Below are 43,380 nucleotides of genomic sequence, written 5' to 3' on the forward strand. Positions count from 1 at the left end.
CCAACCCCACGCCTTTCGTGTGGACGAAGTCCGCCGATGACATCCTCGCCAGCATCAGGCGATTTTGTCTGCGAATTTCTGACGCAGGACACTAGGTTGCCAGCCAGCCATGTGACCCAATAGGCGCCGTTTTTTGTAGGCAGTCTTGTAGACAGGTCCGGGTCCTACCCGGAAAACCGCGCCAGACAAGGCTTTGCAAGTTACCAAAAAACGCGTCGCCTGAGCGGCTGGCTGGGCCAATTTGGCGCTTCTGGTGATATGGGCGGCTTTGGTCTCAGTGAAGCGCAGTCGCGATTCCAACCTGCTACGCCAGGTGAGTGAGTGTGGGTGCCTGGCGAATACCCACTTTTGAACAATCCCCAGGACGGGTGTAGGCCGCCTGCTACCTGCGGCATCGCGTCATCGCCTACGACTGCGCTGCGCGCCGCTCAGTCTCGCCGGCGAGGTGCCCTGGCACGGACCCGCATCGCTTCGCTCGCTAGGCGGCGACAATGGCCGATCGATCGGCCGCTCTGCCACATTTGGGCCCGCGCGCAGCGCAGCCGAAGGCGTCCCACCGATATCCCGGGTAGCAGGCGGCCTACGCCCGGCATGGGGATCGTTCAATAGCCGGTTAACGCCAGGCACTGCCCCTGACTCACCGCGCGTTAGCAGGGTCGAACCACCAGCACATCGAACGGAAATCACCACCGCCCGACCCACCGACGCCGCCAAATTGATAGCCAGCCGCTCAGGCGACGCGTTTTTTGGTTACTTTTTGGCGCTCGGCCAAAAAGTGACCCGCCCAGGAGGGCGGAACCAGGCGGTTCAACGGCCGATAACATCAAATCAAAGGCGACATGCACAGGCACTGCGAAAGGACGCCAAGCCAACCGTAGCGCCCCCAACCCCTCAATCCGCCTGAATCCCCGCCTTCTTCACCACCCCGCCCCAAAGCGCCAACTCCCGCTGGATCCGATCCCCCAACTGCTTCGGCGTGCTGACATTGACGTCATACCCACCCGCCGCCATACGCTGCCGATAAGCCGGATCGTCGCCGATCGCCTTCTGCGCCTTGACCAGCTTGTCGACCACATCCGCCGGCAGCTTCTGCGGTCCGACCAGCGCATACCAGCCGGTCAGGTCATAGTCCTTCTGTCCGGACTCGATCATGGTCGGCACCGTGGGCAGCGCGGGATTGCGCGTCTTCGACGTGACCGCCAGCGCGCGCACCTTGCCGCCGTTGATATGGCCGATGGCGGTGCCGGTGATATCGAACATGAAGGTCACCTTGCCGCTCATCACATCCGCCATCGCCGGCGAATTGCCCTTGTACGGCACGTGCAGCATCTTCACGCCATTCATCTGCGCCAGCAGTTCCGCCGACAGGTGGTTCGAAGCGCCCACGCCAGCCGAGCCGAACGAGACGTCCTGGGGGTGCTTGCGTGCGTAGTCGACCAGTTCGCCGACGTTCTTGGCCGGGAAGTCCTTGTTCACCAGCAGCACGTTGGTGTAGTCGGTGATCAGGCCGATGTAGGTGAAGTCCTTGACCGGGTTGAAATTGACCGAACGCTGGATCAGCGGGGTCATGGTCATGGTCGGGCTGGCGACGAAGTAGATCGTGTAGCCGTCCGGCGTTGCCTTGGCGGTCATGTCGGCGGCAATGGCGCCGCTGGCGCCGGCGCGGTTGTCCACCACCACCGGCTGCTTGAGCACGCGGCCCAGTTGCTCGGCGTAGATGCGCGCGGCGGTGTCGACCGGGCCGCCCGGGGCATAGCCCACCAGCAGCTTGACCGGCCGCGAGGGGTAGGCGTCAGTCGCCCAGGCCGCGCCCTGCAGCAGCAGGGTCGTGGTCAGTGCCGCCAGTGTGGTCCAGGATTTCATTGTTGTCTCCTCCAGGTAAGGCTGAAATGCCCGGGCCGGCGTGTCACGCCAGCCCGCGGTTAAGGGATTCAGGGATTCGGGGATTCGGGCTCAGGGGATTCGGGCTCAGTCCAGCAGTGCGCGCAGCGGCTGCTTGAGCAGCTTGCCGCTCGCAGTCGTGGGAATGACGTCGACGGTGCGGATCTCGGCCGGGCGCTTGTACGGGGCCAGGCTTTCGCGCAGGTAGGCGTCGAGCGCCTTGGGATCGATGCTGGCGCCTTCCTGCGTCTCGATAAAGGCGACCACTTCCTCATTGCCGTCGCTGTCGGGACGCCCCACCACCGCCGACTGGCGTACACCGGGGAAGGCGTTGATCACCGACTCGACTTCGATCGGGTAGACGTTGAAGCCCGAGCGGATGATCAGGTCCTTGGAGCGGCCGGAGATAAACAGCGCCCCGTCGGCATCCAGGTAGCCAAGGTCGCCAGTGTTGAGCCAGCCGCCGGGCAATAGCGCCTCTGCCGTCTGCTCAGGGTTGAGGTAGTAGCCGAGCATCACGCCCGGGCCACGCACGCGAATCTGGCCGCGCTCGCCCGCGGGCAGTTGCGTCCCGGCATCGTCGGTGATCTCGATCTCGACGCCTTCGACGATATGCCCGGCCGAGCAGTCGGCGCGCGGCGCTTCCATGCGCGTGATGAACAGCGAGCCGGCATATTCGGTGATGCCATAGCCGTGGTGCAGCGGCTGGCCGAACAGCGTCTCGACGTCGCGCTTGAGCGTGGGATCGAGCGGCGCGCCGCCGGTGTAGAGGTAGCGCAGGCGCGGATACTTGCCGGGGCCGGCACCGTGCGCCGCGGCGACCGCCAGGACGCGCGTAAACATGGTCGGCACTCCCTGCAGGATGGTGACGCCGGGCGTCTGCAGCGCCTCGAATACATCGTTGCCATCGAAGCGCGGGCGCAGGACCAGGCCGGCACCCGCGTAGAGGGTAGCCATCAGCACGGTAGCGATGCCGAAGATATGCGACATCGGCAGTGCCCCGTAGGCCACGTCCGCCTGCCCCATGTCGCGCGAGGTGGCGGAGATGCGGGCAAAGTGCGTCAGGCCGGCGTGCGGCACCATCACGCCCTTGGGTGCGCCGGTGGTGCCGGAGGTATAGATCAGCGTAGCAACCTGGCGCGCCTGTTCGCCGGCCACGCGTTCCGGCGCACCGGCAGCGCGCAGTGCGAACATGCCGTCGGCAAAGACGGGGCATCCGCTGGCTTGCGCGCCGAGCCGCGCACCGTGCGCGGCGGCCACGTCGGACACATGGCCCGTGAACAGCACCAGCGCCGGTCGGGCGTGGTCGCGGATATTGTCGATCTCGCGCGCGGACAGGCGCGCGTTGACCTGGATCGGCCAGGCATGCAGCAGGCTGCTGGCAAACAGCGTCACCACCATCTCATTGCAGTTCTCGCCGATCACCATGACCCGGTCGCCCTCGCCCACGCCCTGCCCCGCCAGCCAGTCGCGCGCCGCTTCGATGCGCTGCCACAGTTCGCCATAGGTAATCACGGCGCCGCTCTCGTACAGGCAAGGCGCGCCGGGCGTCTGCGCGGCCCAGTGGCGGGGGATATCGTGGATGTATTCGGGGCGGAAAGAAGACATGCGGCTGGCTCGTTCGGGATGCGGCTGGAATACGGCTGGAATACGGCTGAGATACGGCTGAGGTACCGCTGAAATACGGCCGAAATACGCGGCTGGATCAGCAATGCTTGCCGGCGGCAAATGCGCCGGAATGCACCCCGACGCACCTGAGCAGGCCGCGCCAGTTTGCGCCAAGGCTGGCCCCCGCGGTATTTGGAATTGGCTAAGGCCGTGTTCGTCCGCACCACCACCACCACCACCACCACCACCACCACCACCACAACCACCACCACCACCCGGCTCAGGTGGTTCCGCCGGCACGAAGGGCGGCTTTATGATTGATAAAGCAACGGACAGCGCCCGCGCCCTACAATCGGCCGGCACACCTAGGGCCGCAACCGGTTGCTTGCCGGCAACGGGCCGCCCGCGTAACAAGGGGACATTCAGATGGATTTGCGTTTCACCGCCGAGGAACAGGCCTTCCGCGAGGAAGTCCGCGCTTTCGTGCAGGCCAACCTGCCGGAAGACATCCGCAACAAGGTGCTCAACCACCAGCGCGTCGAGAAGGACGACTACGTCCGCTGGCACCGCATCCTGCAGGCACACGGCTGGGGCGCCCCCACCTGGCCCACGCAATGGGGCGGCACCGGCTGGACCGCGCTGCAGCGCCTGATCTTTGAAATCGAGACCTTCCGCGCCGGCGCGCCGCGCATGCTGCCGTTCGGCCTGACCATGATCGGCCCGGTGCTGATGAAATACGCCAGCCCCGAGATGCAGCAGCGCTTCCTGCCGCGCATCCCGGGCGTGGAAGACTTCTGGTGCCAGGGCTACTCCGAGCCGGGCTCCGGCTCCGACCTGGCCTCGCTGAAGACCCGCGCCGTGCGCCGCGGCGACAAGTACATCGTCAACGGCCAGAAGACCTGGACCACGATGGCCCACTTCGCTGACTGGATCTTCTGCCTGGTGCGCACCGATCCCGATGCCAAGGCGCAGGAAGGCATCTCCATGCTGCTGATCGACATGAAGTCGCCCGGCGTGACGGTGCGCCCGATCAAGACGCTCGACGGCGGCCACGACGTCAATGAGACCTGGTTTGAAGACGTGGAAGTACCGGTCGAGAACCTGGTCGGCGAAGAGAACCGCGCCTGGACCTACGCCAAATACCTGCTCGGCCACGAGCGCACCGGCATTGCCGGCATCGGCCACTGCCACCGCGAGCTGCGCCAGCTCAAGCACTACGCCAGCCAGGCCACCGACGGCGCCGGCCGCCCGCTGATCGAAGACGTGCGCATGCGCGACAAGATCGCCCGTATCGAGATGGACATCATGGCGCTGGAAATGCTGCTGCTGCGCGTCGCCACGCAGGCCGCCGGCACGCCCGGACCGGAAGCGTCGATCGTGAAGATCCGCGGCTCGGAGGTGCAGCAGGACCTGGGCATGCTGATGATGGAAGTGGCCGGCCCCAACGCCTGGCCGTATTCGCCGGACTGGCTCGAGCCGGGCGCGACGCAGCCGGTGTCCGGCCCCGAGTGGGCCGCCCCCGCCGCCTCTACGTACTACGACATGCGCAAGACCTCGATCTACGGCGGCGCGACCGAAGTGCAGAAGAACATCATCTCCAAGATGATCCTGGGCTTCTGAAGGGATAGCTGACATGGACTTCACCTACAGCGAAGAGCAACAGATGCTGGCGGACAGCCTGCGTCGCTTCATCGATACCGAATACACCTTCGAGGCCCGCCGCAAAAGCGCGCGCCAGGGCGAAAGCCTGGATCGCGGCGTGTGGAACAAGCTGGCCGAAATGGGCCTGCTGGGCCTGACCGTGCCGGCGGATTTCGGCGGCTTCGGCGAAGGCCCCGCCAGCCAGCTGGTGGTGCAGCGCGAGCTGGGCCGCGGCCTGGTGCTGGAGCCGGTCACGCCCAGCTTGATGGCCGCCGCCATCCTCAACGCCAGCGGCAGCGCCGCGCAGAAGCAGGAATGGCTGCCCGCGATCGCCTCGGGCGAACGCATCGTCACGCTGGCCTACCTGGAGCCGACCACGCGCTACCGCCCGGAATCGGCCCGCGCCAGCGCCGAGCGCAGCGGCGACGGCTACCTGATCAGCGGCACCAAGAGCGTGGTCTGGCACGGCGCCGCCGCCGACGCCTACCTGCTGACCGCGCGTGTATCCGGCAGCAACGAGATCGCACTGTTCCTGGTGCCGCGCGACAGCCAGGGCCTGGGCGTGACCGCCTATCCCACCATCGACGGCCTGCGCGCCGCCGACCTCACGCTGCAGAATGTCACCGTGCCGGCCAGCGCACTGGTGGGCCAGGCCGCCGACGGCCTGGCGGCGCTGGGCGTCGGCCTGGAGCACGGCATCGCCGCGCTGTGCGCCGAGGGTGCGGGCGCCATGGAAAAGCTGATCCAGATCACCGGCGAATACCTGGGCACGCGCCAGCAGTTCGGCAAGCCGCTGGCCAGCTTCCAGGCACTGCAGCACCGCATGGCCGACATGCTGGTGCAGAAGGAACTGGCGCTGTCGATGGCCTACGTGGCGGCGCAGGCGCTGGACGAAACCGATCCTGCCGCGCGCCGCCGCATGCTGTCGGCCGCCAAGGTAACGGTTGCGCGCGCCGGTCGCTTTGTCGGCCAGCAGGCGGTGCAGCTGCACGGCGGCATGGGCATGACCGACGAGCTGTCCGTGGGCGATTACTTCAAGCGCCTGACCATGCTGGACCAGTTGCTGGGCGACAGCGACTACCATCTGCAGCGCTTCGGCGAAGTGATGGAAGCCTGATCCCCGTCAGCGGCCGCTTCCAAAGCCAAAGCTGCGATTGTTGTCTCCCCTCTCCCATTTATGGGAGAGGGGCGGGGGAGAGGGCAGGAGTCTCCACGAAGCGAGGCGCTGCGATGCTTGCCAGGCGCCGGCCCTCTCCCCCGGCCCCTCTCCCGCATGCGGGAGAGGGGGCAAACCGGCAACGACATGGATAATCTGTCAGAAGGCTGAAGGCCGGGCACTTGCCCGGCCGTTTTTCTTTTTTCCGCCCAGCTTTCTCCATCTCCCTCGTTGCTTGCCGGCACTGCACTCACCCCTCGCTCCAGGCTAGGGAAATCCACTAGTCCGTTCCAACGATTCCCGGCCGCGGCGCCATCACTACCCTGTGACCACAGGCACGGGCGTCGCCGGCCATTCCCCTAGGAGCGAGACTGCAATGACATCCACTACACATCGACTGCTGCGCGGCAGCCTGCTGGTGACCAGCATGGCACTGGCCGCGGCATCGTGGGCGAAGGTCACCCCGGAAGACCTCAAGCAGCTTGACGGCAACCTGACGCCGATGGGCGCGGAGCGGGCCGCCAGCAAGGACGGCGATGTCCCTGCGTGGGCCGGCAAATGGCTGGGCACCCCGCCAAACGTCAAATACCAGCGCGGCGAACGCTATCCGGACCCGTACGCCGACGAGAAGCCGCTGTTCGTCATCACCGCGCAGAACATGGCGCAGTATGCCGAACGCCTGACCGACGGCCAGAAGGCGCTGTTCAAGAAGTACCCCGACACTTTCAAGATGCCGGTGTACCCGAGCCATCGCGACTTCCGCTACGAGGACGCCGTCTACAAGGACGTCCGCACCTACGCCACCACCGTCAAGATGACGAGCGATGCCAACGGACTTAAGGACGCGGGCCCGCAAGTGCCCTACCCGATCCCGAAGACGGCAATGGAGCTGCTGTGGAACCAGCGCTTCTCGTCGGCCGTCGGCACCGAGAAGGCGCAGTACGACCAGGCCGTGGTCTACCCGAATGGCTCGATCGCGTGGGGACGGGTCTCGTATAGCATCCTCTCGCCGCGCAACAACGGCAAGTTCGACCCGCACAACGCACTGAACGAGCGCTCCTTCTTCCGCACCGCGACCGACCTGCCGCTGCGTGACCGTGGCCAGGTGATCGTGGGTTATGCCGTGTGGGACCAGGAAGGCTCGGACACCAACCGCACCTGGATCTACAATCCGGGCACGCGGCGCGTGCGCCAGGCGCCGGAATTCGGGTTCGACCAGCCGCAGGGCCCCGGCGGCTTCCGCACCGTGGATGACGATCGCCTCTTCAACGGCTCCGGCGAACGCTACAACTGGAAGATCGTCGGCAAGAAGGAGATCTATGTCCCGTACCACAACTACAAGCTGCTGAGCACGTCGATCAAGTACAAGGACCTGCTGACCAACGGCCACGCCAGCCCTGACGTCATGCGCTACGAGCTGCATCGCGTATGGATCCTGGAAGCAACCCTCAAGTCCGGCTTCCGTCACCAGTATGCGAAGCGCGTGCTGCATCTCGACGAAGACACCTGGCAAGCCCTCGCCGCAGACAACTACGACGGCCGCGGCCAACTGTGGCGCACCAACCTCCAGGCCTCGGTCTACGCCTACGATGCGCGCCGCTATCATCCGACCGCGGTCTTCTACCATGACCTGATTTCCGGCGCTTACTTTGCGGACCGCCTGACCAACGAAGGTCCGATGTTCCAGCTGAACAACAGCCCCGAGTTCAGCGAAGCGTTCTTCTCCCCGGACGCCGCGCGCGGATCGGGTACCTGACCATATCGTACGATCCGGCCGGGCGAGACTTCGCCCGGCCGTGCCGCATCCCCCTTTCTCCCTTTCTCCCTTTCTCCCTTTCTCCCTTTCTCCCTTTCTCCCTTTCCCCCTTTCCCCCCTTCCCCCCTTCCCTCGCCACCGCACGCGCGCCTTACCGTGACGGCGCGCGCCGGCGTCTCCATGCGCCATGAACACCCCCCTCACTCGCAACACCGCAGATCAGCGAACCGTTCGATGCAGGCAAGGACAGCCCATCGCCTGTGGGCGAATTCCGCGAGGCTATGGCGCTACTGGCGAGATCGAGAATATGGCGATGGATGTGCGGTAAGGCGAGGGGCTTGAGCGCGTATGCGGTAACCGAGACTTCCGCATACGCTTTGCTCTCCCGCTAGCGGGAGAGCAAAGCAAACCGGCGATATCGATACACGCCGCCGCTTCAGAAGGTCAGCGGACGCTGCACGGCATCAAGGCCGCCATCAATGAACACAACATTGCCGTGCATATAGGCCGTCTGCGGCCCGCACAGGAAGGCAATCACCCCCGCCACCTCCTCCGGCTGCGCGCGGCGGCCCAGCGGCGGCAGGAAGTCGCGGATGGCATCGCCGTAGCGCGGATCCTTCAACCCGGCCTGCAGCAGCGGTGTTTCCACCGCCCCCGGCGCCACCACGTTGAGCCGCACACCGGCCTGCCCCCAGGCCCCGGCACGTTGCCGCGCGGCCGCCGTCACCGCATGCTTGGAACTGGCATAGGCGATATAGCCAGCCTGGTCCCGCGTCGCTTCCGCCGCGGCAGCAGCTGCCAGCATGGCGCGCACGCCGGCCTCATCACCGGCGAGGTAGGCATCGCGCAATGGGCTGCCCTCCCACGACTGAAGCGTGGCCGAACTGGAAGACACCACCACGGCGCACGGGTCCTCGCCGTGGCGCAGCGCGTCGAACAAGCCATCCAGCAGTGCCACTACGCCAAAGTAGTTGACCGACGCCACCAGCGTCGCCGGATCGACATGCGGGCCCAGGCCGGCGCAGCAGATCAACTGGTCGATGCGGCCGCCCGAATGCGACAGCACAGCATCGATCGCGGCAGCGCGCCCTTGCGCGGTGGAAAGGTCGGCAAGAATGTCCGCGTCGCGCAGGTCGACGCCGATGACCCGGCAACCGTCGGCCAGCATGCGCTGGCGCACGGCCGCGCCCATGCCGGACGCGGCGCCGGTAATGACCGCGGTCTTCATGGTCAGCCCTCGAACACGTGCCGCAGCACCGGCGGCTGGATATTGCCCGGGTTCAGTTCGATCACGCGCCGCGCCACGCTGGTCGGTCGCACCTGCTCAGCGTCGGTGTAGAACTGCTGATACCAGTCGCGCATCTGGTAGATCGGGCCGTCGCCCTCGCACAGCAGCGGGTTGTCGATGCGGATCTTGCTGTCCCAGATCGCCACGTCCTCATAGAAGGCGCCGCGGGCCTGGTCCACATAGGCTTGCGCCATGGCGCGGTTCTGCTCGTCGCTCAGTCCCGGGATCTTCTTCACCAGCACGCCGTAGCGGAGCACGAAGCTGTTCAGGTCGATCGGCACATGGCAGTTGAGCAGGATGGAATTGATTTCCTGGTCGCCCATGCGGCCGCTCATATCGGTGATGTGGTAGGCCGGACCGAAATACGTGGACAACGCCGTCAGCTGCGCATCGCCCGACAGCCTGGCGCTGCGCCCGATCATCAGTTGCGTGGCCTTGTGATCCTCGAACAGGTTGGCAAAGTAGTCGACCGGCGCGCCGTGGACGGTGCCGAAATGCGCCATGTCGGAGATGTTGTCGACCAGTTCCCGGCAGTTGGTGCGGATCACCATTTCGTCCATGGCCCATTCCGACCACTCCGGCGAGAAGCATGCGTCGATGCGCGGAATCGCCACCTCCGGCGGGGCCGCGCGGCCCTCGGGGTCGTGCCAGATAAACAGCAGCCGGTTCTGCTCGCAGGTCTGCCATGCGCCGACACGCGCCTTGGGCGGCACGCGCTTGCAGTAGGGGATCGACTTGCAGCCGCCGTCGCCGCCCCACTGCCAGCCGTGGAACGGGCACACCAGGTTGTCGCCCTGCACGGTGCCGGTGCTGAGGTCGGCGCCCATGTGCGGGCAGTGGCCGTCGATCACCCGGATGGCGCCGGTCGAATCGGCGAACGCCGCCAGGCGCCGGCCGAAGATATCCAGTGTGTGCGGCTTGCCGTCGCGGTAGGCGTCGGCCAGGCCGAGGCAATGCCAGCCGCGCGCGTAGCGGGCCTCGGGCGGGCGTGATTCGATCTTGTAGCCGCTGATGCCGGTTTGGCTCATGGTGTCTCCTTGAAATCCCGTGGGAACTTCAAGATAAGAGCCTCCGGCCAGTGCCTCATCGTCCCATCGGACTACTGCAGTGCGACAAGGCGCGTCAGCGCCGGATCGTTGCCCGGGCCATGCACGCAGCTGACGCCGGCGGGATCGTAGATCCTGGCCACGCAGCCATTGCAGTTGTCGCAGGCCGAGCGCCGCACCGCGCCGCCGCGCCAGTTGGCGATCAGCGCGGGATCGTGGATCAGCGCTCGTGCCAGCGCGATGGCGTCGAACCCTTCCGCCATCAGCTGCGCGACGTTGTCGAGCGACTTGACGCCGCCGACGTAAGCCAGCGGCATGCGCACTGCCTGCCGCACCACGCGCGACGCCTCGAGGAAATACAGCTCGCGGAAGGCCAGGTCGCGCGGCGTGCTTCGCTCCAGCATGGTGATGCCGAAGCGCGCCAGCGCGGTCGGGGCGGCGGCCTTCATCTGCGCCGTGGGCATCGGGCTGCCGAACAGCACCCACGGGCTTTCCACATTGCGGCCGCCGCTGAGCGTCAGCAGGTCAGCCCCTTCCGCCTCCAGCATGCGCGCGGTCACGGCGGAATCCGCGGGCTGGTTGCCGCCCGGCACGCCGTCGCTGACGCTGAGCTTGCAGCAGACGGCCAGTCCGTCGCCAACGGCATCCTTGACCTGCCGCAGCACCGCGGCCGGGAAGCGGGTGCGGTTCTCCACGCTGCCGCCAAACGCGTCGCGCCGCCGGTTGCTCAGCGGCGACAGGAACTGGTTGAGCAGGTAGCCGTGCCCCATGTGTATCTCGACCGCGTCGAAGCCGGCTTCGCGCGCCAGCCTCGCCGCCGCGGCAAACTGGCCGGCCACGCGCACCATGTCCGCCTCGCGCATGGCGCGCTGGAAATACACGCCGTGCATCATGCCAAACGCATTCACGCCGGAAGACGCACTGCCCGGCGCGCGGCTGCCGCCGTGGCGCATGGTCGTAAACGAACCCGCATGCGTGATCTGCAGGCAGGCCGCCGCGCCTTCGCGATGCACGGCGTCGGTCAGCACGCGCAGGTGCGGCACCTGCTCAGGCCGCATGCTGAGCTGGTGCGCGAAGGTCAGCCCGTCGTCGGCCACGGCGGCGTAGGCCACCGTGGTCATGCCCACGCCGCCGGCGGCGAGATCGCGATGGTGCCTGACCAGCGCCTGCGTCGGCAGGCCGTGCGGCGTCATGCCTTCATTGGCGCCCGCCTTGATGAAGCGGTTGCGCAGCGTGAGCGGCCCGAGGCGCAGCGGCGTGAATGCCGACGCTGCGGATGCCTGGCTATCGTGCATGCTGTCTCTCCGGTTTCATCCGTGGCGTTCAGGCCGCATCGGATTTGAGGGCATGTGCCGGCGGCGTCGTGTCGCCGCCTGCTGCAACACCTGCCGCCACGCGGGCGCGTTCCTCCTCCTCGACACCCAGCCATGCGGCCAGCGCCGGCAGCAGCGACACCGCGCCGAACAGGTTCACCAGGAACATGAAGGCCAGCAGGATCCCCATGTCGGCCTGGAACTTGAGCGCGGCAAATGCCCAGGTACCGACCCCGATGCACATCGTCAGCGCCGTGAACAGCGCTGCCGATCCGCGCTGGCGCATCGCCTCGGCGAAGGCCTGCGGCAACGCCTGCCCCTCCTCGCGGATCTGGTGCTGGATGCGCTCGTACAGGTAGATGCCATAGTCCACGCCAACGCCGACGCCCAGCGTGATGACCGGCAGCGTCGACACCTTCAAGCCGATGCCGAGGCGCGCCATCAGCGCATTGCACAGCACCGACACCAGCGTCAGCGGCACGATGATGCACAGCACCGCGCGCCACGAGCGGAACGTCAGCAGGCACAGCAGCGTGATCGCGCCGAAGATCGCCAGCAGCATCGCCACCTCGGCTTCTTCCACGGCCTCGTTGGTGGCGGCCATCACGCCGATATTTCCGCCCGCCAGCCGGAACGCGACATTGGGAGTCTTGTCGGCGGCGGTAAAGCTGCGGATTTCACGGATTATGTGGGCGATGGTCGCGCCCTCATGGTTGGCGGTGTAGATCAGGACCTGGATCGCCTGGCAGTTGGACGTGTTCATGCCGTTGTCCGGGTCGTAGGCCTTGGCGCCCTGGCCCAGGCCTTCGCTGCTGCGCGGCAGTGCCTCCCAGCGCGGGTTGCCCTCGTTGTAGGCGCCGATCACCACCTTGGCCAGCGACGACACGCTCACCACCGACTGCACGCCCGACACGCCGCGCATATGCATCTCGAAGCGCTCCACCGCGCTCATCACCGGGTAGTGCAGGCAGCCGTCGTCGAAGCCGGTAGGCTCCACCACCACGGTCAGCGCATCCGAGCCGATGTTGTACTGGCTCACGATGCTGGCGCTGTCGCGGTTGTAGCGCGAATCCGCGCGCAGCTCCGGCGCGCCGCTGCCGACATCGCCGATCTTCAGGCCGCGCGACTCGATCGCGCCTGCCGCCAGCAGCGCCAGCGCGGCGACGAAAACGCCGAGTGCGGGCGCCGGACGCGCCAATGCGCCGAATTTCTGCCACAGCCCCCCGCCACCCTGCGCGCGCCGCGCCTGCGACCGTGCCAGCGCCGATGGCTCCAGCCGCGTGTACGACAGCAGGATCGGCAGGAACACCTTGTTGGTCACGATCATCAGCAGCACGCCCAGGCAGGCGGTGATGCCAAGCTCGCGCACGATATCGATCTCAATGCGCATGATGACCATGAAGCCCAGCGCATTGGTCAGCAGCGCCACCGTGCCGGGGATGAACAACTTGCGAAAGGCCGCGCTGGCGCTGTCGAGCGGGCTGTGCCCCTGCACCACCTCCTGCTTCCAGGCATTGGTCATCTGCACCGCGTGCGAGACCCCGATCGAGAAAATCAGGAACGGCACCAGGATCGACATCGGGTCGATGCCATAGCCCAGCAGCGGCAGCAGGCCCAGCAGCCAGCCCACCGGCAGCAGCGCCACCACCAGCGCCAGCACGGTAGTGCGCAGCGAGCGCGTGTACAGCCACAGCAGCAGCGCCGTGACGGCAAAGGCCAGCGCGAAGAAGCCCATCACGCCGGCGATGCCCTCCTCGACATCGCCCACCAGCTTGGCGAAGCCGACGATACTGACTTCGACGTCCTGGCCGCTGAATTGCGCGCGGATCTTCTCCAGCTGGCGCGCGACGGAGCCGTAGTCGATGGTCTTGCCGGTGGCGGGATCGGTCTCGCGCAGCTCCGCGCGGATCAGCGCGGACTTGAGGTCATTGCTGACCAGCCGCCCGATCTGCCCGGAGCGCGCCACGTTGCGCCGCACCTTGTCGAGCTCGGCCGGCGTGCCGGAGAAGCGCCCCGGCACGACCACGTCGCCGCGGAAGCCTGCCTCGGTCACCTCGGTGTAGCGCACGTTGGGCGTAAACAGCGAGAACACGCGCGAGCGGTCCACGCCGGGGATGAAGAACACTTCATCGGTGGCGTGGCGCAGCTTGTCCATGAAGGCGGCGTTGTAGATGTCGCCATCGCCCTTCCAGCGCAGGCTCACCAGCACCGTATTGGCACCGGAGAAGGTGCTCGCGTACTTGGTGAACACCTGCATGTAAGGGTGCTGCAGCGGGATCATCTTGTTGAAGCCGGGATCGAGCCGCAGGCGCGTGGCCGAGAAGCCCAGCGCCACGGTCACGGCCAGACACAGCAACAGCAGCAGGCGGCGCCGGTGCATCAGCACGCCGGCGCAGGCATCGACGAAGCGGCCCAGGCGGCCGGAAGATTGGGGGCGGGTCATGATCGTTCTCGCGTTCGGTCAGGCGGGGTCAGCCAGGTTCAGCCAGGTTCAGCCGGATTCAGCCGGATTGTTCAGCCGGGGTTCAGCGATTTGCGGCGAGGGTCGCGCCGGCAAGACCGCTGCTGCCGCCCAGCGCCAGCGTGTCCTTGCCGGCAGGCACCAGCGCGGCCAGCGTCTGCGGGCCGCCGGCGGGCAATGACGCGAAGTGGCGTCCGCCATCCGCGGACATCACCAGGGTCCCGCCCTGCCCGGCCAGCACGATGCGGCCATCGGGCAACTCGGCGCCGCCGAAGAACGAGGTCCGCAAGCCGGTCTCCGCAGCCTGCCAGGTGGTGCCGAAGTCGTCGCTGCGCAGCGCATTGCCGCGCATGCCGAAGGCCAGCCAGGCGCCGTCGCGCAGCGGCAGCACGCCGTACAGCGAGCCTTCGTACGGGGTCTTGACCGCCTCCCAGCGGGTGCCGCCGTCGGCCGAGCGCAGCACCAGCCCCGCTTCGCCCACCAGCATCAGGCGCCCCTGCCCGTCGCCGGCGATGGCATTGAGGTGGCGGTCCTGCATGGATTTGTCAGCCGCCTCTTCCCAATGCCTGCCCTGGTCGCGCGAGACCAGGAAACGGCCGAAGCTGCCCACGGCGAACCACGGCCCGTTGCGCTGCGCCAGGGCACCCAGCAAGGGATCGGACGATTGCGCGTCGAAGGCGACCTGCTGCCAGTGCGTGCCGCCGTCCTCCGTGCGCAGGATCAGGCCGCTGTGGCCCACCGCGATGCCATGGCGGCTGTCGGCGAAGGCCACCTGCGTCAGCGTGGCGCCTTGAGGCTTGTCCACGGCGGCCACGCGCCAGTCGCGGCCCTGGTCATCGCTGAACAGGATCTTGCCGCGCTCGCCCACGGCCACCAGGCGTTCGCCGGCACGGGCGATGCCGTTGATTTGCAGGCCGTCCGGGCGCAGTGCGGTGACAGGGAACGGCGGCAGCGGGCGCGGTGCAAAGGCCCAGACCGCGGTGGCCAGCACGGCCAGCGACATGGCGAGGCCGATCAGTCGTTTCATGATGTCTCCTCCGTGTGGAGTGGTGGCAGGCGGCCTCGTGGCGTGCCGTACTTGCCGGGGCTGCTTTCCGCAGCGAAGGGTTTTTTCCCCTCTCCCATTTATGGGAGAGGGGCGGGGGAGAGGGCAGGAGCCTCCACGAAGTGATGCGTCGCGATGCTTGCCAGGCGCCTGCCCTCTCCCCAGGCCCCTCTCCCGCATGCGGGAGAGGGGAGCAAACCAGCGGTTCTTGTTACAGGACGTCGAACAGCGCCGCCGCCCCCATGCCGCCACCAATGCACATCGTCACCACTGCCTGCTGCACGCCACGGCGGCGGCCTTCGATCAACGCGTGCGCAGTCATGCGCGCGCCCGACATGCCGAACGGATGCCCGACCGAGATCGCGCCACCATTCACGTTCAGCCGTGCATCGGGGATACCCAGCTTCTGCTGGCAGTACAGCACCTGCGAGGCGAACGCCTCGTTCAGCTCCCACAGGCCAACGTCCGCCACCGTCATGCCGTAGCGCGCCAGCAGCTTCGGCACCGCGAACACGGGACCGATTCCCATCTCGTTCGGCGCACAGCCGGCGACCGCCATGCCGCGATAGCGCCCCAGCGGGCGCAAGCCACGGCGGCGCGCCTCGTCCGCGCTCATCAGTAGCACCGCGGCGGCGCCGTCCGACAGTTGCGAGGCATTGCCGGCAGTGATGTGCTCGCCCTCGGCCACCGCCTGCCCGCCGCTCCAGACGGGCTTGAGCGCCGCCAGGCTTGCGGCCGTGGTATCCGGCCGGTTGCACTCGTCCTGTGCCAGCGTCACGGTCTCGTGCCCGGTCAGTGCGCCGGCCTTGTCGAACAGCGCGCGGCGCGTTTCCAGCGGCACAATCTCGTCGTCGAAGGCGCCGCGCCGCTGCGCCTCGGCGGTGCGCTGCTGGCTGCGCCAGGCATAGGCGTCCTGCTCGGCGCGGCTGATGCCGTAGCGGCGCGCCACCACCTCGGCGGTCTCGATCATCGCCATGTAGGCGGCCGGCTGCCGCGCCAGCACCGCCTCGGACTGGGCGCGGTAGCCGTTCTTGTACTTGTTTTGCGTGAGCGAGATCGACTCCGCGCCGCCGGCGACGATGACGTCGGCCTCGCCGCACTGGATCGCGCGGGCGCCCGCGGCGATCGTCATCAGGCCCGAGCCGCACATGCGGTCCATGGTCATGCCGGGCACGCTGTCCGGCAGGCCGGCCGCCACCGCGCACAGGCGGCCAAGGTTGTAGCCCTGGGTGCCCTGCTGCGCGGCCGCGCCGATCAGCACGTCGTCCACCTCGGCCGGGTCCACGCCGGCGCGCTCTACCACCGCGCGCACCACATGGCCGCCCAGCACCGGGGCTTCGGTATCGTTGAAGGCGCCGCGGAAGGCCTTGCCGATGGGGGTGCGCGCGACGGCGACAATGACTGCTTCATTCATGCTCGGTTCCCTGTTTTCAGAAGTAGTAGCGGCTGATCGTCTCGGCCACGCAGGCGGGCTTGGCCTCGCCTTCGATCTCCACCGTCATGCGCACCACCGACTGCACGCCGCCTGGCAGCGTTTCGGTCCGCACCAGTTCACCCACGCCGCGCACGCGCGCACCGACGCGCACCGGCGCGGGAAAGCGGACCTTGTCGCAGCCGTAGTTGACGCCCCACTTCATGCCTTCGACGGTGACCAGTTCGGGCAAGAACTGGTTGACCAGCGCGAGGGTCAGGTAGCCGTGGGCGATGCAGGCGCCGTAGGGGCCCTGGGCGGCGCGTTCGGGGTCGACGTGCAGCCACTGGTGGTCGCCGGTGGCATTGGCGAACTGGTTGACCTGGTCCTGGGTGATGCGGGTCCAGGGGCTGGCGCCGAGGGGTTGGCCAACTGCGGCGTGGATGTCTTCGGCGGAGCGAAAGATTCTTGGCATTGCTGTTCCCTGTGTTTCCTCACCCTGTCGGTTCCGACTTGCCGACAAGTCGCCCGTCCCGCTTGTTTGCTCCCCTCTCCCGCTTGCGGGAGAGGGGCCGGGGGAGAGGGCAGGCGCCGGCATACCGACGCGCTTTACTTCGTGGAGACTCCGGCCCTCTCCCCCACCCCTCTCCCACTTCGCGGGAGAGGGGAGCCCTTGCGAAGGGCGGTGGCAAGCGCCAGCGTTTTCACATACCGCCGGCTTCAAGCCCGCTGGCTGCTAACCGGCAACACCTCCCCTGTCATATACGACGCATAGTCGCTGGCCAAAAACACCATCACATTGGCCACCTCCCACACCTCCGCCGCACGCCCGAACGCCTCGCGCTCGCTGAGCTGCCGCAGCAAATCCGCCGGCGCCGACTTCTTCAGGAAGTCATGCAGCGCAATGCTCGGCGCCACCGCATTGATGCGCACGCCAAATTCCGCGGCCTCCATCGCGCTGCAGCGCGTCAGCGCCATCACCCCGGCCTTGGCCGCGGCGTAGTGCGACTGCTCCTTCTGCGCCCGCCAGCCGAGCACCGACGCGTTGTTGACGATGGCGCCGCGCCGGCGCGCCTGCATGTGCGGCAACATCGCACGTGTCATGCGGAAGGTGCCGGTGAGGGAAATATCGATCACGCGCGACCACTCGGCATCGTCCATATCAACTAGGCGGCGCGAGCCGCCCAGGCCGGCGTTGTTGATCAGCACGTCGGTACCGCCGAGTGCCTCTTCGGCGGCGGCCACGAGCGCGCGTACCTGCGCTTCGTCGGACACATCGCACAGCTGGCCGTGGATGGCCTGCAGGCCGGTTTCCGCGCGCAGGCGCTCGACTGCGTCTTCCAGGCGCTTCGGATGGATGTCGGAAATCATCAGCGCGCGGCAGCCCTCCTCCGCGCAGCGGCGCGCGGCGGCAAAGCCGATGCCGGCGCCCGCCGCGGCGGTGATCAGGACGCTCTTGCCCGCGAGCAGCTGGTGGCCGGGCACATAGGCCGGGGCCGCGGGAAATTCGGGAATTTCGGGAATTTCGGGAATTTCGGTATTCAGGGTCATGACTGTCCTCGGGCTTCGCGCGGCATGCCCAGTCCGCGTTCGGCGATGATGTTGAGCTGGATTTCGTTGGTGCCGGCGTAGATGGTGTCGGCGCGCGAGAACAGCGCCATCTGCTGCAGCCGCGTGCGGCGCACGTCGCCCCCCGCGCCGGCATCGAGCACATTGGCCAGCGGGCCCAGCACGTCCAGCGCAAGCTGGCCCAGGTCGCGGTGCCAGTTGGACCAGTAGTACTTGTAGATCAGCGCCTCGCGCTGCAGCGCAGTGCCGCCATCCTGTCCCGCCTGCGCGGCACCGGCCAGCATGCGCAGCGCATTGGCGCGCATCACGCGCAGCCCGGCCCAGGCGCGCGCGATGCGCTGGCGCACCAGCGCGTCGCGGCTGCTGCCGTTATCGCGCGCGGCCTGCGCCACCCATTCCAGCTCATGCGTGAACTGCATCTGCTGGCCGAGCGTGGAGATGCCGCGCTCAAACCCGAGCAGCGCCATGGCGATGCGCCAGCCGTCGCCGGGCTCGCCCAGCACGTCGGCGGCGGCGGCGCGCGCGCCGTCGAAAAAGACCTCGTTGAACTCCGCGCCGCCGCCCATCTGGCGGATCGGGCGGATCTCGATGCCGGGCTGGTCCAGCGGCAGCATCAGAAAGACCAGGCCCTTGCTGCCGCGCGAGCCGGGCTCGCTGCGCGCCAGCACGAAGATCCAGTCCGATTCGTGCGCGAGCGAGGTCCATACCTTCTGGCCGCTGACCAGCCAGTCGCCGCTGGCGGCATCACGCACCGCGCGCGTGCGCACGTTGGCCAGGTCCGAACCCGCGCCTGGCTCCGAATAGCCCTGGCACCAGAACGTGGTGCCGTTGCGGATGCCGGGCAGCAGGCGCGCCTTCTGGTCGCCGGTGCCAAAGGCGATCAGGGTCGGGCCGATCAGCCCTTCGCCGATATGGCCCATGCGGCCGGGGCCGCCGGCGCGCGCGTATTCCTCATGGAAGATCACCTGCTGCATCACCGGCAGCTCGCGCCCGCCATGCGCGCGCGGCCAGCCCAGGCCGGTCCAGCCGCCCTCGGCGAGGCGCCGCTCCCATGCCTTGCGCAGTTCCGGAAATGCCTCTTCGTCGCCAGGGCCGCCACGGTGCTTCAGGCAGGCGAACTCGCCGGCCAGGTTGGCGGCCATCCACTGCGCCACCTCGGCGCGGAATGCCGACTCTTCATGCGCGGTCATGCTGTCCTCCAGGCTTGCGGGCCATGGTCCGCGAGGTATGCGAGCACGGCGCCGGCACCGCCCAGCCAGTGGCCGGCGGCCTGCGCGCGCTTGAAATAGAGCTGCGGGTCGTATTCCCAGGTGAAACCGACCCCGCCATGCAACTGGATCGCTTCCTGCGCGCAGAAGCGCAGTGCATCGTCGGCCGCCACGCTGGCGGCGGCGATATCGAGCCGGGCACCGGCCATGTCGCCGCCCTCCCACGCATGCGCCGCGCCATACACTGCCGAGCGCGCGGCCTCGACCAGCACCATCATCTGCGCGCAGCGGTGCTTGACTGCCTGGAACGAAGCGATGGCGCGGCCGAACTGGATGCGTTCCGATGCATAGGCAACGGTCAGGTCCAGGCATTGCTGGGCCGCACCGAGCTGCTCCGCCGCCAGCATCAGCTTGCCGTGCCACCAGGCCTGGGCCATGCCGTGCGCCGCGTCGTCTCCACGCGCCAGGCAGGCACTTGCCGGAACGGCCAGACCATCCAGGCGCAGCGACGCCAGCGGCCGGGTGCGGTCGAGCGTGTCCAGCGGCGCCAGCACGAAGCGCGCATCCTGCGCCAGCGCAGCGGGCTCCAGCAGGAACAGCGCGGGCGAGCCGCTCACATCACCCGCGAGCCGTGCCGGCACCAGCAGCCAGTCGGCGCCAGCGGCATCCGCCACCTGGGCCGCGCTGCCGCGCAGCACGAAGCCGTCCGCGCTTGCCTGCGCGGTGATCTGGACACCGTCGTAGTGCCAGCCGCCATCGTCCGGGAGCACCACCGCGGCGCGGCACTCGCCCCCGGCCAGTCGCTCCAGCCACTGCGCGCCGTGGCCGACGCTGGCCTGCAGCCACGGCGCCGCCACGCAGGCCGTCGACCAGAACGGCACGCAGGCCAGGCGCTGGCCCAGTTGTTCCTGCAGCAGCACCAGCCCGGGCGCGCCCAGGCCGGCGCCGCCCGCGGCTTCGGGCAGCGCGATGCCGCACCAGCCAAGCTCGCCCGAGATCGCGCGCCACAGCGCGTCATCGTGCGCCGGACCCGCTTCGGTCACGCGCCGCACCGCCGCCGAATCGCTGTGCGTGGCGAGGTAGTCGCGCGCGCTGTCGCGGATCATCCGGTGTTCGACGCCGAATTCGACGGAATGGGAGAAATCCATGGCCGTCGTGCTCAGGTGCCGTAGACCGCCTGGGGCGGCTGGGCCTGCGCCAGCAGCCCGGCAACCGCCGCGCCCACTTCCGCCGGCTGCCAGCGCCCGCCCTTATCGGCTTTCGGCCCGGTGCGCCAGCCATCGGCCAGGGACACCATGCCGCCCGCCGCCTCGAACATGCGCCCGTTGACCTGCGCGGAATCCGCGCTGCCGAGCCACACCACCAGCGGCGCGACGTTGGCCGGGTCGTAGTAGTCGAAACCGCCTTCCGGCGCTTTCATCATGTCCGCGAACACCTGCTCGGTCATGCCGGTGCGTGCGGCCGGCGCCAGCGCGTTGGCGGTGATGCCGTAGCGGCCCAGCTCGGCGGCCTGCACCAGCGTCAGTGCGGCAATGCCGGCCTTGGCGGCAGCGTAGTTGGACTGCCCGACCGAGCCCTGCAGGCCCGCGCCGGAGCTGGTGTTGATGATGCGCGCGTCAACGGCGCGTCCGGCCTTGGCGGCGTCGCGCCACCGTTTGGCCAGCAGGTTGGCCAGGCAGAAGTGGCCGCGCAGGTGCACGCGCATGACGTCGTCCCAGTCCGCCTCGGTCAGGCTGACGAACATGCGGTCGCGGCAGATGCCGGCGTTGTTGACCAGCACGTGCACCTCGCCAAAGGCCTCGACCGCGGCATCGACGATGCGCTGCGCGGTGGCCAGCTGCGTGATCTCGTCATCGCTGGCCAGCGCGCTGCCATCAGCGGCGCGGATCTCCGCACAGACCGCCTCGGCCGCCTCGCGCCGGATGTCGTTGACGACCACGTTGGCGCCCTCGGCGCCGAAGGCCAGCGCATAGGCGCGGCCCAGCCCGCCGCCGGCGCCGGTGATGATGACGGTGCGTCCGTCGCAAATGCCCATGATGGCCTCCTTACAGCCGTTCGATGATGGTGACGTTGGCCAGCCCGCCGCCTTCGCACATGGTCTGCAGGCCGTAGCGGCCGCCGGTGCGTTCCAGGTCATGCAGCAGCGTGGTCATCAGGCGCGCGCCGGTGGCGCCGAGCGGGTGGCCCAGCGCGATGGCGCCGCCGTTGGGGTTGGTGCGCTCGGGCGCGTAGCCGGTCTCGGCCAGCCATGCCATCGCCACCGAGGCGAAGGCTTCGTTGATCTCGACCACGTCGATATCGGCCAGGCGCAGGCCGCTGCGCTCCAGTGCGCGTTTGGTGGCCGGAATCGGCGCCGTCAGCATCCACAGCGGGTCATCGCCCATCACGCTCATATGCGCAATGCGCGCACGCGGCTTGAGCTGGTAGCGCTTGAGCGCATCCTCGGAAACGATCAGCAGCGCGGCGGCGGCATCGGCGGTCTGGCTGGACACCGCCGCGGTCAGCGAACTGCCCGGCATCAGCGGCTCCAGCGCGGCCATCTTTGCCAGCGTGGTGTCGGGGCGCGGCGTCTCGTCCTGCTGCACGCCTTCGCACGGCACGATCTCGCGGGCAAAGCGGCCACCCTCGATCGCCGCCGCGGCACGCTGGTGGCTTTGCAGTGCATAGGCTTCCATGGCCTCACGCGACAGCTTCCAGTGCTCGGCAATGCGCTGCGCGGCGTGGAACTGCGATACCGGCGCATCGCCGAAACGCGCCTGCCAGCCCTTGCTGCCCGAGAACGGATCGGCAAAGCCCAGCGCCTGCCCGGCCAGCATGGCCGACGAGATCGGGATCTGCGTCATGGTCTGCACGCCGCCGGCAATCACCACGTCCTGCGTGCCGCTCATCACTGCCTGCGCGGCAAAGTGGACCGCCTGCTGCGACGAGCCGCACTGGCGGTCCACGGTCACGCCCGGCACCGTCAGCGGCAGGCCGGCGGCCAGCCACGCGCTGCGGGCGATATTGCCGGCCAGCGGGCCGATGGTGTCGACGCAGCCGAACACCACGTCGTCATAGTCTTCCGCGGGAATGCCGTTGCGGCGCACCAGCTCGGCCAGGACGAAGCCGCCCAGGTCGGCGCCGTGCATGTGCGACAGTCCACCCTTGCGGCGCCCGGTGGGCGTGCGCAGGGCATCAACGATATAGGCGTCTTTCATGGTTTCTGATCTCCTTGGGATCGGGCAACTCAGGCAAACGTGGCACCGGCGCCGAGGTCGTGCTCGCCGTCCAGGATGTGCGCGCCCAGGCGGGCTTTGTGGAAAGCCCGGTCGCCCCAGCTTCCCGCCAGGGCCCAGGCACGCTTGGTGAAGATCTGCAGGTCCAGTTCCCAGGTGTAGCCCATCGCGCCATGCACCTGGATCGCCTGGCGTGCGGCGGTCCAGGCGCAGCGCGCGGCCGCAACGCGGGCGTGCGAGACGTGCAGGCCGGCCTGCAGGTTCCGGTCATGCCGGCCATGGCGACCATGTGCCAGCGCGGCGGCGGCGCGCAGCAGTACCGGCTTGGCGAACTCCAGCTGGATCGCTACGTCGGCCAGCAGGTGCTTGACTGCCTGGTAGGCGCCGATGGCCTTGCCGAACTGCTTGCGCTGCGCGCTGTAGTCGATCGCCAGGTCCAGCATGCGTTGCGTCAGGCCCAGTTGCTGCGCGGCCACGCCGAGCGCGCCCCGGTTCAGCGCCATGTCCCACAGGCCGGTGCCGGCGGGGATCAATTCGGTTCCCGGAGCCGGCGTCCACGCCAGCTCGAACAGCCGGCGCGAAGGATCGACGCCGGTGCGCGCCGTCAGCGTGGCCTGGTCCCGGCGCAGCAGGTGGACGGCGCCTGCGTGCGCGCACAGGATGGCGTCGGCGACATGCGCGTCGGCAACCAGCCGCTCCTGCGGATGCGCCACCGCCACGCGGGCATCGCCGGCGGCGATGCGCTCCAGCAGCGTGGCGCAGCGCTCGCGCGCCGATGCATGCGGCGCCGTGTCCGGTCCAAGCGCCAGCGCATCGCGCAGCAGTCCGGTTGCCACCAGCGCAGTGTCGAGCAGCGGCTCCGGCAGTGCGAAATAGCCGCACGCCTGCGCCAGCGGCGCCCATTCCACCTCGCCCAGCCCCAACCCGCCCTGCTCCTGCGGCACCATCAGCGCCGTCAGCCCCTGGTCGGCAAGCTGGCGCCACAGCGCGTCGGAGCGGCCGGTCTCGGTGCTCCACAGCTCGCGCGTCAGCTCCGGCGTCATCTCGGTCATCAGGAAGCGCCGGATCGCCTCGGCAAACTGTTCCTGCTCTTCGGTCAATGCGAAATCCATCGTGTTTCCCCCGGGTGCCGTCATGCGCGCGGCATGCCGAGCAGGCGCTCGGCGACGATGTTGCGCTGGATCTCGTTGGTGCCGGCATAGATCGGCCCGGCCTGCGAGAACAGGAAACCATCCAGCCAGTGGCCGAGCGAACCCGGCGGCTGGCCGGCGGGCGCGACTTCTGCCGCCTGTCCCAGGATGGCCAGCGCGGTGTCGTGCATATGGATGTCCAGCTCGGACCAGAACACCTTGTTCGTGCTCGATTCGGCGCCGATATGCCCGCCCCGCACCAGGCGGCTCGCGGTGGCGTAGGTGGACAGCGTGTAGGCCTCGGCGTCCATCCACGCGCGCAGCACCGCATCGCGCAGCGAGGGGTCGCGGTCCGCCGCCTCGCGGTTGGCCTGGTACAGCCTGACCAGCGCGCGCGCGGTTTCCTGGAAGCGGGCGGGCGAACGCAGCATCAGGCCGCGCTCGAAGCCGGCGGTCGCCATCGCCACCTGCCATCCCGCGCCTTCGGCAGCCAGCCGGTTCTCCACCGGCACGCGCACGTCGTCGAAGAAGATCTCGGCAAAGCCGGTCTGGCCGTTGAGCTGGCGGATGGGGCGCACAGTGATGCCCGGCGTATTCAGCGGCACCAGCACGAAGGTCAGCCCGTGGTGGCGCGTCGAGGCCGGGTCGGTGCGGAACAGCCCGAACAGCCAGTCCGCCCACACCGCCCGCGTCGACCAGATCTTCTGGCCGTTGATCACATAGTCATCGCCATCCCGGATCGCGCTGCAGCGGATCGCGGCCATGTCGGACCCGGCGTTCGGCTCGGACCAGCCCTGCGCCCAGATATGCTCGCCCGAGGCCATGCGCGGCAGGAAGCGCGCCTTCTGCGCCGCGGTGCCGAACTCCATCAACGTTGGCCCGAGCAGGAAGATGCCGTTCTGGTTGACGCGCATCGGCGCGCCGGCGCGCCAGTATTCTTCCTCGAAGATCAGCCACTCGATCAGGTCGCAGCCGCGCCCGCCCAGTTCGGCCGGCCACGTGACCATGCTCCAGCGGCCCTGGTTGAGCGTGGCTTCCCAGGCGCGGTGCTGGGCAAATCCTTCCTCGGTGTCGAAGCTGGCCAGCGGCGAGCGCGGCACGTTCACGGCCATCCAGTCGCGCACCTCGGCGCGGAAGGCGCGCTGGGCGTCGGTGTACTCAAGCTGCATCGCGCGCCCCCTCGTTCCCTGTGCCGGAACCGGCGAAGCTGGCTTCGCGGCCTTCCACAAAGGCGGCGCGTGCCTCGCCGGAATCGGCGCTCATGTAGGCCTGCAGCGTGAAGCCCTGCTCCCAGCGATACTTGTCCTCCAGGTTGCCGTCCTCCACGCCGTTGAGCGCTTCCTTGGCAAGCTGCAGCATGGCCGGGCTCTTGGCGGCGATCTGGCGGGCCAGCGCCATGGCGGCGTCGCGCAGTTCGGCACGCGACACCACGCGCTCGACGGCGCCAAGGCGATACGCCTCGGCGGCATCGATCATCTCGCCGGTGAAGTACATCGCCCTGACCTTCTGCACGCCGAACATGCGTTGCAGATGCGCGCCGCCGCCCATGGCGCCGCGGTCGATCTCGGGCACGCCAAAGCGCGCGCAGTCCGACGCGACGATGATGTCGGCGGCACCGCAGATGCCGATGCCGCCGCCCAGCACGAAGCCGTGCACGGCGACGATGACCGGCTTGGGATTGCGGTGCACGGCGCGGAAGGTCGAATAGTTGCCGGCATTGACGTCGACGATGCGTTCCGGGTGCGCCGCCAGCTCCTTGATGTCGACTCCCGCGCAGAAGCCGCGGCCTTCGCCGCGCAGCACGATCACGCGCACGGCGGGATCGGTGCCGAGGCGGTCGATGGCGGCGGCCAGCGCATGCCAGCCAGCGTTGTCGAGCGCGTTGACGGGCGGATGCTCGATCACCAGTTCGGCGATGCCGTCGGCGGTGTCGATGCGGAAGGGTTGATCCGTCGGTTGCATGGTTGGTTGGCTAGTCATGTTTGTTTGTGCGTTGGTTCGGCTTTTTTTTCGGCTCGCTGCGATGGAAACGCCGGCCCTCTCCCCGGCCCTCTCCCGCAAGCGGGAGAGGGAGTACGCAACCGGGATCTCAAATGCATGGGGGCATTGCCCATGCCGCCGGTTTGCTCCCCTCTCCCGCTTGCGGGAGAGGGGCTGGGGGAGAGGGCCGGCGCATCAACGAAGCCCAACCTGTGGCAATGCCAGCGCCTCCATCCGCGCTCGCGCCCCGGTGACCATGCCCACCACGATCTGCTCGCACGATTCGATGGCCCCGATCGCTGCGGCAGCCTGCCCGCTGGGCAGCACCCCTTCATCCGGGCACCCCTCCACCATCGCGCGCTGGATCAGCACTGGCGCATTGGCGGCCATCAGCGTCTGGGCGGCGCTGTAGTCCTGCTCGCGCATCGCGCGCCAGGCGGTCGCGAGCATCTGTGCGCTGCCCATGCCGGTGCGTGCCTGCCATTTGCGCGCGGCCGCCAGTGCCAGCCAGGTGCGCCGCCAGGGGCCGGCCTTCTCCAGCTCCAGCAGCAGCGAGTTGTCGATCATTCGCTGCGGCAGCCCGTCAATGGCCAGCGACACGCGGATCTGGCCCGGGTCGCGCACCTTGACGTAGCGCTCCAGCGTCTGCGCCGGCACCGGCGATTCGGCCGACATCAGGAAGCGCGTGCCCATGGCCACGCCGGCCGCGCCGTAGGCCAGTGCCGCGGCCAGTCCGCGCCCGTCGAAGAAGCCGCCCGCTGCCACCACCGGCACGCTGACGCTGTCCAGCACCTGCGGCAGCAGCAGCGTTGTCGGCGTGCCGCCGGTATGCCCGCCACCCTCGCCGCCCTGCACGGTAACCACGTCCGCGCCCAGTTCGACCGCCTTGGCCGCGTGCTTGGCCGCGCCGACCGTCGGCATGCAGACCACGCCAGCCGCCTTGAGCCGGCCGACCATCTTCGCGTCGGGGCCGCGCCCGTAGCTGACCGCGCGCAGCCGGTGGCGAATCGCCATCTCGATGACTTCGTCCGCATTCGGCTGGAACATGTGGAAGTTGATGCCGAAGGGCCGGTCGCTGAGCGCCTTGACGCACAGGATCTCCTGCTCGACCTCGCCGGGCGGAATGGTCGCGCCGGCAAGAAAGCCGAATGCCCCGGCGTTGCCGCTGGCAGCGACCAGCTTCGCGTCCGCCACCCAGCCCATCGCCGTCTGCACGATCGGGTAGCGGCAACCCAGCAGGTCGCACAAGACCGTGTGCAGGCTCGCGTTGCTCATGCCGGTGTTCATGCCTTCTCCCCGCCGCCGGTGCGTTGCGAGGCCGCCATGGCGCGCGCGTCATAGCCGCCAAGCTTGTCGCCGCTGACCAGTTCGTTGTGCGCATGCGCGAAGTGGTGCCAGGCAAAGACCGCATCCATCGCCGTGCGCTTGCCCTGCAGGTCCTCCACATGGTTGACCGCCTGCTTGGTCAGCGTCAGGCCCAGACGCGGCATCTGCGCGACCTTGCTGGCCATGCCATAGACGGTGTCCTCCAGCGCGTCGCGCGGCACCACGCGGTTGACCATGCCCATGCGTTCGGCGCGTTCGGCGCCCATGCGCTCGCCCAGGAACAAAAATTCCTTGGCGATGCGCGGGTGCAGTTCGTACGCATGCGCGAAGTACTCCACCCCGGGGATGCCCATGCGCACCACCGGATCGGCAAAGAATGCATCGTCCGATGCCACGATCAGGTCGCACACCCAGGCCAGCATCAGGCCGCCTGCGATGCAGGCGCCATGCACCATCGCGATGGTCGGCTTGGGCAACTCGCGCCAGCGCCGGCACATGCCCAGGTAGACCTCTTGCTCGCGCGCATAGAGGAATTCGCCGCCGGGCTTGTTGACGTGGTCATACCAGAGCGAGGCGCGCTCGAACGACTCGTTGATGTCGCGCCCCGGCGTGCCGATGTCGTGCCCGGCGGAGAAATGCTTGCCGGCGCCACGCAGCACGATCACCTTGACTGCGTCGTCAGCGGCCGCGCGCCGGTAAGCCTCGTCCAGCGCATACGTCATCTTCGAGTTCTGCGCGTTGTGGTAATCCGGCCGGTTCATGGTCACGGTGGCGATGCCGTCCGCGACCTGGTAGAGCACCTCGGCGTTCGGGCCCAGGCTGATGGGTTCGATGGCTGGCGTTGTCATGTCGGCGTGTTCCCTGTCTCAAGCGCGTCCGGAAGGATTGCCGCGCACGATCGCGGCGCGCAGGTTGTGCGGATCGAGCTGGGCAATCAGGCGCAGCTCCTCCGGCGTCGGCGGGGCCGTCTCCGGCAAGGTTTCGCCGGCCGCGTTCGCCAGCGCAAAGCCGGTGGCCGCCTGTACCTGCTCGAAGCTCACGCCCGGGTGCAGCGAGCGCACGCGGATGGCGTGATCGGGTCCGCCGAAATCCATCACGCACAGGTCGGTGACGATCACGCGCAGGTCAACGAAACTGCGCATGCCTTCGATCTGGCGCGCCGGGTTGTAGCCGGCGCTGCAGACCATGTCGACTTCGCCGCCGACAAACGCGCGCGTGCTGTGCCCCGGCACGAAGAAGGAATTGGCGTGGTGGATGCTGTTGCCCGGGAAACCGCGCGCGCCGAGCAGCTGGATCTTCGGCTGCGCATGCGTGCCGCCCAGGCAGGAGATATTGGCCTGCCCGAAGCGATCGATCTGCGTCGGCATCACCAGCGCGTGGCGCCGCCCGCCCCACAGGCAGTCGAACACGCGCGAATAGCCCATCCAGCCGCTGGCGCGGACCTTGTAGCCGGCCTCGCGCGGACCCAGCGGCACCGGTGTCTCCACCAGGTAGGCCTCGCCGTCGGTCATCAGCAGCCCGGGGTTGTGCGCAAGCCGCGCCAGGCCGGCAGCGATGCGCGGGCCGGTGCCGATGCCGGTGGCCAGCACCTCGCCGTCTTCGCTCCAGGCGCGGGCGGCGGCGGCGATCATCAGTTCGGCGCGGGTGAATTCATAAGTGGCGCTCACGGTCGCTCCTTGGGTTGGCGGGTGGGTAGGCGAAATCAAAGTACCGGCAGCGGCAGGTCGTGCACGTGGCCGAGGCCGCCGATGCGCTCCAGGTAGGCCGCCTCGCTCGCACCAACCACCTCGTCGCGGTAGGTGCGGAAGCCGTGGTCAGCCTCGGCACCGGCGCAGTACGCCTTCAGCGCGGGAAGGTCCCAGCCATAGGCCGGTGCGCAGGAAGTGGGATGGGCACCGGCGGGGGCGTGCACCACGCCCGTCACCAGCGAGCGCTCGAAGGGATTGCTGCGGGCGTGCGCCAGGTCCTCTTCCTCAAGGCGCGCGTGCAGCGTTTCGCAGCTCACATAGCAGCGCCGCGCGGCGCGGGCGAACCATTCATCGAAGAACGGATCGGGACCGTCGATGCGGGTGTTGCCCAGCACGTCGCTCTCGTTCACATGCAGCAGCGCCGCGTCGAGTTCGATCGCCGGCATCGCCACCAGCACCTCGCCATCGGCATAGGGTGAGCGCACGGTCTTCAGTTGCGGATTCTTCGCCAGGACGTCGGTGCCTAGCGATGCGCGCGTCGGCAGGAACGGCAGCCGCGCCGCCGCCGCGCGCAGTCCGAGCTGCAGCATGCCTTCATCCAGCTCGGTCACTTCAAGCAAACCACGCTCGCGCGCCTGGCGGAAGTAAGGCTCGAGCGGGATCACATCAAGCGAGACAAAGCCGAACACCAGCCGGCGCACCTTGCCGGCTGCGCACAGCATGCCCACCTCGGGACCGCCATAGGCGACCACGGTCAGGTCTTTCAGCGGCGAGCGCAGGATCTCGCGCACCAGCGCCATCGGTTTGCGGCGCGGGCCCCAGCCGCCGATGCCGATGGTCATGCCATCGGCGAGCTGGCCGACCACGTCGGCCGCGCTCATGGTCTTGTCGATTGTCTTGGTCATAGCGATGTTTAGCGGAATCCGATGCTGAAGTCGTGTCCCCACAGGCTGACGCGCGTGGCTTCGTAGGCGGCGTGGTGGCCCCAGTCCACCACCAGGCCGCCGTGGCCGTATTCGAGGTCGAAGCCGCCGGGGGTCTTCATGTAGAAGGAGGTCATGCGGTCGTTGCAGTGCTGGCCCAGCGTGGCGGACAGCTTCACGCCGTGCTGCTGCACGCGGTCGAGCGCGCGGCCTACCTCGGCCATGTCGGGCACCTCTGCCATCACGTGGATGCAGCCGGCCTCGGACGGCATCTCGAAGATCGCCAGGCTGTGGTGGCGGCCGTTGCCGCAGTGCAGGAAGTGGATGCGCTTTTCCGGCTCGTTGGGATCGCTGGTAAAGCGCACGCGGAAGATGTCGGACAGGCCGAAGCCCATCACGTCGCGCAGGAAAGCGTAGGTCTCGTCGAAGGCCGGCGCGGGCAGCACGGTATGGCCCGCGCCCATCGGATCGGTGATGAAGCGCGGCACGCCGACCGGCGAGACAAAGCGCAGGAAGTCTGAGCGCATGCCCCATGAAATCTCGTGGCGGTTGCCCGACGGATCGGAGAACCACGCCATGGCTTGCACGCGGCGTTGCGCCAGGTCGGCGGCGCTGGCGTGCACGACTTCCACATTGGCCTGCCGCAGCGTATCGAGCGCGTGGCGATAGGCCAGCTCGTCGGCCAGTTCCCACCCCGATGCGAGGTAGCGGTCGCGCGCGCCCGGCACCACCAGGTAGCGGTAGTCGCGCTCATCCATCTTCACGTACAGCGCGCCGCCCGGGGCGCCGGAGCAGGCCATGCCCAGCACCTGCTCGGCATAATGCCGCCATTGCCCCAGGTCGGTGGACTCGACCACGATGTAGCCAAGCGCACGGATATCCAACATGCCGGTCTCCACTGGTTCGTTGCGATGGAGCCGATTCTTTCGCTTGCGGATGGGCGACGCATCGTCCTGCCGGACTAGCCGGGATTTCCGGTCGCGGGCGGGGCGGCACCTAGTCCGAATGTGTGATGTGCCGATCCCCCAATCCCCCGCACGCTTGGGGCGGCACAACCCGCTTACAGAGGAGGAGCAGCATGAAGGACTCAGGACAACCGTGCGTTGCCGTGGTGACCGGCGCATCGCGCGGCGCCGGCCGGGGCATTGCACTGGCGCTCGGCGCGGCAGGCGCAACCGTGTATGTCACCGGTCGCACCGAGCAGGAAGGCAGCGCGCCGCTGCCGGGCACGATCCACGCCACTGCGCGCGAGATCGATGCGCTGGGCGGGCGCGGCGTCGCCGTAGCCTGCGATCACTGCGACGACGAGCAGGTCGCGACGCTGTTCCGCCGCGTACGCGAGGAAGCCGGCCGGATCGACATCCTGGTCAACAACGCCACCTTTCTGCATGACGAGCTCATCATGCCGGGGCCGTTCTGGCAAAAGCCGCTGGAAATGGCCGGCATCCTCGACGTGGGCCTGCGTTCGGGCTACGTGGCCAGCTGGCACGCGGCGCCGGTGATGGCTGCGCAGGGCCGAGGGTTGATTGTGTTTACGTCATCGTTTGGCGCCAATTGCTATATGCATGGGCCGGCGTACGGGGCGCAGAAGGCCGGCATCGACAAGTTCGCGCATGACATGGCAGTGGACCTGCGGCCGCATGGCGTGGCGGCGGTCTCGGTGTGGATGGGGCCGTTGCGTACCGCGCGCACGCAGCGCGTGTGGGAACAGCATCCCGACAAGTACGCATCGTTTGCGCCCGTGGCGGAGACGCCGGAATTTATCGGGAAGGTCATTCATGCGCTATATCGCGATCCCGGGCGGATGGAGAAATCGGGCCAGGTGCTGATCGCGGCGGAGGCGGCGCTGGATTACGGGATTGTCGATGCGGAAGGGGTGCAGCCGCCGTCGTATCGGGAGGTGCTTGGTGGTCCGCCGGCGGTGCATCCGGCGATCGTGGAATAGGGCTTGAGGCAGCCATCCCCCCACGCATACGCTGCGCTAACGCACCGTTTGCGCGGGAAGAATCCAGATGCGGTCACCCCAAGCCGTGCATTTCCTTCTTCCGCTCGCTTGCCGCCAACGCCTTCCTGGCAGATGAAAGCGCAAGTCGGAGATAGCCGGCATCACAGGCTACGCGGGCGCTGGCGAGCTCCTGTTGCTCCCGTGGGCCGACCATTCCCATTTCCGCCTCGATGGCTCGCATACAGCGCTCGATCAGGTCAGCCACCTCCCGCTCACGGTTGATGTCCCCGCCAACAATTCGATCCAGGCAATCGCTGAGATCCCCCAAAAGATCGTCGTACATCACTGACCTCCAAAGTTCCGTGTTGCGGCAAACTGCCTGGTGACAACACGGATTTCACACAAAGCGCCGTTTCGGAAAAACTGCACGGGTTCGTGAGGCACTTTGCAATCGGAATTTGACAGACTAATGTTGGACTATGCTCCGGGGCCAGACGACGGAGGCAGTTATGAGCACGGTCTCAATAGAACCCGGCAGCTATCATGTTGCACCGCCACAAAACCCCGCTGAAGTCATCGCCCTGATCAGGAAGCACGCGATCCAGGTCGTTGACCTCAGGTTCACCGACTTGCCAGGCATGTGGCAGCACTTCTCGATCACGCTGCCGGAAGTCAACGACGATTTGTTCTCGGCCGGCATCGGGTTCGACGGGTCTTCCATTCGCGGGTTCCAGGAAATTCACGAGTCCGACATGCTGGTCAGGCCTGACCCGGCCACAGCCTTCATCGATCCGTTTTGCACGGCACCAACGCTGGCGCTGATCTGCGACGTGCTGGACCCTGTCCTGCACCAGCCGTATTCGCGCGATCCACGCCACATCGCACGAAAGGCGGAGCTTTACCTCCAGCAAACCGGCCTTGCTACGGTTTGCTACGTTGGCCCCGAACTGGAGTTCTTCATTTTCGACTCCATTCGCTTCGGGCAGGACCAGCACTCTGGCTACTACTATGTCGAATCCGCCGAAGGCGAATGGGCCTCGGGCCGTGACGAAGACGCCTATGGCGGAGGCAATCTTGGCTACAAGCAGCACTACAAGGGAGGGTACTTTCCCGTTCCGCCAAGCGATACGCTGCAGGACATCCGCTCCGAAATCGTACTCGCGCTGATGCAGGCAGGCGTCCAGGTCGAGGTGCATCACCATGAGGTTGCCACGGCTGGCCAGAATGAAATCGACATGCGCTTTGCACCGCTGGCCCGAATGGCAGACAACGTGATGATGTATAAGTACATCTGCAAGAATGTGGCACGCCGCCACGGCAAGGTCGCCACATTCATGCCTAAGCCCCTGTTTGCCGACAACGCGAGCGGCATGCATTGCCACCAGAGCCTCTGGCGCGGCGGCGAGAACCTCTTCTATGACGCGAACGGTTGGGCGCAGACGTCTCAGTTGTGCCGCTGGTACATTGGCGGCTTGCTCAGGCACGCCCCCGCGCTGATGGCTTTCTGCGCGCCGAGCACAAACTCCTACAAGCGGCTGGTGCCTGGGTACGAGGCGCCTGTCAATCTGGCCATGTCGCAGCGCAACCGGTCTGCCGCAGCCAGGATTCCAATGGTTTCGGATTCCCCGAGCGCCAGACGCGTTGAATTTCGCTGTCCCGACCCATCGGCCAATGCCTACCTCGCCTTCTCGGCAATGCTGCTCGCCGGCCTTGACGGCATTGAAAACCAGACGGATCCCGGCGACCCGCTCGACAAGAACATCTATGACCTGCCACCGGAGGAAGCCGCCAGCATCCGGCAGGTGCCAGGTTCCCTCGAAGAGTCGCTTTCCGCACTGGAATCCGACTCAGCGTTCCTGCGAAAGGGAGATGTCTTCACTGAAGACCTGATCAGGACCTGGATTGACTACAAGCGCACGCGCGAGATTGATACGTTGAAGCTGCGGCCGCACCCGTGGGAATTCCATCTCTACTTCGACATTTGATCACCTGCGCCCCGCGCCAAACAAAGCGCTGCCGGCGCTGGAACGACGAGCGCGTCGCTGGCCCTTCTCTGGCCTTCAACGGACATTTGTGCATAGTCCTACGCGCCCTCCGACAGCAACCCGGTCCTGAACACCGTCGACCGGATCAACCACTCACCATCGATCCGCACATACTCATCCGTATAGCGCCCGGTCAGGAACGTGCGCGAACCGTTGGCATCATCCAGCGCCAGGTACGCCAGATCCCAGCTGCCCTGCGCCAACTCCGCATCCAGCACCCGGATCTCCGCCTGCCCGGCAAAATGCATCTCGCGCAGCGTAGGCCGACAAGCCAGCTCCGCAAAGCACTGCACCAGCGCATCCCGCCCGGCAAAGCTGCCAATGCGGTCATAGTGGATATGCGCATCGTCCGGCACGAAGCATCCGCGCATCGCTTCGGCATCCTTGTCATCGCAGGCACGCAGGTAGCGCAGCTTGAGCGCACGGATCGCATCCGCTGCTTCCAGGCGCGCAAGGCGGTCAGCGATGTCAGCAATGTCGGTCATGGTCATTCCCTCGTTGATCAGGCTTCACGCAGCTGATACTTCAGCACCTTGCCCGCCGCGCTCACCGGCAGCGATGTCACGAACTGCACGTCGCGCGGCACCTTGTAGTTGGCCATGTGCCGACGCGCCCAGACAATCAGGGTCTCGGCATCCAGGCGTGCGCCGTGGCGCAAGACGACGTACGCGCGACCGACCTCGCCCAGCCGTTCATGCGGCATGCCCACCACCGCAACCTGGGCGACGGCCGGGTGGGCGGTCAGCAGTTTTTCCACCTCCGCCGGATAGCAGTTGAAGCCGCCGACGATGAACATGTCCTTGATGCGGTCGGTAATGCGCAGGTAGCCGCGCGCATCGAGCGTGCCGACATCGCCCGTATGCAGCCAGCCGTCAGCGTCGATGGCTTCTGCCGTTGCGCCGGCCAAGCCGAAGTAGCCTTGCATCACGTTGTAGCCGCGCACCAGCACTTCGCCCGGCTCGCCGGTCGCGACGGGCCTCCCCTGCGCATCGACACAGCGCAGCTCGATCCCCGGCATGGCGCGGCCGGAGGTGCCGGCAACCGTTTCGGCATCGTCGCCGGCGCGGGTCAGCGTGGCAAAGCCGCACGACTCGGTCAGGCCATAGCCCGTAATCACGGTGTCGAAGCCCAGTTCTTCGCGCATGCGCTCGATCAGCACGGGCGCGATCGCCGAGGCGCCGGTCACCGCAACCCGCAACGATGACAGGTCGAACTCGCGCAGCCGCGGTGCGTTGAGCAGGGTCTGGTAGAGCGTCGGCGGCCCCGGCAGCACCGTGATGCGCTCGTTCTCCACGCGCGTCATCACGGCGTCGGCGTCGAACACAAGGTGCGGCAGCACCGTGGCCCCGCGCGACAGCGCGGCAAGCCATCCCGCCTTGTAGCCGAAGGTATGGAAGAAGGGATTGACGATCAGGTAGCGGTCCCCGGCGCGCACGCCCGTGATCGCGGCCCAGCCGTCGATGGCGCGCAGGTTCTGCGCGTGAGCGGTCATCACGCCCTTGGGACGCCCGGTGGTGCCTGACGTGAACATGATGTCCATCGGCGTTTCGCCGCGCACGCCGGCCTCGCGCTGCGCGAACGCCGCCATGTCCACCTGCTGCGCCAGTCCAAGAAAGGCATCCCACGCCAGCTCGCCGTCGGCCAGCGCCCTGCCCTGCCCCGGCCGCAGGATCACCAGCCGCTCCAGCGTGGCGGGACGATGCGGCGCCAGCATCTGCGGATAGCTTTCGCCCAGGAAATCGTCGACGCAGCACAGCAGCCGCGCGCCGCTGTCGGCCAGCACGGCACCGGCTTCGGCGCCCTTCATGCGCGTATTGAGCGGCACCAGCGCGGCGCCCACGCTGTGCGTGGCGAGCGCCGCGATGATCCATTCGGAGAAGTTCGGCGCCCATACGGCAACGCGGTCGCCCGGCTGCACGCCGAGCGCCATCAGCGCGCGGCCTGCCTGGATCCGGCAGGCATCCAGAGCGGCGTAGCTCAGGCGCAGTCCGTCCTCCTGGATGGCGATGCGCTCGCCGTGGCGCAGCGCCGCGCGCCGCACCAGTTCGGGAATCGTTGCGGCGATGTCCTCGTGGCCAGCGGCGTCGAGGATGGCCGGCTCCGCAATAGCGTCGATGGTGTCAGATGGGGTCATGTCAATCCGGGAACTTCAGGTGGATTTCGTCGCTCGCCGCGCGCGCCTGACAGGCCAGCGTCCAGCCGGCCTCCAGGTCGGCGCTGTCGAGCACATGGTTGTCGCCGAGCGTCACGTCGCCCTGCGTCACCTGGCACATGCAGGCGCCGCACAGGCCCGCGCGGCAGGAATTGGGGGCGGCCACGCCGGCCCGCTGCAGCGCATCAAGCATCGTTTCGTCGGGCGCGACATTGAGCTGGTGGGTTGCGCCATCGAGCTGCACGGTCAGCGCCGCGCCGCGCATGGCGCCCGGCGCAACCGGGACAGGCGCAGCCGACGGCCTGGCCGCCGGCGCATCCGGCAGGGAGACAAAGCGCTCCACATGCAGCTTGCCGCGCGGCACGCCCAGCTGCTGCAGCGCCGCCTGGGCCGCGTCCATGAACGGGCCCGGCCCGCAGATGAAGCACTCGGCCAGGCTCCACGGCCGCACCAGTTCCTCGATCTGGCGCTGCGTCGGCGGTCCCTGCACGCTGTCCAGCCAATGGATCACGCGCAGCCGGCCGGGGTGCTTGATTGCCAGCTCGCCGAGTGCCTCGCGGAAGATGATGGAACGCTCGTCGCGATTGGCATAGACCAGCGTCACCGCGCCCCGCCCGTGGCGCAGCGCCGCCTTGGCAATCGACAGCACCGGCGTGATGCCGCTGCCGCCGGCGAGCAGCAGGAAATCGCCATGCAACGCAGGCGGGGTGAACACGCCGGCTGGCGGCATCACCTCGACCGTATCGCCCGCGCCAAGGTGGTCGCAGATCCAGTTGGACACGCGCCCGCTTTGCACCCGCTTGATCGTCACGCGCAAGGCGTTGTCGACCTCGGGCGTGCTCGACAGCGAATAGCAGCGCTGCAGCGGCACGCCGTCGACGGGCACGCGCAGCGTCAGGAACTGGCCGGGACGATAGGCAAAGGCATCGCGCAAGCCGTCAGGCAGCGCGAAGACCAGCGAATGCGCCTGCTCCGTTTCCGTGATGACTTCGGCGATCTGCAGCCGATGGAATTGCACTGGCGCCATGATGTCCTTCTCTCGCTGCGGGTGGCGTCAGGCCACGCCCATGATGGTCTGCGCGTTGTCGATGCGCAGTTCCGTGCCATTGATGAAGCGCGATTCATCGGAAGCCAGGAACAGCACCAGGTTCGCCACGTCGCGCGGGTGGCACATGCGCTGCATCGGCTCGGCGCCGCCCACCTCTTCCGGCAGGGCCGCGGCGCCGCCGGGCAGGAAGGCCGCGGTCATCGGCGTGAGGATGCCATCGGGATGGATCGAGTTGCAGCGCACCTTGTAGCCGCTCTGCTTGCAGTGGCCCGCCACCGCGCGCGTCAGCGCCGTCACCGCGCCCTTGCTGGCGCTGTAGGCGCAGAAGGCGCCCATGCCGCCCAATGCCGCCACCGACGACATATTGACGATGCTGCCGCCGCCCGCCTTCATCGCGGCAACGCCGTACTTGCAGCCAAGGAAATAGCCGTCGGCGTTGATGCGCATCACGCGCTGCCATTGCTCCAGCGTGGCGTCCTCGACCGATCCGAGCATCAGGATCGCGGCGTTGTTGACCAGCACGTTCGGCGCGCCGAAGCGCTGCTCGGTGCGCGCCATCACCTGCTGCCAGCCGGCTTCGCTGGCAATGTCGTGCGGCACGAACAGCGCGGTCTCGCCGATCTCGCGCGCCAGCGCGTGGCCCGCCTCCTCGTTCAGGTCGGTCAGCACCACGCGCGCGCCTTCGCGGGCCAGCAGCAGGGCGTCTTCCTTGCCGACGCCGCTGGCGGCCCCGGTAACGATCGCGATCTTGCCTTCAGTACGTCGGCTCATGGGAACTCTCCTCGTTGGTGTGTGCCTGCCGCTCGCCGGCAGGTTGTTGTGTCAGGTGGCGGCCGGCGTTGCGCCCCGACCAGATGCAGTCGGCAAGCGACAGGCCGCTTACGTAGTGGTTGGATGCGATGCCCACGGCGGTCCGGCCTGCGGCGTAGAGGCCCGGAATGGGCGCGCCGCCGGCGGCAGCCAGTACTCGGCCGCTGGACTCTTCCACGGACAAGCCGCCGAGCGTGATCGCCGGACAGGGGAAGACGCGGCTGTTCGCCGAGATATCGATGGCGAGCCATGGCCCGGTTTCCAGCGAGGCGCACATCGGCGCCGATTTGCCGGCCGGGTCGGGGATGTCGCCGCGGGCAGCGGCGTTGTAGGCCTCGACCGTTGCCCGCAGCGCAGCGCCGGGCATGCCCAGCTTGTCGGCAAGTGCCTCGAGACTGGCGGCGCGGCGCGCGCCGGTCAGCATCAACAGCGCGGCGGGCAACGCCTGGAAGGCCCAGAGCCGCCCGCCCGCGCATTCGCACAAGGCTGCGCGGGCCAGCGCGCGGTTCAGGATCAGCCACGCGCGTCCGCCGTGCCGCTCGCAGATGGCGTGGCCCAGCGTGGCGCCATAGGTTTCCTCGTTGCCGATGCGCGCGCCCTGCCCGTCGACCACGCATCCGCGCGCCCAGTCGAACGGCGGATTGATAAAGCGCCAGGCCGACACGCGCTCCAGGTGCCGCGCGGCCCCGCCCGCCGATTCGCCCAGCCGGATGCCGCTGCCATCGCACCCGGTGGCGCCAAGGCGCCAGTTCTGCAGGTACTTGCCGGCGTGGCGCGCCACCATGGCGCGGTTGAAAATAAAGCCGCCGGTTGTCAGCACGACGGCGCGGGTGCGCACTGCCACGGGTCGCGCATGGCGCAGTTCCAGCTGCAGCACGCGCTGGCGCAGCAGGTCCGCAACGCCCGGCATGGCGTTGTGCAGGCGCTCGGCCAGCCGCGCCAGGCGGGCGTGGCGCTTCTGCTGGCGCCCCTGGGGCACCTGCCACAGTTCGACGCCGATGACTGCGCCGTCCTTGTCGACAATCAGCCGGCGCGCCGCGGTCTGCCGCATGACCGTGATTTCCGCGCGGGCTTCCACGGCGCCGCGCAGCACGCCGTACAACGTGCTGCCGGACATGCCGGGGCCTTTCACGCGGTGCCCGCGCGGTGCTGGCGCGGCGTGCCGCGCATACGCGGCCACGGCTTCGTTGCCGGAGTAATAGAGGTAATACGGCTGCGCCGGGTACGACGTCTTGCGCGGCGGCACGGTGGCGGCAAAGCGCACACCCGCGTCTTCCAGCCAGGCCAGCATGTCGCGGCTGCGCTCGCAGAAGGACTGCAGCGTCGCCTCGCTGACGACGCCGCCGGTCTCCTGGCGCAGGTAATCCGCCATCGCCTGCGGCGTATCGGCATAGCCCGCCGCGGTCTGGTACGACGTGCCGCCGCCGGCATACACCACCCCGCCACTCTTCGCGCTGGCGCCGCCACCTTCGAAGCGCTCGGCGACGATCACGCGCGCGCCGCCCCGCGCCGCTTCCAGCGCCGCGCAGGCACCCGCGGCGCCGAAGCCCACTACCACGGCATCGCAGTCGGCCTGCCACGGGTGCGCGTCCGGGTCATCGAGGCGCAGCGGTGGGTAGACCGGCGTGACGGAATCGGGATGCATGCTCTCGCCCTCGGGGCTCAGGCCGAACACAGCGCGTGCAGCGGCGCGGAGGTCGTATAGGCGCCGTCGACATAGACCAGCGGCGACACCTCGCCCGCCAGCCGCACCTCGCGCAGCCGCCCGATGAAGACGGCGTGGGTGCCATAGTCAAAGCGGCCGTCCTGCCGGCAGACCAGGTTGGCCTGGGCGTTGCGCAGGCACGGCACGCCAAGCAGGTCGTCCTCCCACTCGCCGCTGGTGAAGCGTTCCTCGCCCTTGAGGCGGCCGCTGCAATCCACCGCGATGTCGCGATGGTCGGCGGCCAGCAAGTTGATACAGAAGTCCGTGCCGGCATCGAGCGGCGGGTAGATCGACGCGTTGCGGTTGATGCAGATCAGCAGCGATGGCGGATCCGCCGACAGCGAGTCGACTGCCGTCACCGACATCGAATAGCGGCGCTCGCCCTGGCGGCAGCTGATGACCGCCACCGAGCGCGCCATGCGGCGCATCGCCATCAGCATGTCGTCGCGCAGCGTGGGGGTGGCTTCGGGATTGGCGCTCATAGGGCCTCCTGTACGGGTTGAGCGTGGAGAGGGATCGGGGCGGCAGGCTGCCGCGCTTGCTGCGCGATCACGTCCGCAGCGATATAGCCAAAGGTCATGGCCGGGCCCAGGGTCGAGCCCGCGCCGGGATAGCTGGTGCCCATCATCGAGGCACTGGTATTGCCGATGGCGAACAGCCCGGGTATGGCGCTGCCATCCTCGCGCAGCACGCGCGCGCTGCCGTCGGTCACCAGCCCGCCCTTGGTGCCGATATCGCCGGCATCGAGCCGCACGGCGTAATACGGCGCCTTGCCGATCGGTGCCAGGCACGGGTTGGGGCGGACCGCCGGGTCGCTGTAGTAGGTATCGAACAGGTTGTCGCCCTTGCCGAATTCCTCGTCCACGCCCGTGGTGGCGTAGCGGTTCATGCGGGCGACACTGTCGGCCAGCCCGCCGGCGTCCACGCCGATCCGCTGCGCCAGCTGCGCCAGCGTGTCGGCGCGCACCAGGATGCCGGACAGGCCGGCCGGAATGCTGCGGTCCGGCATCACCGATCCAGGCAGGATCGGCCCGCACGGGTACTTGTGGCGGAAGGTGGCGTCGAACACCATCCACGCCGGCACGCTGCAGCCGGTCTTGTCGTGGTCGCGGTACATGGCCGGCACGAACTCGGAATACGGCGCGGCCTCGTTGACAAAGCGCCGGCCCTGCCCGTTCACCACCAGGCATCCCGGCATGGCGCGCTCGATGAAGAGCGCGCGCTGCTTTTCCTCGCCCTGCACCTGCACGGTGGGCGCGCCCCACACATGCGACATCAGCGCGACGCCGGCACCGGCGTCCTGCCCCGCGCGGATCGCGTCGCCGGTGTTGTTGGGCGGCGTCGCGCTCCAGCCGGCCTGCGTCGGCTGCGGCAGGTATTGCTCGCGCATGGCCTGGCTGCGCTCGAAGCCGCCGGCGGCGAGGATCACGCCATGCAGCGCGCGGATTTCCACCACCTTCCCGTTCTGCATGGCGCGCACGCCGCGGACCGAACCGTCTTCGATGATCAGGTCTTGCAGCGCGGTATCGAGCCACAGCGGGATTGCGCGGTCCATCATCGCCCGCCGCAGGCCACCGGCCAGGCTGTTGCCGAGCGTCAGCCGGCGGTCGCGCCGGGTCTTGCGGCGCCAGCCGAAGTCGAGCCAGTAGCGGGCGAACTGGCGCACCGCCAGCCCGAACCAGCCGGGCGAGCGGCACAGCAGCGCATGCGCCTCGCCGGAGGTCACGGCCACGCGGCCGCCCACCAGCGTGCCTGGCGACGGCGGACGCAGCCGGTCGAATTCTTCACGCAAGCGCGCGCCGTCGAACGGCATCGGGTCGAGCGCGCGGTAGCCGGGCATCGCGCCCGGCAGCTTCTGGAAGTAGTCGGCGTAGCGCGGCAGCGTGTAGTAATGCACGCCGGCATGCTGCTCCAGGTATTGCAGCATGCGCGGCGCCTGCTCCAGGTAGGCGCGGATGCGCTGCGGGTCGCCGTCTTCCCCCGTGCAGGCGAGCACATACTCGAACGCCTTCGCGTAGTCGTCCTGCCCGCCCGCCGGTGCGATATGGTGGTTGAGCGGGATCCAGATGCCGCCGCCGGACACCGCCGAGGTGCCGCCGTACTGGCTGCTCTTCTCCAGCACCACCACGGACAGTTCCCGGTCGGCGGCGCGGCAGGCGGCCAGCATGCCGCCGGCGCCCGAACCGACCACCACCACGTCAAACTCCCTGGCCTGCATGCGCGCTGTGCTCTGGGTCATGATGGGTTCCCTTGCCGGTGCGCGGCTTCAGATGAAGAAGTCGGTGTTGGCGCGGCCCATCATCACGCCGCCCAGGTTCTGGCCGAAGCGGTCCAGGTTGTTGGCATAGTGGGCGCGCGCCGCGTGCAGGTCGAGGAAGCGGCGCACCATCGGGTTGGTGCGGTAGATGCCGTTGCCGCCGGCATAGCGCAGCAGGCTGTTGGCGAGCTGTGCGCAGCGCTCGGCCACCTGCGACGACTGGTAGCGGAAATGCAGGCGTCGTGGCGTCTGCACCTGGCCGCCTTCGCGCGCAATGGCAAGCAGCTCTTCGAAGTTGCGTTCGAGGATGGTCCGCATTTCGTCGACGGCCACCTGCGCATTGGCGCAGGCCAGTTGCGCACCGCCATCCTCCGCGGTCTTGCTGCCGCCGTTGCTGCTGACGCGGCCGTCGGCGTAAGCGACGAAGTCGTCGAGGGTGCCTTCCAGCGCGCCGATGCACGCGGTGCACACGGCACGCACGAAGATCTGCGCGAACGGCAGGCGGTACAGCGGCAAGTCGTTCACGGCAAGGCCAGGGCTGGTGCCCATGGCGCCATCGACGGCGCGGTGGGTGCGGTAGTCGGGGACGAACACGTCATCGACCACGATATCGTGGCTGCCGGTGGCGCGCAGGCCCAGCACGTCCCAGTTGCGCACGATCTTGTAGTCAGAGCGCGGCAGCAGGAAGGTGCGGTAGTCGTAGGCGCCGCCGGGTTCGGACGGAGGCACCAGGCCGCCCAGGAAGATCCAGTCGCACAGTTCGCTGCCGCTGGAGAACTTCCAGTGGCCGGAGAAACGGTAGCCGCCTTCGACCGGGGTGACCTTGCCAACCGGCATATAGGTCGAGGCGATCAGGGTGCCGGGATCGTTGCCCCAGACCTCCTGCTGCGCGCGTTCGTCGAACAGGGCGAGTTGCCAGTTGTGCACGCCGACCACGCCGTAGACCCAGGCGGTGGACATGCAGCCCCTGGCCAATGCCATCTGGATGCGGAAGAAGGTCTGCGGGTCGAGCTCATAGCCGCCGTAGCGGCGCGGCTGCAGCACCTTGAAGAAGCCCGCGGCCTGCATCTCGGCGATGGTTTGGGCGGGGATGCGCGCTTCGGCTTCGGCCTGGGTGGCGCGTTCCGCCAGCGCGGGAATCATCTGCTCGGCGCGCGCAATCAGGCGTGCGGCCAGTTCCTTGGGGTTGTTGTCGTGATGCACCGCGGTCTCCTTTTCGCTTTGTCTTGTGGCTGGCGTTGATGTTTGCATCGGGTGGGCGGGGTGCCATCGTCTGATGGGACTAGCTGTTTCAGGAATTGGCGTGCGGCACTGCGTGGATGCGCCGGCCCTCTCCCCCGGCCCCTCTCCCGCGGGCGGGAGAGGGGAGAAAACCGGCAGCGACTTGATGTGCTGCTGGCTTTTCAACTTCTGCTGATGTGCTCCCTCTCCCGCTTGCGGGAGAGGGGAGAAAACCGGCAGCGGCTTGATGTGCTGCTGGCTTTTCAACTTCTGCTGATGTGCTCCCTCTCCCGCTTGCGGGAGAGGGGAGAAAACCGGCAGCGGCTTGATGTGCTGCTGGCTTTTCAACTTCCGCTGAGGTGCTCCCTCTCCCGCTTGCGGGAGAGGGGAGAAAACCGGCAGCGGCTTGATGTGCTGCTGGCTTTTCAACTTCTGCTGATGTGCTCCCTCTCCCGCTTGCGGGAGAGATGACTGCATGCCCCTCATGCCGGCTTGCCGCCAGGAACCGGTAGTACAGTGGTTGATGCTCGGTTTTGACGCGCAGTGTGGCCG

General features: G+C 68.0%; 37 protein-coding genes. 6 read left to right on the plus strand and 31 right to left on the minus strand.

The window, feature by feature from the left end; all coding sequences use genetic code 11:
- Positions 1-891: 891 nt before the first annotated feature.
- Together ACIP1U_RS31000 and ACIP1U_RS31005 are read right to left on the minus strand one after the other, a co-directional pair.
- Positions 892-1,863, minus strand: a complete 972-nt coding sequence (locus tag ACIP1U_RS31000) for a Bug family tripartite tricarboxylate transporter substrate binding protein (RefSeq protein ID WP_400323256.1) — start codon at positions 1,861-1,863, stop codon at positions 892-894.
- Positions 1,864-1,968: 105 nt separating this feature from the next.
- Positions 1,969-3,489, minus strand: a complete 1,521-nt coding sequence (locus ACIP1U_RS31005; RefSeq protein ID WP_400323259.1) for a class I adenylate-forming enzyme family protein — start codon at positions 3,487-3,489, stop codon at positions 1,969-1,971.
- Between the two features lie 426 nt (positions 3,490-3,915).
- Between ACIP1U_RS31005 and ACIP1U_RS31010 the strand changes: the two genes are divergently transcribed.
- The 3 genes from ACIP1U_RS31010 (at position 3,916) to ACIP1U_RS31020 (ending at position 8,042) form a co-directional block, all read left to right on the plus strand.
- Positions 3,916-5,109, plus strand: a complete 1,194-nt coding sequence (locus tag ACIP1U_RS31010) for an acyl-CoA dehydrogenase family protein (RefSeq protein ID WP_400323262.1) — start codon at positions 3,916-3,918, stop codon at positions 5,107-5,109.
- Between the two features lie 13 nt (positions 5,110-5,122).
- Complete coding sequence (locus ACIP1U_RS31015; RefSeq protein ID WP_400323264.1) at positions 5,123-6,247, plus strand: acyl-CoA dehydrogenase family protein; 1,125 nt, start codon at positions 5,123-5,125, stop codon at positions 6,245-6,247.
- A gap of 415 nt (positions 6,248-6,662) precedes the next feature.
- On the plus strand, positions 6,663-8,042 hold the full coding sequence (locus ACIP1U_RS31020; RefSeq protein WP_400323267.1) for a DUF1329 domain-containing protein: 1,380 nt from the start codon (positions 6,663-6,665) through the stop codon (positions 8,040-8,042).
- A 436-nt stretch (positions 8,043-8,478) separates the two neighbouring features.
- Here the strand turns inward: ACIP1U_RS31020 and ACIP1U_RS31025 are convergent, their stop codons facing one another.
- The 20 genes from ACIP1U_RS31025 to ACIP1U_RS31120 all read right to left on the minus strand — a co-directional run bounded on the left by ACIP1U_RS31025 (position 8,479) and on the right by ACIP1U_RS31120 (position 30,532).
- A complete protein-coding gene (locus ACIP1U_RS31025) occupies positions 8,479-9,270 on the minus strand; it encodes an SDR family oxidoreductase (RefSeq protein ID WP_400323270.1) in 792 nt (263 codons plus the stop codon).
- Positions 9,271-9,272: 2 nt separating this feature from the next.
- A complete protein-coding gene (locus ACIP1U_RS31030; RefSeq protein WP_400323273.1) occupies positions 9,273-10,358 on the minus strand; it encodes a Rieske 2Fe-2S domain-containing protein in 1,086 nt (361 codons plus the stop codon).
- A 71-nt stretch (positions 10,359-10,429) separates the two neighbouring features.
- Positions 10,430-11,671, minus strand: coding sequence for an NADH:flavin oxidoreductase (locus ACIP1U_RS31035; protein ID WP_400323276.1), 1,242 nt, complete (start codon positions 11,669-11,671; stop codon positions 10,430-10,432).
- Positions 11,672-11,699: 28 nt separating this feature from the next.
- Positions 11,700-14,132, minus strand: a complete 2,433-nt coding sequence (locus ACIP1U_RS31040) for an RND family transporter (RefSeq protein ID WP_400323278.1) — start codon at positions 14,130-14,132, stop codon at positions 11,700-11,702.
- Between the two features lie 82 nt (positions 14,133-14,214).
- A complete protein-coding gene (locus ACIP1U_RS31045; protein WP_400323280.1) occupies positions 14,215-15,177 on the minus strand; it encodes a WD40/YVTN/BNR-like repeat-containing protein in 963 nt (320 codons plus the stop codon).
- A gap of 229 nt (positions 15,178-15,406) precedes the next feature.
- A complete protein-coding gene (locus ACIP1U_RS31050; RefSeq protein ID WP_400323283.1) occupies positions 15,407-16,609 on the minus strand; it encodes an acetyl-CoA C-acyltransferase in 1,203 nt (400 codons plus the stop codon).
- Between the two features lie 16 nt (positions 16,610-16,625).
- A complete protein-coding gene (locus tag ACIP1U_RS31055) occupies positions 16,626-17,081 on the minus strand; it encodes a MaoC family dehydratase (RefSeq protein WP_400323285.1) in 456 nt (151 codons plus the stop codon).
- A 245-nt stretch (positions 17,082-17,326) separates the two neighbouring features.
- A complete protein-coding gene (locus ACIP1U_RS31060) occupies positions 17,327-18,157 on the minus strand; it encodes an SDR family oxidoreductase (protein ID WP_400323288.1) in 831 nt (276 codons plus the stop codon).
- A complete protein-coding gene (locus tag ACIP1U_RS31065; protein WP_400323290.1) occupies positions 18,154-19,365 on the minus strand; it encodes an acyl-CoA dehydrogenase family protein in 1,212 nt (403 codons plus the stop codon). The genes ACIP1U_RS31060 and ACIP1U_RS31065 overlap by 4 nt, the downstream gene beginning before the upstream one ends.
- Positions 19,362-20,531, minus strand: a complete 1,170-nt coding sequence (locus ACIP1U_RS31070) for an acyl-CoA dehydrogenase family protein (RefSeq protein WP_400323293.1) — start codon at positions 20,529-20,531, stop codon at positions 19,362-19,364. The genes ACIP1U_RS31065 and ACIP1U_RS31070 overlap by 4 nt, the downstream gene beginning before the upstream one ends.
- Before the next feature lie 11 nt (positions 20,532-20,542).
- Positions 20,543-21,418: an SDR family oxidoreductase gene (locus ACIP1U_RS31075; RefSeq protein ID WP_400323295.1), complete on the minus strand. Its 876-nt coding sequence runs from the start codon at positions 21,416-21,418 to the stop codon at positions 20,543-20,545.
- A gap of 10 nt (positions 21,419-21,428) precedes the next feature.
- Entirely contained in the window at positions 21,429-22,580 is a 1,152-nt protein-coding gene (locus tag ACIP1U_RS31080) for an acetyl-CoA C-acetyltransferase (RefSeq protein ID WP_400323298.1), read from the minus strand.
- A gap of 29 nt (positions 22,581-22,609) precedes the next feature.
- Complete coding sequence (locus ACIP1U_RS31085; protein ID WP_400323300.1) at positions 22,610-23,710, minus strand: acyl-CoA dehydrogenase family protein; 1,101 nt, start codon at positions 23,708-23,710, stop codon at positions 22,610-22,612.
- A gap of 20 nt (positions 23,711-23,730) precedes the next feature.
- Complete coding sequence (locus ACIP1U_RS31090; protein ID WP_400323303.1) at positions 23,731-24,897, minus strand: acyl-CoA dehydrogenase family protein; 1,167 nt, start codon at positions 24,895-24,897, stop codon at positions 23,731-23,733.
- Complete coding sequence (locus tag ACIP1U_RS31095) at positions 24,887-25,690, minus strand: enoyl-CoA hydratase family protein (protein ID WP_400323351.1); 804 nt, start codon at positions 25,688-25,690, stop codon at positions 24,887-24,889. Before ACIP1U_RS31095 ends, ACIP1U_RS31090 begins: the two co-directional genes overlap by 11 nt.
- A gap of 213 nt (positions 25,691-25,903) precedes the next feature.
- A complete protein-coding gene (locus ACIP1U_RS31100) occupies positions 25,904-26,983 on the minus strand; it encodes an NAD(P)H-dependent flavin oxidoreductase (RefSeq protein ID WP_400323354.1) in 1,080 nt (359 codons plus the stop codon).
- A gap of 8 nt (positions 26,984-26,991) precedes the next feature.
- Complete coding sequence (locus ACIP1U_RS31105; RefSeq protein ID WP_400323305.1) at positions 26,992-27,882, minus strand: enoyl-CoA hydratase; 891 nt, start codon at positions 27,880-27,882, stop codon at positions 26,992-26,994.
- An 18-nt stretch (positions 27,883-27,900) separates the two neighbouring features.
- Positions 27,901-28,701, minus strand: coding sequence for a CoA-transferase subunit beta (locus ACIP1U_RS31110; protein WP_400323308.1), 801 nt, complete (start codon positions 28,699-28,701; stop codon positions 27,901-27,903).
- 35 nt (positions 28,702-28,736) lie between these two features.
- Positions 28,737-29,627, minus strand: coding sequence for a CoA transferase subunit A (locus tag ACIP1U_RS31115; RefSeq protein ID WP_400323310.1), 891 nt, complete (start codon positions 29,625-29,627; stop codon positions 28,737-28,739).
- An 8-nt stretch (positions 29,628-29,635) separates the two neighbouring features.
- Positions 29,636-30,532, minus strand: coding sequence for a VOC family protein (locus tag ACIP1U_RS31120; RefSeq protein ID WP_400323313.1), 897 nt, complete (start codon positions 30,530-30,532; stop codon positions 29,636-29,638).
- Positions 30,533-30,723: 191 nt separating this feature from the next.
- Between ACIP1U_RS31120 and ACIP1U_RS31125 the strand changes: the two genes are divergently transcribed.
- Positions 30,724-31,590 (plus strand): SDR family NAD(P)-dependent oxidoreductase, encoded by an 867-nt coding sequence (locus ACIP1U_RS31125; RefSeq protein WP_400323316.1) that lies wholly within the window; start codon positions 30,724-30,726, stop codon positions 31,588-31,590.
- Between the two features lie 73 nt (positions 31,591-31,663).
- Here the strand turns inward: ACIP1U_RS31125 and ACIP1U_RS31130 are convergent, their stop codons facing one another.
- Complete coding sequence (locus tag ACIP1U_RS31130) at positions 31,664-31,933, minus strand: hypothetical protein (protein WP_400323319.1); 270 nt, start codon at positions 31,931-31,933, stop codon at positions 31,664-31,666.
- Between the two features lie 166 nt (positions 31,934-32,099).
- Here ACIP1U_RS31130 and glnA point away from each other — a divergent pair, with 166 nt between their 5' ends.
- The gene (gene glnA / locus ACIP1U_RS31135; RefSeq protein WP_400323322.1) at positions 32,100-33,575 is read left to right on the plus strand and encodes a type I glutamate--ammonia ligase; all 1,476 of its coding nucleotides are present in this window, start codon (positions 32,100-32,102) and stop codon (positions 33,573-33,575) included.
- A 98-nt stretch (positions 33,576-33,673) separates the two neighbouring features.
- Here the strand turns inward: glnA and ACIP1U_RS31140 are convergent, their stop codons facing one another.
- From ACIP1U_RS31140 to ACIP1U_RS31175, 8 genes are read right to left on the minus strand one after another with little or no spacing between them, the layout of a single operon-like run.
- Positions 33,674-34,126: a nuclear transport factor 2 family protein gene (locus ACIP1U_RS31140; RefSeq protein ID WP_400323325.1), complete on the minus strand. Its 453-nt coding sequence runs from the start codon at positions 34,124-34,126 to the stop codon at positions 33,674-33,676.
- Positions 34,127-34,137: 11 nt separating this feature from the next.
- Positions 34,138-35,769: a FadD3 family acyl-CoA ligase gene (locus ACIP1U_RS31145; protein WP_400323328.1), complete on the minus strand. Its 1,632-nt coding sequence runs from the start codon at positions 35,767-35,769 to the stop codon at positions 34,138-34,140.
- 1 nt (position 35,770) lies between these two features.
- Positions 35,771-36,814 (minus strand): 2Fe-2S iron-sulfur cluster-binding protein, encoded by a 1,044-nt coding sequence (locus ACIP1U_RS31150; protein ID WP_400323331.1) that lies wholly within the window; start codon positions 36,812-36,814, stop codon positions 35,771-35,773.
- Between the two features lie 27 nt (positions 36,815-36,841).
- Positions 36,842-37,606, minus strand: coding sequence for an SDR family oxidoreductase (locus tag ACIP1U_RS31155; protein WP_400323334.1), 765 nt, complete (start codon positions 37,604-37,606; stop codon positions 36,842-36,844).
- Positions 37,590-39,290 carry an FAD-binding protein gene (locus tag ACIP1U_RS31160; RefSeq protein ID WP_400323337.1) on the minus strand — a complete coding sequence of 567 codons (1,701 nt, stop codon included), beginning with the start codon at positions 39,288-39,290 and terminating at the stop codon, positions 37,590-37,592. The genes ACIP1U_RS31155 and ACIP1U_RS31160 overlap by 17 nt, the downstream gene beginning before the upstream one ends.
- A 17-nt stretch (positions 39,291-39,307) precedes the next feature.
- Positions 39,308-39,832, minus strand: coding sequence for a flavin reductase family protein (locus ACIP1U_RS31165; RefSeq protein ID WP_400323340.1), 525 nt, complete (start codon positions 39,830-39,832; stop codon positions 39,308-39,310).
- Entirely contained in the window at positions 39,829-41,589 is a 1,761-nt protein-coding gene (locus ACIP1U_RS31170) for an FAD-dependent oxidoreductase (RefSeq protein WP_400323343.1), read from the minus strand. Before ACIP1U_RS31170 ends, ACIP1U_RS31165 begins: the two co-directional genes overlap by 4 nt.
- A 27-nt stretch (positions 41,590-41,616) precedes the next feature.
- Complete coding sequence (locus ACIP1U_RS31175; RefSeq protein WP_400323345.1) at positions 41,617-42,810, minus strand: flavin-dependent monooxygenase; 1,194 nt, start codon at positions 42,808-42,810, stop codon at positions 41,617-41,619.
- Between the two features lie 186 nt (positions 42,811-42,996).
- On the opposite strand from ACIP1U_RS31175, the gene ACIP1U_RS31180 reads away from it, so the two are divergent.
- A complete protein-coding gene (locus ACIP1U_RS31180) occupies positions 42,997-43,299 on the plus strand; it encodes a hypothetical protein (protein WP_400323348.1) in 303 nt (100 codons plus the stop codon).
- Positions 43,300-43,380: the final 81 nt, after the last annotated feature.

The sequence above is a fragment of the Cupriavidus sp. NPDC089707 genome (assembly GCF_044748965.1).
Lineage (GTDB): Bacteria > Pseudomonadota > Gammaproteobacteria > Burkholderiales > Burkholderiaceae > Cupriavidus.

Coding starts and splice junctions, on each gene's coding strand:
- ACIP1U_RS31115 (WP_400323310.1), bottom strand. CDS start 29,627: ATGACCAAGACAATCGACAAGACCATGAGCGCGGCCGACGTGGTCGGC.
- ACIP1U_RS31010 (WP_400323262.1), top strand. CDS start 3,916: ATGGATTTGCGTTTCACCGCCGAGGAACAGGCCTTCCGCGAGGAAGTC.
- ACIP1U_RS31085 (WP_400323300.1), bottom strand. CDS start 23,710: ATGGATTTCGCATTGACCGAAGAGCAGGAACAGTTTGCCGAGGCGATC.
- ACIP1U_RS31090 (WP_400323303.1), bottom strand. CDS start 24,897: ATGCAGCTTGAGTACACCGACGCCCAGCGCGCCTTCCGCGCCGAGGTG.
- ACIP1U_RS31095 (WP_400323351.1), bottom strand. CDS start 25,690: ATGCAACCGACGGATCAACCCTTCCGCATCGACACCGCCGACGGCATC.
- ACIP1U_RS31025 (WP_400323270.1), bottom strand. CDS start 9,270: ATGAAGACCGCGGTCATTACCGGCGCCGCGTCCGGCATGGGCGCGGCC.
- ACIP1U_RS31040 (WP_400323278.1), bottom strand. CDS start 14,132: ATGACCCGCCCCCAATCTTCCGGCCGCCTGGGCCGCTTCGTCGATGCC.
- ACIP1U_RS31105 (WP_400323305.1), bottom strand. CDS start 27,882: ATGACAACGCCAGCCATCGAACCCATCAGCCTGGGCCCGAACGCCGAG.
- ACIP1U_RS31045 (WP_400323280.1), bottom strand. CDS start 15,177: ATGAAACGACTGATCGGCCTCGCCATGTCGCTGGCCGTGCTGGCCACC.
- ACIP1U_RS31030 (WP_400323273.1), bottom strand. CDS start 10,358: ATGAGCCAAACCGGCATCAGCGGCTACAAGATCGAATCACGCCCGCCC.
- ACIP1U_RS31020 (WP_400323267.1), top strand. CDS start 6,663: ATGACATCCACTACACATCGACTGCTGCGCGGCAGCCTGCTGGTGACC.
- ACIP1U_RS31055 (WP_400323285.1), bottom strand. CDS start 17,081: ATGCCAAGAATCTTTCGCTCCGCCGAAGACATCCACGCCGCAGTTGGC.
- ACIP1U_RS31170 (WP_400323343.1), bottom strand. CDS start 41,589: ATGACCCAGAGCACAGCGCGCATGCAGGCCAGGGAGTTTGACGTGGTG.
- ACIP1U_RS31155 (WP_400323334.1), bottom strand. CDS start 37,606: ATGAGCCGACGTACTGAAGGCAAGATCGCGATCGTTACCGGGGCCGCC.
- ACIP1U_RS31120 (WP_400323313.1), bottom strand. CDS start 30,532: ATGTTGGATATCCGTGCGCTTGGCTACATCGTGGTCGAGTCCACCGAC.
- ACIP1U_RS31125 (WP_400323316.1), top strand. CDS start 30,724: ATGAAGGACTCAGGACAACCGTGCGTTGCCGTGGTGACCGGCGCATCG.
- ACIP1U_RS31060 (WP_400323288.1), bottom strand. CDS start 18,157: ATGACCCTGAATACCGAAATTCCCGAAATTCCCGAAATTCCCGAATTT.
- ACIP1U_RS31050 (WP_400323283.1), bottom strand. CDS start 16,609: ATGAATGAAGCAGTCATTGTCGCCGTCGCGCGCACCCCCATCGGCAAG.
- ACIP1U_RS31150 (WP_400323331.1), bottom strand. CDS start 36,814: ATGGCGCCAGTGCAATTCCATCGGCTGCAGATCGCCGAAGTCATCACG.
- ACIP1U_RS31080 (WP_400323298.1), bottom strand. CDS start 22,580: ATGAAAGACGCCTATATCGTTGATGCCCTGCGCACGCCCACCGGGCGC.
- ACIP1U_RS31145 (WP_400323328.1), bottom strand. CDS start 35,769: ATGACCCCATCTGACACCATCGACGCTATTGCGGAGCCGGCCATCCTC.
- ACIP1U_RS31165 (WP_400323340.1), bottom strand. CDS start 39,832: ATGAGCGCCAATCCCGAAGCCACCCCCACGCTGCGCGACGACATGCTG.
- ACIP1U_RS31035 (WP_400323276.1), bottom strand. CDS start 11,671: ATGCACGATAGCCAGGCATCCGCAGCGTCGGCATTCACGCCGCTGCGC.
- ACIP1U_RS31160 (WP_400323337.1), bottom strand. CDS start 39,290: ATGCATCCCGATTCCGTCACGCCGGTCTACCCACCGCTGCGCCTCGAT.
- ACIP1U_RS31070 (WP_400323293.1), bottom strand. CDS start 20,531: ATGGATTTCTCCCATTCCGTCGAATTCGGCGTCGAACACCGGATGATC.
- ACIP1U_RS31100 (WP_400323354.1), bottom strand. CDS start 26,983: ATGAGCAACGCGAGCCTGCACACGGTCTTGTGCGACCTGCTGGGTTGC.
- ACIP1U_RS31005 (WP_400323259.1), bottom strand. CDS start 3,489: ATGTCTTCTTTCCGCCCCGAATACATCCACGATATCCCCCGCCACTGG.
- ACIP1U_RS31015 (WP_400323264.1), top strand. CDS start 5,123: ATGGACTTCACCTACAGCGAAGAGCAACAGATGCTGGCGGACAGCCTG.
- ACIP1U_RS31000 (WP_400323256.1), bottom strand. CDS start 1,863: ATGAAATCCTGGACCACACTGGCGGCACTGACCACGACCCTGCTGCTG.
- ACIP1U_RS31065 (WP_400323290.1), bottom strand. CDS start 19,365: ATGACCGCGCATGAAGAGTCGGCATTCCGCGCCGAGGTGGCGCAGTGG.
- ACIP1U_RS31075 (WP_400323295.1), bottom strand. CDS start 21,418: ATGGGCATTTGCGACGGACGCACCGTCATCATCACCGGCGCCGGCGGC.
- glnA (WP_400323322.1), top strand. CDS start 32,100: ATGAGCACGGTCTCAATAGAACCCGGCAGCTATCATGTTGCACCGCCA.
- ACIP1U_RS31130 (WP_400323319.1), bottom strand. CDS start 31,933: ATGTACGACGATCTTTTGGGGGATCTCAGCGATTGCCTGGATCGAATT.
- ACIP1U_RS31140 (WP_400323325.1), bottom strand. CDS start 34,126: ATGACCATGACCGACATTGCTGACATCGCTGACCGCCTTGCGCGCCTG.